The organism is Flavobacterium sp. UBA4197 (assembly GCF_002379575.1).
Classification (GTDB): domain Bacteria; phylum Bacteroidota; class Bacteroidia; order Flavobacteriales; family Flavobacteriaceae; genus Flavobacterium; species Flavobacterium inviolabile.
In genome coordinates, this window is record NZ_DFUB01000015.1 from 137,841 (window position 1) to 195,511 (window position 57,671).

At 39.9% G+C, this 57,671-nt stretch carries 48 protein-coding genes (1 of these 48 only partly in view); 23 read left to right on the forward strand and 25 right to left on the reverse strand.

Annotated features, from left to right (window positions below):
• Nucleotides 1-59 precede the first annotated feature (59 nt).
• Nucleotides 60-314 carry a 30S ribosomal protein S20 gene (gene rpsT / locus B3394_RS08095; protein WP_177735875.1) on the forward strand — a complete coding sequence of 85 codons (255 nt, stop codon included), beginning with the start codon at nucleotides 60-62 and terminating at the stop codon, nucleotides 312-314.
• A gap of 145 nt (nucleotides 315-459) precedes the next feature.
• Complete coding sequence (gene typA / locus B3394_RS08100) at nucleotides 460-2,259, forward strand: translational GTPase TypA (protein WP_177735873.1); 1,800 nt, start codon at nucleotides 460-462, stop codon at nucleotides 2,257-2,259.
• A gap of 195 nt (nucleotides 2,260-2,454) precedes the next feature.
• On the opposite strand, the gene B3394_RS08105 is transcribed toward typA, so the two are convergent.
• From B3394_RS08105 to B3394_RS08185, 17 genes are all read right to left on the reverse strand, one after another.
• Entirely contained in the window at nucleotides 2,455-4,344 is a 1,890-nt protein-coding gene (locus B3394_RS08105) for a DUF349 domain-containing protein (protein WP_286915016.1), read from the reverse strand.
• Nucleotides 4,345-4,585: 241 nt separating this feature from the next.
• A complete protein-coding gene (locus B3394_RS08110; RefSeq protein WP_177735870.1) occupies nucleotides 4,586-5,338 on the reverse strand; it encodes a shikimate dehydrogenase family protein in 753 nt (250 codons plus the stop codon).
• Between the two features lie 72 nt (nucleotides 5,339-5,410).
• Complete coding sequence (locus B3394_RS08115; protein WP_273243870.1) at nucleotides 5,411-6,814, reverse strand: tetratricopeptide repeat protein; 1,404 nt, start codon at nucleotides 6,812-6,814, stop codon at nucleotides 5,411-5,413.
• Nucleotides 6,815-6,932: 118 nt separating this feature from the next.
• On the reverse strand, nucleotides 6,933-8,120 hold the full coding sequence (locus B3394_RS08120) for an aspartate aminotransferase family protein (RefSeq protein ID WP_286915018.1): 1,188 nt from the start codon (nucleotides 8,118-8,120) through the stop codon (nucleotides 6,933-6,935).
• A 49-nt stretch (nucleotides 8,121-8,169) separates the two neighbouring features.
• Entirely contained in the window at nucleotides 8,170-9,825 is a 1,656-nt protein-coding gene (locus tag B3394_RS08125) for an OstA-like protein (RefSeq protein WP_177735864.1), read from the reverse strand.
• 128 nt (nucleotides 9,826-9,953) lie between these two features.
• Entirely contained in the window at nucleotides 9,954-11,225 is a 1,272-nt protein-coding gene (locus B3394_RS08130; RefSeq protein WP_286915022.1) for an adenylosuccinate synthase, read from the reverse strand.
• Nucleotides 11,226-11,284: 59 nt separating this feature from the next.
• Entirely contained in the window at nucleotides 11,285-11,734 is a 450-nt protein-coding gene (locus B3394_RS08135) for a Fur family transcriptional regulator (RefSeq protein ID WP_177735860.1), read from the reverse strand.
• A gap of 188 nt (nucleotides 11,735-11,922) precedes the next feature.
• Nucleotides 11,923-14,142, reverse strand: coding sequence for a RelA/SpoT family protein (locus tag B3394_RS08140; RefSeq protein WP_177735858.1), 2,220 nt, complete (start codon nucleotides 14,140-14,142; stop codon nucleotides 11,923-11,925).
• Between the two features lie 128 nt (nucleotides 14,143-14,270).
• Nucleotides 14,271-15,815 (reverse strand): serine hydrolase, encoded by a 1,545-nt coding sequence (locus B3394_RS08145; RefSeq protein ID WP_286915024.1) that lies wholly within the window; start codon nucleotides 15,813-15,815, stop codon nucleotides 14,271-14,273.
• Nucleotides 15,816-15,833: 18 nt separating this feature from the next.
• The gene (locus tag B3394_RS08150; RefSeq protein ID WP_273243859.1) at nucleotides 15,834-16,631 is read right to left on the reverse strand and encodes a TrmH family RNA methyltransferase; all 798 of its coding nucleotides are present in this window, start codon (nucleotides 16,629-16,631) and stop codon (nucleotides 15,834-15,836) included.
• Between the two features lie 164 nt (nucleotides 16,632-16,795).
• Nucleotides 16,796-18,013, reverse strand: a complete 1,218-nt coding sequence (locus B3394_RS18220; RefSeq protein WP_177735852.1) for a porin family protein — start codon at nucleotides 18,011-18,013, stop codon at nucleotides 16,796-16,798.
• Nucleotides 18,014-18,038: 25 nt separating this feature from the next.
• The gene (locus tag B3394_RS08160; RefSeq protein ID WP_286915026.1) at nucleotides 18,039-19,370 is read right to left on the reverse strand and encodes a DUF58 domain-containing protein; all 1,332 of its coding nucleotides are present in this window, start codon (nucleotides 19,368-19,370) and stop codon (nucleotides 18,039-18,041) included.
• A gap of 37 nt (nucleotides 19,371-19,407) precedes the next feature.
• Nucleotides 19,408-20,427: an AAA family ATPase gene (locus B3394_RS08165; RefSeq protein ID WP_177735848.1), complete on the reverse strand. Its 1,020-nt coding sequence runs from the start codon at nucleotides 20,425-20,427 to the stop codon at nucleotides 19,408-19,410.
• Between the two features lies 1 nt (nucleotide 20,428).
• A complete protein-coding gene (locus B3394_RS08170) occupies nucleotides 20,429-21,622 on the reverse strand; it encodes a DUF4350 domain-containing protein (RefSeq protein WP_273243854.1) in 1,194 nt (397 codons plus the stop codon).
• Nucleotides 21,622-22,383, reverse strand: a complete 762-nt coding sequence (locus tag B3394_RS08175; RefSeq protein WP_177735844.1) for a DUF4129 domain-containing protein — start codon at nucleotides 22,381-22,383, stop codon at nucleotides 21,622-21,624. The genes B3394_RS08170 and B3394_RS08175 overlap by 1 nt, the downstream gene beginning before the upstream one ends.
• Nucleotides 22,364-23,308 (reverse strand): hypothetical protein, encoded by a 945-nt coding sequence (locus B3394_RS08180; RefSeq protein ID WP_273243852.1) that lies wholly within the window; start codon nucleotides 23,306-23,308, stop codon nucleotides 22,364-22,366. Before B3394_RS08180 ends, B3394_RS08175 begins: the two co-directional genes overlap by 20 nt.
• The gene (locus B3394_RS08185) at nucleotides 23,292-24,272 is read right to left on the reverse strand and encodes a stage II sporulation protein M (protein WP_273243850.1); all 981 of its coding nucleotides are present in this window, start codon (nucleotides 24,270-24,272) and stop codon (nucleotides 23,292-23,294) included. The genes B3394_RS08180 and B3394_RS08185 overlap by 17 nt, the downstream gene beginning before the upstream one ends.
• Nucleotides 24,273-24,299: 27 nt before the next feature.
• Between B3394_RS08185 and B3394_RS08190 the strand changes: the two genes are divergently transcribed.
• Together B3394_RS08190 and B3394_RS08195 are read left to right on the forward strand one after the other, a co-directional pair.
• Entirely contained in the window at nucleotides 24,300-25,043 is a 744-nt protein-coding gene (locus B3394_RS08190) for an RDD family protein (RefSeq protein ID WP_177735838.1), read from the forward strand.
• A 40-nt stretch (nucleotides 25,044-25,083) separates the two neighbouring features.
• Nucleotides 25,084-25,695 carry a trimeric intracellular cation channel family protein gene (locus tag B3394_RS08195; protein WP_177735836.1) on the forward strand — a complete coding sequence of 204 codons (612 nt, stop codon included), beginning with the start codon at nucleotides 25,084-25,086 and terminating at the stop codon, nucleotides 25,693-25,695.
• Here the strand turns inward: B3394_RS08195 and B3394_RS08200 are convergent.
• Nucleotides 25,692-27,476 carry a gliding motility-associated C-terminal domain-containing protein gene (locus B3394_RS08200; RefSeq protein WP_286915028.1) on the reverse strand — a complete coding sequence of 595 codons (1,785 nt, stop codon included), beginning with the start codon at nucleotides 27,474-27,476 and terminating at the stop codon, nucleotides 25,692-25,694. The two genes, B3394_RS08195 and B3394_RS08200, sit on opposite strands and share 4 nt — an antisense overlap.
• A 141-nt stretch (nucleotides 27,477-27,617) precedes the next feature.
• Here B3394_RS08200 and B3394_RS08205 point away from each other — a divergent pair, with 141 nt between their 5' ends.
• From B3394_RS08205 to B3394_RS08215, 3 genes are read left to right on the forward strand one after another with little or no spacing between them, the layout of a single operon-like run.
• Nucleotides 27,618-28,595 carry a GNAT family N-acetyltransferase gene (locus tag B3394_RS08205; protein WP_286915030.1) on the forward strand — a complete coding sequence of 326 codons (978 nt, stop codon included), beginning with the start codon at nucleotides 27,618-27,620 and terminating at the stop codon, nucleotides 28,593-28,595.
• Entirely contained in the window at nucleotides 28,592-29,689 is a 1,098-nt protein-coding gene (locus B3394_RS08210; RefSeq protein ID WP_286915032.1) for a DegT/DnrJ/EryC1/StrS family aminotransferase, read from the forward strand. Before B3394_RS08205 ends, B3394_RS08210 begins: the two co-directional genes overlap by 4 nt.
• 1 nt (nucleotide 29,690) lies before the next feature.
• Nucleotides 29,691-30,971 carry an O-antigen translocase gene (locus tag B3394_RS08215; protein WP_286915034.1) on the forward strand — a complete coding sequence of 427 codons (1,281 nt, stop codon included), beginning with the start codon at nucleotides 29,691-29,693 and terminating at the stop codon, nucleotides 30,969-30,971.
• Here the strand turns inward: B3394_RS08215 and B3394_RS08220 are convergent.
• Nucleotides 30,957-32,120 (reverse strand): glycosyltransferase family protein, encoded by a 1,164-nt coding sequence (locus B3394_RS08220; RefSeq protein WP_286915035.1) that lies wholly within the window; start codon nucleotides 32,118-32,120, stop codon nucleotides 30,957-30,959. The two genes, B3394_RS08215 and B3394_RS08220, sit on opposite strands and share 15 nt — an antisense overlap.
• Nucleotides 32,121-32,164: 44 nt before the next feature.
• On the opposite strand from B3394_RS08220, the gene B3394_RS08225 reads away from it, so the two are divergent.
• Nucleotides 32,165-33,010, forward strand: a complete 846-nt coding sequence (locus tag B3394_RS08225; RefSeq protein WP_286915037.1) for a glycosyltransferase family 2 protein — start codon at nucleotides 32,165-32,167, stop codon at nucleotides 33,008-33,010.
• The gene (locus B3394_RS08230) at nucleotides 33,003-33,413 is read left to right on the forward strand and encodes a sugar 3,4-ketoisomerase (protein ID WP_286915039.1); all 411 of its coding nucleotides are present in this window, start codon (nucleotides 33,003-33,005) and stop codon (nucleotides 33,411-33,413) included. Before B3394_RS08225 ends, B3394_RS08230 begins: the two co-directional genes overlap by 8 nt.
• Here B3394_RS08230 and B3394_RS08235 read toward each other — a convergent pair.
• The 5 genes from B3394_RS08235 to B3394_RS08255 form a co-directional block, all read right to left on the reverse strand.
• Nucleotides 33,399-34,322: a glycosyltransferase family 2 protein gene (locus B3394_RS08235; protein WP_286915046.1), complete on the reverse strand. Its 924-nt coding sequence runs from the start codon at nucleotides 34,320-34,322 to the stop codon at nucleotides 33,399-33,401. The genes B3394_RS08230 and B3394_RS08235 overlap by 15 nt on opposite strands.
• An 8-nt stretch (nucleotides 34,323-34,330) precedes the next feature.
• Complete coding sequence (locus tag B3394_RS08240) at nucleotides 34,331-35,215, reverse strand: glycosyltransferase family 2 protein (protein WP_286915050.1); 885 nt, start codon at nucleotides 35,213-35,215, stop codon at nucleotides 34,331-34,333.
• Nucleotides 35,216-35,323: 108 nt separating this feature from the next.
• Complete coding sequence (locus tag B3394_RS08245) at nucleotides 35,324-36,631, reverse strand: hypothetical protein (RefSeq protein ID WP_286915056.1); 1,308 nt, start codon at nucleotides 36,629-36,631, stop codon at nucleotides 35,324-35,326.
• The gene (locus B3394_RS08250) at nucleotides 36,624-37,355 is read right to left on the reverse strand and encodes a glycosyltransferase (RefSeq protein WP_286915058.1); all 732 of its coding nucleotides are present in this window, start codon (nucleotides 37,353-37,355) and stop codon (nucleotides 36,624-36,626) included. Before B3394_RS08250 ends, B3394_RS08245 begins: the two co-directional genes overlap by 8 nt.
• Before the next feature lie 6 nt (nucleotides 37,356-37,361).
• Nucleotides 37,362-38,045 carry a cell division ATP-binding protein FtsE gene (locus B3394_RS08255; protein ID WP_177735810.1) on the reverse strand — a complete coding sequence of 228 codons (684 nt, stop codon included), beginning with the start codon at nucleotides 38,043-38,045 and terminating at the stop codon, nucleotides 37,362-37,364.
• 195 nt (nucleotides 38,046-38,240) lie between these two features.
• On the opposite strand from B3394_RS08255, the gene B3394_RS08260 reads away from it, so the two are divergent.
• The 14 genes from B3394_RS08260 (at nucleotide 38,241) to B3394_RS08325 (ending at nucleotide 57,527) form a co-directional block, all read left to right on the forward strand.
• Nucleotides 38,241-41,255: a tetratricopeptide repeat protein gene (locus B3394_RS08260; protein WP_177735808.1), complete on the forward strand. Its 3,015-nt coding sequence runs from the start codon at nucleotides 38,241-38,243 to the stop codon at nucleotides 41,253-41,255.
• Nucleotides 41,256-41,297: 42 nt separating this feature from the next.
• Complete coding sequence (locus B3394_RS08265; RefSeq protein WP_286915063.1) at nucleotides 41,298-43,052, forward strand: TonB-dependent receptor; 1,755 nt, start codon at nucleotides 41,298-41,300, stop codon at nucleotides 43,050-43,052.
• A gap of 125 nt (nucleotides 43,053-43,177) precedes the next feature.
• Complete coding sequence (locus B3394_RS08270) at nucleotides 43,178-43,627, forward strand: hypothetical protein (RefSeq protein WP_177735805.1); 450 nt, start codon at nucleotides 43,178-43,180, stop codon at nucleotides 43,625-43,627.
• An 11-nt stretch (nucleotides 43,628-43,638) separates the two neighbouring features.
• Nucleotides 43,639-45,267, forward strand: coding sequence for an amidohydrolase (locus tag B3394_RS08275; RefSeq protein WP_286915070.1), 1,629 nt, complete (start codon nucleotides 43,639-43,641; stop codon nucleotides 45,265-45,267).
• Between the two features lie 29 nt (nucleotides 45,268-45,296).
• Nucleotides 45,297-45,551, forward strand: a complete 255-nt coding sequence (locus tag B3394_RS08280; protein ID WP_177735801.1) for a DUF6576 domain-containing protein — start codon at nucleotides 45,297-45,299, stop codon at nucleotides 45,549-45,551.
• A 273-nt stretch (nucleotides 45,552-45,824) separates the two neighbouring features.
• Nucleotides 45,825-47,444, forward strand: a complete 1,620-nt coding sequence (gene asnB / locus B3394_RS08285; protein ID WP_273243816.1) for an asparagine synthase B — start codon at nucleotides 45,825-45,827, stop codon at nucleotides 47,442-47,444.
• 220 nt (nucleotides 47,445-47,664) lie between these two features.
• Complete coding sequence (gene gyrB, locus B3394_RS08290; RefSeq protein WP_286915072.1) at nucleotides 47,665-49,605, forward strand: DNA topoisomerase (ATP-hydrolyzing) subunit B; 1,941 nt, start codon at nucleotides 47,665-47,667, stop codon at nucleotides 49,603-49,605.
• Between the two features lie 152 nt (nucleotides 49,606-49,757).
• Nucleotides 49,758-50,693 (forward strand): malate dehydrogenase, encoded by a 936-nt coding sequence (mdh, locus tag B3394_RS08295; protein ID WP_177735797.1) that lies wholly within the window; start codon nucleotides 49,758-49,760, stop codon nucleotides 50,691-50,693.
• Nucleotides 50,694-50,832: 139 nt separating this feature from the next.
• Nucleotides 50,833-53,790, forward strand: coding sequence for a protein translocase subunit SecDF (gene secDF, locus B3394_RS08300; protein ID WP_286915075.1), 2,958 nt, complete (start codon nucleotides 50,833-50,835; stop codon nucleotides 53,788-53,790).
• A 178-nt stretch (nucleotides 53,791-53,968) separates the two neighbouring features.
• A complete protein-coding gene (locus B3394_RS08305; RefSeq protein ID WP_177735795.1) occupies nucleotides 53,969-54,673 on the forward strand; it encodes a MotA/TolQ/ExbB proton channel family protein in 705 nt (234 codons plus the stop codon).
• The gene (locus B3394_RS08310; protein WP_177735794.1) at nucleotides 54,673-55,068 is read left to right on the forward strand and encodes an ExbD/TolR family protein; all 396 of its coding nucleotides are present in this window, start codon (nucleotides 54,673-54,675) and stop codon (nucleotides 55,066-55,068) included. The genes B3394_RS08305 and B3394_RS08310 overlap by 1 nt, the downstream gene beginning before the upstream one ends.
• Nucleotides 55,069-55,277: 209 nt before the next feature.
• Nucleotides 55,278-56,174, forward strand: a complete 897-nt coding sequence (locus B3394_RS08315; protein ID WP_286915077.1) for an ATP-grasp domain-containing protein — start codon at nucleotides 55,278-55,280, stop codon at nucleotides 56,172-56,174.
• A gap of 44 nt (nucleotides 56,175-56,218) precedes the next feature.
• Complete coding sequence (locus B3394_RS08320; RefSeq protein ID WP_286915084.1) at nucleotides 56,219-56,839, forward strand: hypothetical protein; 621 nt, start codon at nucleotides 56,219-56,221, stop codon at nucleotides 56,837-56,839.
• The gene (locus B3394_RS08325; protein ID WP_286915085.1) at nucleotides 56,817-57,527 is read left to right on the forward strand and encodes a hypothetical protein; all 711 of its coding nucleotides are present in this window, start codon (nucleotides 56,817-56,819) and stop codon (nucleotides 57,525-57,527) included. The genes B3394_RS08320 and B3394_RS08325 overlap by 23 nt, the downstream gene beginning before the upstream one ends.
• Before the next feature lie 105 nt (nucleotides 57,528-57,632).
• Here B3394_RS08325 and B3394_RS08330 read toward each other — a convergent pair whose 3' ends face one another.
• Nucleotides 57,633-57,671 carry the final stretch of a hypothetical protein gene (locus B3394_RS08330; RefSeq protein ID WP_286915089.1) on the reverse strand. It continues 1,404 nt past the right edge of the window, so the window shows 39 of its 1,443 coding nt (coding positions 1,405-1,443); the start codon falls outside the window, past its right edge; the stop codon is at nucleotides 57,633-57,635.

Below are 57,671 nucleotides of genomic sequence, written 5' to 3' on the forward strand. Positions count from 1 at the left end.
GATTCCCCTACGGACTACGAAAAAAAGAAATGTAAAAAGACTTAAATCAATTTAAGAAAATGGCAAATCATAAGTCAGCTTTAAAAAGAATCAGAAGCAACGAAAAGAAAAGAGTATTAAATAGATACCAACATAAAACAACTCGTAACGCAATCAAAGCTTTGCGTCTTGCAACTGATAAATCAGAGGCTTCTGCTAAGTTGTCTGCTGTAGTATCAATGATTGATAAATTAGCTAAGAAGAATATTATCCATGATAATAAAGCTTCTAACTTAAAATCAAAATTAACTAAGCACGTTGCTAAATTAGCATAAGGTTGTTTAGACAGAAATATAACTAAGCTCTCTTTCATGAGGGCTTTTTTTGTTGTTATCATTTTGTTATTTTTTGCTAACTGCTTAAAAATTAGTGTGTTTATATAAAAAATAAATTGTAATTTCGCACCCACAAAAATTATTTATGACTTCTATTAGAAACATTGCAATTATCGCTCACGTTGACCACGGTAAAACAACATTGGTTGACAAAATTATGTATCACTGTCAGTTGTTCCGTGAAAACGAGAACACAGGAGATTTAATTCTTGACAACAACGATTTAGAACGTGAAAGAGGAATTACCATCACTTCTAAAAACGTATCCGTTACCTATAAAGGAACCAAAATTAATATTATCGATACTCCAGGCCACGCGGATTTTGGTGGTGAGGTAGAACGTGTATTAAATATGGCGGATGGTGTGTTGTTATTGGTGGATGCTTTTGAAGGACCAATGCCGCAAACTCGTTTCGTATTGCAGAAAGCAATCGATTTAGGTTTAAAACCATGTGTGGTAGTTAACAAAGTTGATAAAGAGAATTGTACTCCGGAAGAAGTTCATGAAAAAGTATTTGACTTGATGTTTGAATTAGGAGCTGAGGAATGGCAGTTAGACTTCCCTACAGTTTACGGTTCTGCAAAGAATAACTGGATGTCAACCGACTTCAGAAATCAGACTGAAAACATTGAGCCTTTATTGGATATGGTTTTGGAACACGTTCCAAGCCCGAAAGTATCTGAAGGTACTCCGCAGATGTTAATCACTTCTTTGGATTTCTCTAACTTTACAGGACGTATCGCTATCGGTCGTTTACAAAGAGGAGAATTAAAAGAAGGAATGAATATATCTTTAGTGAAAAGAGATGGTAAGATCATCAAATCTAAAATTAAAGAATTACACGTTTTTGAAGGAATCGGAAGAAAGAAAGTAGAGCAGGTAGTGGCAGGAGATATTTGTGCTATCGTAGGTCTTGAAGGATTTGAAATTGGTGATACTGTTGCTGATTTTGAAAATCCGGAAGCTTTAGCGTCTATTACAATTGATGAGCCAACAATGAGTATGTTGTTCACAATTAATGACTCTCCGTTCTTTGGTAAAGAAGGTAAGTTTGTAACTTCCCGTCACATTAAAGACAGGTTAAACAGAGAATTAGAGAAAAACTTAGCACTTCGTGTTAATGAAACAGACAGTGCCGATAAATTTTTAGTTTTCGGTCGTGGTGTATTGCACTTGTCTGTATTGATTGAAACAATGCGTCGTGAAGGATATGAATTACAAATTGGTCAGCCACAGGTAATCATCAAAGAAATTGATGGTGCTAAATGTGAGCCGATCGAGGAATTAACAATCGACTTACCAGAAAACGTTTCCGGTAGAGCGGTAGAGTTTGTAACGGTTCGTAAAGGTGAAATGTTAAGCATGGAGCCAAAAGGTGAGCGTATGATCATTAAATTCAATATTCCATCCCGTGGTATTATCGGATTGAGAAATCAATTGCTTACAGCTACTGCCGGTGAAGCAATTATGTCACACCGTTTCCTGGAATACCAACCATTCAAAGGAGAGATTCCTGGACGTACAAACGGATCTTTGATCTCTATGGAAAACGGAAAAGCAATTCCTTATTCTATCGATAAATTACAGGACAGAGGTAAGTTTTTCGTAGATCCTAACGAGGATATCTATGAAGGGCAGGTAATTGGTGAAAACTCCCGTGGTGATGATATGGTTGTTAACGTTACCAAAACGAAAAAATTAACAAACGTACGTTCTTCAGGAGCAGATGATAAAGCAAGAATCATTCCTGCTATCAAATTCTCATTAGAAGAAGCTTTGGAGTATATCCAGAAAGATGAGTATGTTGAAGTTACACCAAAATCGATCCGTTTACGTAAGATTTACTTAAACGAAAACGATAGAAAACGTTTCAAAATAGACTAAACTAATAATAGTTGTCATATTATAAAAAAGCCGCTTTTTTAAAGCGGCTTTTTTATTTGTGGTTGTTTACGGTTCCGGTACGATTGTTTTTATACATCTCGCTGACGGTAATGCTAACGTAGCAGAAAACGGACGGAATGAACGGGAAATAAGGTTGTGCAATAAAAAAGCCGGATTAATATCCGGCTTTTTGTTTTATTCCTGTTTCAGGCTTCTGATTTGTTTTAGCTTGTCTTTCCAGGTTTTTAATTCTTCCTTGTGACGGTCGATGTTTTTGTAAACTTCTTTTACAAATGGATTGTCGGCTTTGGCATTCGAGATAAACTGGATGTTATTTTCCAATTGGAAAATTTCGCCTTGTACTTCATCAATCTTGCGCATAATGAAGATCTGCTCATTCTCTAATTTTCTGGAATCGTCACTTTCTGCCAGCTGCTCCAAACGGTTGTTGAATTTAACCATTTCCGCTTCTTTTTTAGATAAGCTTAATTTATCAAACAGGGCATCCAGTATTTTGTTGAACTTGCCTTCGATATGTCTGCGGGCATGCGGTACTTTTCCAAAAGTTTTCCAGTTCTCTATGTGTAATTTGATAGCGTCCAGATCGGTTTTGTGTTCACCGCTTAGCTGGAAGTCTTTCAGGCTTTCCAGATAGTCTTTTTTCTTATCAAAAGCTTCAATCTCTTCGGAGTTTGCTTCGTTGCGTTTGGCGTGCAGGCGGTCAAAATAATGATTGCAGGCATCTTTAAAATCTTTCCATACGCTGTCGGAATATTTTCTCGGCACATGACCTATTTTTTTCCAGTCTTCCTGGATCTGTTTCATGATTGGCGTCGTAACGTTGAAATCTTCATTTTCTTTCAAGGCATTCGCTTTTTCCACTAAAGCCAGTTTTTTATTCAGGTTGTCCTGCTGGTCTTTTTTGATGTCTTTGTAGAAAGAATTCTTCTGAGCGTTAAAATTGCGTACAGCGTTTTTAAAAGCCGCCCAGGTGTCTTCGTTTACTTCCAGCGGAACTTTTCCGGTTTGGAAGAAAGCGGCTCTCAGGCTTTCTATTTTGTCAATCTGACCCTGCCAGGCACTGTGTGCTGTTATCTTTTCGTTAGCGATATTGTCAATCTGAGTGATAATTTCTCTTTTCCTGATCAGGTTTTCTTCTTCTTTTTCTTTAGCCTTCGCTAATAAGGCTTCCCGTTTGTCGTGTAGTTGTTTGGTTAAGTCGCTAAACTTGTTCCATAATTCTTCACGGTGCTCACGCGATACCGGTCCGATTTCCTCTTTCCAGATTTTGTGTAACGATTGTAATTCACGGAATGCTTTGGAAACATCACTTTCATTAACCAGTTCTTCAACACGGGCAATGATTTTCTGTTTTTGCTCCAGATTGTGTTTGAAATCCAGATCGCGGGCTTCTCTGTCCAGATGCAGGTGATCGTAAAAACGCTCAATATGAAAATGGAAGTTGTTCCAAACGTGGTTGTATTTGTCCCGTGGTATTGGTCCGGCATTTTTCCAGCGCTCACGCAGTTCATTAACTGTTTTTAAAGTTTCCTGAATGCTTTCGGCAGGATTGTCGATCAGGCTTTTTAGTTCTTCAATAATTGCAAGACGGTTATCAAGATTGCCTTTTAAATTGTTTTGCAGCTGTTTGAAGTGCTGATTTTTAAAATCCCGGTATTTATTGTAGATATTGTCGAATTTGTTCTTTAAAGGAAAGTGATAATCGAAATCCGAAACATCTCCATTGTTGTCATGGCTGTGTTCGTCACGCTTCTCGTCAATAAAATGCGTGTATTTCGCCATAAAATCTTTGCGGATCTCTTCGACGTGATTTCTGATGGACATTACTTTCTCATTCGAAACTAATTTTTCAAGTTCCGCTGTCAATTCTTCCATTGACATTGCTTCATAGTTGAGCATTGGGATATCGTGTCCTTCAGAAATAGAAGCGTCTTCGCTTTCTTCTGCATTCGTACTTTCAATCGCTTCAATTGCGGATTGATTTACGGTAGGAACGTTTTCCTCGTTTGTAATTTGTTCCTGTCCATCTGCCTCCGGCAGGTTATCATTCTTTTCTTCTAACATTGTTGAAATGCTTAAGTTTAACATAAATTGAGTGGAAAGATACTAAAAGCAAGTGGATAATTCAAAAGAAAGTTACCTAAAAGTGCTTATTTTTCTGTTTAAATAGCAGAATAACGCCTTATTTTTCGTGCTTTTGGAAGATAATGACTATCAGGGGACTATAAAAGGAATGCCGGGCAGAGGCGTTAACCGGACCGTGACAGCCGTATAAAACAAAAGGCTGTCCGGACAGCCTTTTGTTTTATTTGTTATTCCAGATTTCCCAGGCCTTTTCTGCCTGAAAGACCAGCATGTCGTAACCGTTTTTGGTTTTGGCACCCTGTTCTTTTGCAAGACGCAGGAATTCGGTTTCTTCCGGATTGTAGACCAGATCGAAAGCGATGTGCTTATCGGTAAAAAGCGTATAATCCAGTTCCGGACAATCCTTAATATTCGGGAAAGTGCCCAGTGGTGTGGTGTTGATGATAATCTGGTATTCGTTAAAAACATCCTGATTCAGCTCGGAATAGGAAAACTCGCATTCCGATGCATTGCGGGAAACAAAATCATATTCTATTTTTAATTTCTGCAGCGCAAAAGCAATGGCTTTACTGGCGCCGCCGGTTCCTAAGATCAATGCTTTTTTATGGTGTTTTTTCAGTAAGGGCTTTAGCGATTTTTTAAAACCGTAAAAATCGGTATTGTATCCTTTTGCTTCTCCTTTTTTGTTGAACCGTATGGTGTTGACAGCGCCGATAAGGGTGGCATTTTTGGATGTTTTTTTCAGAAAAGGAATGACGGCTTCTTTATAAGGAATGGTAACGTTCATTCCTTTCAGGTTTTTTGTACCGGAAACGATGGCCGGGAAGTCATTGATGGTTTCAGCATCAAAATTGGTATAACTGCAATTCTCTAATCCGGAAACTGAAAATTTTTCGGTAAAGTATTTTTTTGAAAAAGAATAGCTGATATTCTTTCCGAGCAATCCAAATCTCCTTTTCTTTAATTTTTTCATAATAAAAAAACGGTCAATTAATACAATAATTAACCGTAAAGATAATAGGAAAAAGTGGTATTTGGAACCGGACTATCCGTTTAATTTCTGATACTTCTCTATTTGAGATTGTATTGTTTTTGTGTTCCACACCACCGGGAACAGTTCTTCCAATACAGTGCGGTTATTGAAGTTTAAGCGCAAACCGTTGCTAAGGTGAACTTTTCCTTTTGCCTCGTCGTGCAGCATATAGTATAATCCGGCAAGACGGTATTCTACTTCATATTCTTCCGGGAAATATTCGGAAGCCTGTAATAAGGTTTGTACAGCACTTTCAAATTCTCCTAAAAACTGAAGGATGTCTACCCAGAACAACCAGGTGTCTAACTGGTAATCGCCAAACTCAACCGCTTTTCGGTAGCCGTATTCGGCCTCTTCAAAGAAGCTTAATTGTTTGTTGATCGCACCGTAGCGTTTCCAGTACAATTTATTCTCGTTGTCAATTCCAATAGCTTTGTTAACATAGTACAGCGCTTTCTGGAAATTTTTCTGACGGATATAAAAATCGGTGATCGCAATCCAGGCTTTATCCAGTAACGGATCTTCATGTACCGTTTTCAGGTAAAACTGTAAAGCAATATCGGTATTGCCAAGACGTTCGTGACATTTTCCAATGCGCAACAGGGCAAAGGAAGTAGGATCGTCAAGCTCCATGGTAATGTTATAGCAATCGATGGCCTCCTGGTATTTTTTTAATTTTTCCAGGGCTTTTGCCTTTTCTAAATAAGCACCCAGAAAACTATCGTCAATCAGGGTGGCATAATCAAAGGCACGAACGGCCTGTTCGTAATTTTTTACGGTGTAATACTGACGTCCGAGCTGGTGCCATGCCACTTCGCTGTACGGATTGCGGTCAATAAACCCGTTTAAGAAATTTATAGCGTCTTCGTTCTGATCCAGGAAATCAAAACAGTACACGACATTGTATAAGGCAGAATGGTCTTCTGTATCGTTTTCAAGACATTTAATGAAGTTCTCTTTTGCCATTTCCAGATCGTCCATGAACAGGTACTCCATACCAATCAGCGAATAGACATCCGCATAATCATCGGTATATTTAAGGGCGACTTTTAAAAGTTCAACGGCTTTATCATGCTGATCTTTTTTGGAATAAATGTTGGCTTTCTGAATGTAGATTTCTTCGTTGGTCGGTTCAATAGCATACAAATCGTTTAATAATTTTTCGGCTATTTCAAGTTTGTCGTCAAAAACTAAAAGTTCTACCTGAACCAGTTTTAAACCGGTGGATTTTGGGTGCTGCTCCAAGCCTAGTTTAAGGGCTTTTTTGGCTAAATTAATTTTACCCGTATCGAGATAATGAAGAATGATATCTTCAAACTCTTCGGAGTCAAAGAAGAATACCTTGTTGGTTTTCAACATTGATTCGAACTTTGATAAGGATAAACTATTTTCTTCTTCCTCGTGACTCAAATTCATACTCCTTTTGTTTAAATTATCCTTATTAAAATTAGGAAAGGTTTATTTGCTTTTTAGAAATGAAAGCTATTTGTTGTGAACAATTTAATTAACAATTATTTGTTTTTTACCGTGTTCTCTAGCCTTCGTTCATTACTTCATTCATAGCTTCAATAATGATGCCACACCCTTCTTCTATTTCAGCATTTGTAAGGGTTAACGGAGGAGTAATGCGAATAGCGCAGCCTTCAAACAATAACCAGAATAAGATCAGTCCTTTTTCCTGACATTTAAAGATAATTTTATTGGTAATTTCAGGACTTTCTGTCATGGGAGCCAGCATTAAGCCCTCTCCGCGAATTTCTTTGATAAGCGGATGTACCAGTAGTTTTCTGAAAAGTTTTTCTTTTTCGAGTGCCTGTTCCATAAGGTCGGTTTCCACCAGTTCCTGTAAGGTTGCCAGACAGGCAGCGGCAATTACCGGATGCCCGCCAAAAGTGGTGATATGTCCCAGTTTAGGATCATGGCTCAGCAGGTCCATGTGTTTTTCATTGGCTGTAAAAGCGCCCACAGGCATTCCGCCGCCCATACCTTTGCCCATTACTACAATATCCGGAACGATATCGTAGTTTTGAAAGCCGAACAGTTTTCCGGTTCTTCCGAAACCGGGCTGGATCTCGTCCAGTATCATCATCGCACCAACTTCATCACAACGTTCGCGGACTTTTTTCAGGAATCCGTCATAAGGCTGTATGAATCCGGCACCACCCTGAATGGTTTCCAGGATGATTCCGGCAGTTTTGGTGGTTATTTTTTGCAGGTCTTCTTCGTTGTTAAAGGTGATGAAATCCACGTCCGGAATTAAAGGTCTGAAAACCTGTTTGCGTTCCTCAAATCCCATAACGCTCATCGAGCCCATCGTATTCCCGTGGTATGCGTTAAAACAGGAAATAAGCTGGCTTCTTCCGGTTATCCGCCGGGCCAGCTTTAAAGCACCTTCGGTGGCTTCCGTTCCGGAGTTAACCAGGTATGTTTTGTTGAGCTGTTCCGGCATGTTTGCTGCCAGCAATTTGCATAAAGCAACGGCAGGATCCTGTGCATATTCTCCATAAACCATTACGTGGGCATATTTGTCCAGCTGGTCTTTAATGGCGTTGGTTACGCGCGGATGCTGGTGTCCTAATGTGCAGGCCGAAACACCGGCTACGAAATCTAAATATTTTTTTCCGCTGGTGTCGTAAATGTAAGCACCTTTGGCGTGGGACACTTCCATTCCCAATGGATAGGGAGAGGTTTGTGCCTGGTATTTATGGAAATCTTTAATCATGATACTCTTGCATTGTCAGCTGCGATTTTTTGAAACCGCAATTGCTGGTTTATTTCTTCGTCTTCTTCGTTGTTTTGGCGTTCTCTTTTTTTACCGGTTTGCCATATTCAAGCGTTTCTTTACGGGCTTCCATCGGTGTTTCGTTTTCCAGATCTTTGGCAGCACTTTGTTTCTGAATCTTTTCATCGATGAGATTCTCTTCCGGTGGAAAGATCTCTTCTTTCGATTTTATCCGCTCGTCTCCGCGCCACACGAATCCTCTTAATTTCCGGGCATTTTCCGGAAAAAGGTCGGGTGGGTAGCTTTCGCTCTCCGGATTAACAATGGAAGTCATGGAAACGATCTTGTTGTCTTCGAGTTCCAGGTGTATTTTACTGCTTACGCCTTTGTCGATCATTTCCAGCTCGTTTTTGTCGTTATACATGTAGTATATCTTTTCCGTGTTTTTGATTAAATCAACAGTGGAAAGTTTGTTGTCTTTGAATTTGCCAAACAGATCCTGTCCTTTAACCTGGTTGTATCCGGTGCCAAGGGTGTCTTTCTGGACAATAAAAGCATTATTCAATACTTTCAGGGAATCCAGTTTTTCGGTTTGGTTGTTTCCGATAAGGTGAATTACATCACCGGTCATCTGGTTTTCATTGTTCCAGAGAATCGGTCTTCCGATCATCTGGGTTAATCCTTTTTTCTGGTTGGAATGAATAGAGTCGCATTTTCCGCTCATATCCGTTTTGTAAATACGGGCATTGCTGAAACCGCGAATGATTCGTTCTCCCTGTTTTCCGGTAATCATCAGCTTTTTGGCGTGAATGTAAACCGAATCGTTTTCAACAAAACTGGATGCAATGGCCCGTTTTGTGATAAACATGGAATCCTGGTTTTTGTAGACTTCCGCATAATGACCTTTGATAATCATTTTGTTAATGGTATCGGTAATCTTGACATTATCGGTGGCAGAAGAAAATTCCCGTTTCCGGTCATAAAATATCTTATCGCCTTTGATGAGTCGGTTGTTGTATTTTATCGTGGAATTTTTGGTTAAAGTAGCAATATCTTTTTTGGTGTCATAAAATCCCCTTTCGGTATAGATGACATTTTCTTTGCTGGTAATCGTAGAAGGCCCGAAAACATAGGCATGCCCGGAATTGTCGAAAAAGTCCAGGTGATTGGATTTGATGACGCATTGCGGATTGGTTACGGTAACAGCGGTAAGGAACTGGTATTTCTTTTCGTTTAAATAATAACGTCCGGATTTACTTTTCAGGGTATTTTCCTTGTTGATAATCGTTCCGTAAGAGTTGTAAAATGCCTGTTGGGTATTCCGGTCAAAATTTAAGGTGTCGGTTGTTAAGGTAGATTCCGGAGACCGCAGTGAAACATCGCCCGAAGCATAGGCGAACTTTTCATTGCCGTTGTATTCGGCATAACGGCTGTTCATATAAATGGTATCCCCCTGGTTCATAACCACATTACCAAAGGCTTTGGCATAATTCTGATCTTTGAAGAAGTAGAGTTTGTTGCAGTTAATCAAAACACCATCGTGTTCCACCTGAACATTTCCTGTAAGAATTGAAGCACCCGGTATTTCATTCTGATTACTGTCGGTAAAATCAGTATGGATGATCTGGATGGTTTTTTTTTGCTGTGCAGTAACCGTTGTGCACAAAAAGCTGAAACTTATAAGGAATAAAAATAATTGCTTCAAAGTGTAAAATTTTGTGCCAAATTTAAGTAAAATCTACGAATAGGATTTTTAATTAAGAATAATTTATTAAATAAATAAAGAAGGGTTAAAAAGTAAAAACGCTCCCGGATGAGAGCGTTTTTTATGGATTATTTATGAATTGTCTGGGTTCTGTCCGGTCCTACCGAAATCACTTTAATAGGAACTTCAACCTCTTTCTCTATAAACTCAATATATTCTTTTAATTCTGATGGTAATTCTTCGTATGAAGTCATTCCGGTCAGATCTGCTTTCCATCCTTTCTTCTCAATATATGCCGGTGTTACGTTTTCCGGTTCGATGTTGTAAGGTAAATGGTCGATTACTTCGCCTTTGTAGTTGTATCCGGTACATACTTTTAGGGTATCAAATCCGGAAAGTACATCGCCTTTCATCATGTATAACTGGGTAACCCCGTTTACCTGAACGGCATATTTTAAGGCTACCAGATCTAACCATCCGCAACGACGTGCTCTTCCGGTTACCGAACCGAATTCATTACCAACTCTGGCCATTGTCTGACCGATTTCGTCATGAAGTTCTGTTGGGAAAGGTCCGCTACCAACACGGGTTGTATAGGCTTTGAAAATACCGAAAACATCTTTTACCTTGTTAGGTGCAATTCCTAATCCGGTACAGGCTCCGGCAGCAGTAGTATTGGAAGACGTTACAAACGGGTACGTTCCGAAATCAATATCCAGAAGTGATCCCTGAGCGCCTTCAGCCAAAATGGATTTTCCTTCTTTCATGGCTTTGTTCAGGTATTCTTCACTGTCCACAAAAGTTAGTGTCTGTAATACTTTAACCGCTTCGAAGAACTCGTCTTCCAGTTCCTGAAGGTTGTACTGCATGTCTACATCATAGAACGAAATCATCGCTTCGTGCTTGTCTGCTAAAGTCCGGTAACGTTCTTTGAAATCTGCCAATTCAATATCGCCCACTCTTAATCCGTTTCTTCCGGTTTTGTCCATATAAGTCGGTCCGATCCCTTTTAGGGTGGAACCGATTTTGGCCTTACCTTTTGAGGCTTCCGAAGCAGCATCCAGTAAACGGTGTGTGGGTAAAATTAAATGTGCTTTTCTGGAGATGATCAATCTGGATTTGATATCCATGTTGAATTTTTCCAGACCTTCCAGTTCTTTTTGGAAAACGACAGGATCAATAACAACACCGTTTCCGATAATGTTAATGGAGTTCTGGTGAAAAATCCCGGAAGGGATGGTTCTCAAAACGTGTTTAATTCCGTCAAATTCTAATGTGTGTCCGGCGTTTGGTCCGCCTTGAAAACGAGCAATAATGTCGTATTTTGAAGTGAGTACGTCAACGATCTTTCCTTTTCCTTCGTCTCCCCACTGTAATCCTAGTAGCAAATCTACAGTCATTCCGTTGTTGTTTGTTGTTTTGTGTTTATATAGTTATTTGTCGTATGCGTGTGAAAAAATTATTCTTCCGTATGTTTCTTTTTCTGACCATACAGGTATAAAGAATGGTTGTGGATTTCAATATTAAAAATTTCTTCGATGGTTTTTTTAATCGTCTGTATTCTCGGATCACAGAATTCGATCACTTCACCGGTATCGGTCATGATGATATGATCGTGCTGTTTGTCAAAATACGATTTTTCGTAATGTGCCTGATTTTGTCCAAACTGATGTCTTCTCACTAAACCGCATTCCAATAATAATTCGATCGTGTTGTAAAGCGTTGCTCTGCTCACACGATAATTTTTATTTTTCATTTTGATGTATAACGATTCAATGTCAAAATGTTCGGCACTGTCGTAAATTTCCTGTAAGATAGCATAGCGCTCAGGCGTCTTACGATGCCCTTTTTCTTCAAGATATTTCGTGAATACGTTTTTTACAATTTCTTGATTTTTATTATTTTCCATTATGGTTTAATATGAAATACCCGCAAAGATAAGTTTTATTTTTTGGAGATTAAAGTTTTCGTAAAGTAATGTTGACTGAGGTGAAAATTTTAGTTTTTTATTAACGAAACCGGAAGGTGTAATCATAAAAATAAACACCTGGCGTTGAATCCAGGTGTTTATTTTAAGAATACGAATCGTTTTGTAGTTTAATTTTTGTGGACGCGTGTTACCTTTTCAATACCGTCTATTTTTTTAATATTGTCAATTAATTTTTTCAGGATGGTATTGTTTTGTACCACAACGGTAACCTGTCCGTTGAATATTCCGGCTTCTCCGCTCAGCGCAATGCTCTGGATGTTCACGTGCATCTGGTTGGAGATAACTTTTGTCAGCTCATTGGTTAGTCCTAAAGTGTCCATACCGGTGATCTTGATCACGGCTTTAAATTCTTCCTGTGACGAATCAATCCATTTGGCCGGAATGATCCTGTAGGCAAAATTGGATTGCAGGCTGATGGCATTCGGGCAGTCTTTCCGGTGAACCTTGATACCTTCGTTGATGGTGATAAAGCCAAATACATCATCACCCGGAATAGGGTTGCAGCAGGTGGACAGTTTGTAATCTAATTTATCCTGTTCTTTTCCAAAAACTAAAAGGTCATAGTTTTTGATGATCTCGTTGCGGTGTATTTGTTCAGACGGAACATTAGGCGAACGCTTGATCTTGTTTTTGAAAAAGTTGATTAACGTATTGTTCTTTTGTGCCGCAAAATCTTTGAGCTGCTGGTTGTCTATTAATCCGGCACCCACGCGGTAAAAGAGATCCAGACTGGTTTGCAGTTTAAAGTAGTTTACCAGTTCGTTGATTGAGGACTCGTTTAAAGCAATCTTTAAATGTCTCAATTTTCGGGTTAGTAATTCTTTTCCGTCTTCGGCAATTTTTTTGGTACTCTCGTTGAGTACGTTTTTAATTTTATTACGGGCGCGCGATGTGGTCACATAGTCCAGCCAGTTCGGGCTGGGTTTCTGGTTCGGCGAGGTGATGATCTCTACCTGGTCACCGCTGTTTAATACGTGATTGAGTGGTACTAATTTACCGTTAACCCGGGTACCACGGGTGTGAATGCCCACTTCGGAGTGAATGCTGAAAGCAAAGTCAAGGGAGGTGGCGCCTTTGGGCAGGGATTTGATTTCTCCTTTTGGCGTAAAAATGTATATTTCCTTGGAATACAGGTTGAGTTTGAAGTCTTCTACAAAATCAACAGCATTGGTTTCGGAATTTTCGAGTGCTTCTTTCAGCTGGTTCAGCCAAACGTCCAGGCCGTTTTCTTCCGTAGCACCCTGTTTGTATTTGTAATGGGCTGCATATCCTTTTTCGGCGATTTCATCCATACGTTCACTTCGCACCTGAATTTCCACCCAGCGGCCTTTTGGCCCCATCACGGTAATGTGCAGGGCTTCGTATCCCGTTGATTTGGGAGAAGAAATCCAGTCGCGCAAACGGCTCGGGCTCGGGCGGTAGTGGTCGGTCACTATGGAATAGATTTTCCAGGCCAGGAATTTCTCTTCCTGTGGTTTGGATCTGTAGATGATTCTCAGCGCGAATTTGTCATATACTTCATCGAAGGTAACGCCCTGAACCAGCATTTTTCTCCGGATGGAGTAAATGGATTTGGGACGGCCTTTCATCGTGTATTCTATTCCTTCTTCGTCCAAGGATTTTTTCAGGATCTCGGAAATGGACTTGATATAGGCTTCCTGTTCTTCTTTGGTTTCCTTCATTTTGCTTACAATATCCATGTAAACATCCGGTTCGGTATATTTTAGTCCTAAATCCTCAAGCTGGGTTTTGATGTTGTAAAGCCCTAAACGGTGCGCTAAAGGGGCATATATGTACAGGGTTTCGGAAGCGATCTTGGCCTGTTTGTAATCGACCATGCTTTCCATCGTTTGCATGTTGTGCAAACGGTCGGCAATTTTGATTAAAATTACCCGGACATCATCGTTTAAGGTCAGCAGCATCTTACGGAAATTCTCCGCCTGCATCGAAATTTCCTGATCGGTTTTTACTTTTGCTATTTTGGTTAATCCGTCAACAATTTTGGCAATTTTCGGATTGAACATCTTTTCGATATCGGCAACGGTAATGTCTGTGTCTTCAACTACATCATGCATTAAAGCAGCGGCAATGGAAGTGGCACCCAGACCGATTTCGGAGGCCACGATTTTAGCAACGGCAATAGGGTGGAAGATATAGGCTTCTCCCGATTTGCGACGCTGGTCTTTATGGGCATCAACAGCAACGTCAAAAGCCTTGCGTATCAGTTTTTTGTCTTCTTCGGTAAGGGTTTGGTAACTAATGCGAAGAAGTTCCTTGTATTCGCGGGCGATGGCTTTATTTTCTTGTTCTAAATCAATCTCTGTCATAACAATTCATTCAATTCCTAAATTTAATGTAAAGAATTGACTTTTGCAAGAGGGAAACTCCGATTGTTTGATAAAATACGTTAAAGCCTGAAGGAATAAAAAAGCACCCTGAAAAGAGTGCTTTGGTGTTATTTGATACGGTTAAAGTCTAAATCCTGGAAATCGTAACTGAAATCGGTTAACGGCGATATGGCATCCATCTTAATGTTGTTTAATTGCCCGTTTTTATCGAAAGTCAGGTACATGAAAGCATCGGCATGGAAATAGCGGTTAAACCATTTCACGGCAAAAGTATTGTCTTTATAAAAGAATATTTCACCGGATAACTGAGGAGAGCGTTTGGAGATAAAACATAGTTTTCCGTCTTTCTTCTCAATCGAAATTTCACCCAGCCAGTTGTCTTTATAGGTACCGATGAGTTTTTTATCATCGATTTTGATCTTTTTGTCTTTTTTGTTTTTTACGACAGTACTCCATACTTCATCGGTTACTTTATCTGCTTCGGCTTCGCTGGACATTTTCTGATGGCTGTATTTGGTCAGGTAGTCAATATAGGGAATGCCGAGATAGCTGTCTTTAATAGTATTGGTAATCGCATTGAAAGCTGCACCGGATTGCTGGTTCGTGAATACGATAATGCCAAGCTGTAATTCCGGAATTAAGGTAACCTGGGTTACAATGCCTTCCAGTCCGCCTGTATGGGAAGCCTGTAATTTTCCTTTTACGTCGTTTAACTGCCAGCCCAAACCGTAGGCTTTGAATAAAGTATTGTAAGGAGGCGTGGTATTATTGGGTAAAATGGTTTGCGGTGTCCACATTTCGGTGTGTTCTTTTTCGCTGAACAATTGCTTTTCTTTATTCGGGCCGTATTTCCCTTTTTGCAATTGTACCATAGCCCATTTGCTCATGTCGTTCACGCTGGAATAAATTCCGCCTGCAGCGTCCAGTATCGGGCTTTTATAGCGTTTGATCACCTGTAACTTTCCGTCAATAGGCACATGGGGAACTATCGTGTTGGTGGTGTCCTTTAACCGGGACCAGGTACCCACACTGTTGTTCATGGCAAGGGGTTTCATGATGCGTTGTTCTATGAATTCCGCCCAGGTTTGCCCGCTTATTTTTTCAATGACTTCTCCGGCAATAACATATAACAGGTTGTCGTAATCGTATTTTGTACGGAAACCGGAAACCGGCTTCAGGTACTGGATGTTGTTCACGATATCCTGAGGCGTAAAATTATGACCGTCCGGCCAGATCATCAAATCGCCTGCGCCAAGGCCTAAACCGCTGCGGTGTGTCAACAAATCCAGAATAGTGAATTCATTGGTCACATAATCGTTATACATTTTAAATTCCGGGATGTATTTTTTGACCTTGTCATCCCAGTCCAGTTTTTTCTCATCTACCAGGATTGCCAAAGCGGCACTGGTAAAAGCTTTACTGTTTGAGGCAATACCAAAAAGGGTATTTTCATCTACCTTTTCTTTGGTAATGATGGATTTGACACCATATCCTTTAGAATGGATTATTTTTCCGTCTTTTACTACAGCTACGGCAATTCCGGGTACATCGAAAGTTGTAAGTGTTTTGTCTACCAATTCGTCGATTTCAGGTGTCGTAATCTGGGCACCAATCGAAAAGCTTGTTAACAGTAAAAAGAAAAATCTATTCATAGTAAATGGTTAATTTTTTTATTCAATATTAAATCCTCGTTGTCTTTTGGCCTCAAAAATGAGAATGGCAGCAGCAACGGATACATTCATAGAGTCAATTTCTCCCTGCATCGGGATGATAATGTTTTGCTTGCTTGCATTCCGCCAGTCATCGGTAAGACCGGTTGCTTCTGTTCCCACAACTAACGCGGTTGCCGTGGTGAAATCCTGGGTATGATAGGAAGTGGAATCCTGCAGGGTAGCACAATATATGGCAATATTTTTTTCCTGCAAAAAAGCAATTACTTCTGCTGTCGTTCCGGTAGCAATCTGTCTTGTAAACAAACAGCCCACACTGGAGCGAACGATGTTCGGGTTGTATAGATCGCTTTTGGGATTGGCGATAATAACGGCGTCAAGATTGGCTGCATCTGCTGTGCGCAAAAGAGCACCGATATTTCCCGGTTTTTCAGGCGCTTCCGCTACAAGAATCAACGGATTCTTTTTTAATTTTAAAGCGGATAAGGCCAGGTTTTTAGATTCGGCAATAGCAATAATGCCTTCGGTAGTGTCGCGGTAGGCCAGTTTTTGGTACACCTCTCTGGAGATTTCAATAATCTCGATATCCGTATGGGTTAGCCGGTAGATTTCTTCCGGAGTGATAATGTCGGGCAGAAACAGTACCGTCTGTATTGCATAACCGCCTTTCTGAGCCAGCATGATCTCTCTTTGCCCTTCAATAAGGAAGGTTCCGGATTGTTTTCGTGCTTTTGCTTTTTCCTGTAATTGTACTAAAGACTTGATAAAAGGATTCTGAATACTGCTTATTTGTTTCAATGCCTGGTCACTTAAATGGATGGTAAATTTAACTATATTTTGATTTTTAAGACTAAAAAAATCACAAAATGATATTTTTTTACATACAGTTATTGTAAAGTAAGGATTTTCATAAAAAAAGATACCCGGAGGAATGACAGGTATCTTTTATAGGATAGTATTTTTTAGAATAATTTATATCCTAAAATAAAAGAGGTTGAGTTGAATTTGTTCTCCCAAACACGGTCTTCATTGGTTAAGTCACGATTTAAGGCATATCGCAGCTCAAAGCTGTATCGGTCTTTAAATTTGTATCCTACACCGATGGCAAAATTATAGTCCGGTTTAACGTCTGCTTCCAATGGTCTTCTGAAAATCGTATAGTTTAATTTCGATCCTAAATCGATATTATAACTGAATACCCCATTGAAGAACATTTTAGAGTCATCGTTTAAGAATAAATAATAACGCACACCAACCGGAATGTCAAAAGATTTGTAATCTACAGTATGGTTTCCGTCTGCTGTTGTAGCATCCGATTTATACGACTGGTAACTAGGTTCTGCTATAATGGACCATTTGTTACGGTATAATGGCAATACATATTCAAATTCAGCCCCGATCCGGATCGAAATTTTGCTTCCAAAGTCAATATTCGGATAACCATATTGCGTGGCAATACTTTCCGTTTTAAGGATGGAATTGCTTAAACCAAGTCTGATTGACATATGGAAAGGATTTGGTCGTACAATTTCTTCTTTAAAGCTTGTAGCTTCTGCAGCAGCAGGGTTTTTACATTTGTTGTATTTTTCAAAGAAAGAAATTAAGCTGTTTTTTTCATATTTCAGTACGTTCACATCTTTCATGCTGATACCCTCGCATTTTAAATCCATCCACAATTGCTGCTTGTACTGGTCATTAGTGTCTATTTCTAAATTTGTATTTAAAAAAGATTTGAAAATCAGCGGTTCTACTTCCGAATTGTTATGGGTATAGAAGAATTTATAAGCATTTTCATCTTCAAAAAGGTATAAATTGGCATCGCCTTCAAGAAGTACTCTAAGGAATAAATTTTCGGTACTGAACTGTGGTGCTCTGTCTCTGCCCAAAGAATTCAATTTTTCCGAAGAACGATCCAGTTTTACCGTAGCACTGATAAATTTTACTTTATGACCGGTTAATCCGAATTCTTTGACGGTAGTGGTATTCTCTTTTTTAATTTCCGGATTGTCGCCTAATTTGTATTCGATCTCTTTAGGATTGTTTCTCCAGTCTAAATTTTTAATCAGGCAAGAAACTTTTTCATTGTTCTTTCTAATGATGTAGCCACTTTCAAAATGTATCTGAGAATGGATTGAAGCGCTTGTAAGTAGCAGTAATGTAATTGCTAAAATTTTTTTCATGGTTTAGATTTAATTTAATTGTTATTTATAGTATTCCTCTTGATTTAATTTCCAGGTATTTATTGATGGTATCTAAGGTTAGGTGTTCCGGCTGGGTTAGAACAGAATAGATACCGTATTTTTTAAGTTCGTTTACAATCAGACGCTTTTCAAAAGCAAATTTTTCAGCGATAGTCTGGTCGTAAACATCCTGAACATTGGTGATGTTCTTATTGATTAATTCGTTTAATTCGGTATTGTTGAAGAATACCACAACCAGTAAATGGCTTTTGGCAATTCCTTTAAGGTATGGAAGCTGGCGGTGCAAGCCATCCAGTGTTTCAAAATTGGTATACAGGACAATCAGGCTTCGCTGGTTGATATTTTTCTTAATATCCACATATAACCGGCTGAAATCACTTTCAAAGAAATCGGTTTTGATATTGTAAAGCGATTCCATGATCAGGTGCATTTGCGACTGCCGGCGCTCTGCAATAACGCGGTTTTCAATCTTTTTGGAAAAAGTAAGCATTCCTGCTTTGTCGTGTTTTTTTAAGATGACATTTGATAAAGCCAGTGTGGCATTAATGGCATAATCCAGCAGACTTAAGCCGTTAAAAGGCATCTTCATCACACGGCCTTTATCGATCACCATGTAGACGTTCTGTGACTTTTCATCCTGGAACTGGTTGACCATTAGCTGATTTCTTTTGGCTGTGGCTTTCCAGTTTAACGTCCGGATATCATCACCCTGAACATATTCCTTGATCTGTTCAAATTCCATCGTATGCCCGATACGGCGTATTTTTTTGACACCATACTGGAATAAGTTGTTGGAAAAAGCCATCAGATCATATTTGCGCAGCTGGATAAACGAAGGATAAGCAGGAACCTGCTGATGCTGATCGAAGGCAAACCTGCGGGAGATTAATCGCAAAGGTGAGGCAACATAGATATTCAGGTTGCCGAAAAAATATTCTCCGCGTTCCGTTGGATGTAAAAAATACTGAAACTGATCTTTTTGACTGCTAAGCAGTTTTCGGTTAACTTCAAAGTTGCGAACCTGGAACTGAAAAGGGATTTCATCAATTATTTTCAGGGAAACGGGAAAAGAATAGTAGTTTCTCAGTTTTATGGTAATGGTGTTATCGTCTCCGTTAGAAAGTTTTTCCGGAACTTGCCGTGAGGCCTTTATGTTTTGTCTGGCAGTGAATAACAGCAGGATGTCAATACCGGTAAAAGCGGCCAGTATGAGCAGGAACAGCCAGCAGGCACGATACAGGGCCGGGAAAAAATAGGCCAGCACAAAGCTTACTATGATTCCTAACAGAATATAGAAAAAGAGATTGTTGAGGTATAACTTTTTAAAGAAATTCAAGGCTGCTGCTGTATAAATTAAAAAACGAAACTAAGGTTTATCGCGGAATTTCAACGGTGTCGACAATCTGTCGGATAATTTCGGTACTGGTAATACCTTCCATTTCGCGTTCCGGTGTAACGACCACACGATGCTGTAATACCGGTATGGCGGCTTCTTTGATGTCTTCCGGCGTTACGAAATCCCGTCCGCGAAGCGCAGCAAAAGCTTTCGAAGCGTTTAAAATGGCAATGGAAGCACGGGGAGAAGCACCCAGGTATAAAAAGGCATTTTCACGGGAATTCATCACGATTTTGGCAATGTATTCGATCAGGTTTTGTTCGATGATAATCTGTTTTACCAGGCTCTGATAATTCAGGATATCGCTTTTAATGACCACCTGTTTAACCGATTCCAGTTTGTTTCGGTCCTGTAATACATTCTCCCGTTGAATAATGGCAATTTCTTCGTCCAGATTAGGGTAATCAATATTGATTTTGAAAAGGAAACGATCCAGCTGTGCTTCCGGTAAACGGTAGGTACCTTCCTGTTCAATCGGGTTTTGGGTTGCAATTACCAAAAACGGCGTATCCAGGACATAGGTTTTGCCATCAATGGTTATCTGGCGTTCTTCCATAACTTCAAAAAGTGCCGCCTGTGTTTTTGCCGGGGCACGGTTGATCTCGTCAATCAGGATGAAATTTGAAAAAACAGGCCCTTTTTTAAACTCAAAAGCCGATTTTGACAAATCGAAAACAGAAGTTCCTAAAATATCAGAAGGCATTAAATCCGGTGTAAACTGGATGCGGCTGAAACCCAGATCCAGCGTTTTGGAAAGCAATTTTGCCGTAATTGTTTTGGCAACGCCCGGAACACCTTCCAATAAAACGTGACCGTTGGAAAGGATTGCGGCTAAAAGCTGGTCAATGATTTTTTCCTGACCGACAATTACCGTTCCTAATTCTTTTTTAATATTGTTTACACTCTCTAAAAGAGCGGTAAGATCCAGTCGTGTCCCGAAATTTACATTTTCAGTTTGTTCGGTTTGCTCGGTGTGATTATTGTCAAAAGTATCCATATTACTTTAATTTTTCTATTGCTTTACTGATTTCGATAACGTCCTTTTGGGAGCTTTCTAAATGATTTCTGTGTTTTTTGATCAATCGGACAACATTTTCGATCAGGGCTTTGTCCTTTCCTGTTTTCTGATGCAGGCGCTGTATAAAATTCTCGTCTAAATCAAAAGTATCCAACATATAGTCATTGCGCACTTTTTCAAGGAAATAAATGATCTTTTTTTCAATGATCAGGTGGTGATTGCCTTCCTGTAAATACAAATTACCAATTGTTTTTGTAAAATCCACAGTGGTATTTTGCAGCGGTATTTTGATCGGGATGACTCTTTGGCGGCGTTTGGCGTTAAAAATCATAAAGATCAGCATGCCGATAAGGAAAAGATACCAGGCCCATTTTAAAGCGGGCTGACTCAGGATGTAGCGCATCGGTGAGCTGGATATATTGTTGTCGTTATAGCTGTAAGACTGCCAGTACAGGCTTCCTGTTTTGGGGATTTTTCCCAGTATTGCAGCACAATAAGCCGCATTGTTGCCTTTCAGCAAACTGTAATTTGAAAAAGCAGTGGGCTGTGTGTGCAGGTAAAAATAACCCATTCCATAAGGTACCTTGATAAAATTAACCGTTTTTACAGCATTGGTTTCCTGATAACCCAATATCTGGGTACTTAAGGTGTCAATGGAATTAAAATATACGGAGCCGGCTCCTCTGTCGAACTCAAATGACTGCTGTCTGACATTTTTAGCGGTCAGGCTGAATTTTATTTTATCTGCGAAAGCAAAATCGCTCTCCAGGCTGAATTTTAAAGTGTCGGCAATTTTTTCCGGAAAGCTTTTCATACTCAGGAAAGCCGTATTTCCGTGATCGACAAAATATAATAATTCATCTGTCGAAGTCGGGTCAAGATCACTTCCTTCGGCAATGATCAGGACCGTTCCTTTGGCGTTATAGGTGGAATCGGCAAAATTGTATTTCGGGTCAAAATATTCATAAACGGAAGTCCCGAAACGTTCGATCTTCTGTTTGGGAAATAAATCTTTGATCTCGTGGTCCAGGACATATAAACCCAGCGGAATTTTGTCCTGAGTGGCATAGGTTGGCGCCCAGTTGATCGGTTTTGACCGGTTGGTATCCAAAGCGATTATTCCAGCGATAATCAGTACCAAAAATGCGATATATATTTTCAGTGTCCTGTTCATCAGATGGAATTTATTGTGTTTACGAATGCTTTTTCCGATTTTTCAAATACGGCTTCATTCAGCTCAAATTCACCATACCAGCTGTAGTCATAGATATACGACAGGTATTTGAAATCCTGGCGGAGCTTTTCGTCTTTAAGTTCATACAGGTAGTCGGAATTGGTTTTTTCGATGTCCCATTCTATCAGCGTTCTGTCAGATAGTCGTTTTAGCAGCCACAGGTAATAGTACCGGATGCTGAGACGATAATCCTGTTTGTTCTTGGAATCGCGGATCATTTTTTGAAAATCGATATTGTGAATGTCTTCTTCTGTGATATTGGCCGTGGTAATTTTCTTTTTGGATGATTTTCCAAAAATCCATTTCCCTTCTTTGTTAAGGATTGTTTTAACGATCAGGTAAACGATAAAAATAATGATTGCAAAAACCAGGATTTTAACGATGATCTCAAAAGCTGTTAAGTTTCTGCCATTTATGCCTGAGGAGAAGATGCGTTCAAGCCAATGCAGCAGCCAGGCTTTAAAATTATCCCAAACGGTAGGCTCTTTTACAATTGTTTCATACTGAAAATCGTCGCCCTGGTAATGTTCTTTAAAATCTTTTTTAAACGGTATTATTGTGGTCACCGAAGAATCGATCCGAACCGGAGCTGTTTCTTTTACCACAGCAGCATTCGTTCCGGTTTTCGGTTGTGCCGAAAGCGGTAAGCAAAGGAAGAAAAGTAATATGTATGCGATGAATTTATTCACGGTCTGTTCCAATCAAATCAATTTCACTTTTTGGGGTATTGTTTTCCGATTCTTCCCGGAGGCTATAATAAACGATGCCATGATTAACGAGAAGCAGATTCTGAAAAATAAAGTTCAGTAAAATGGAAAGTACCATTACCAGAACCATCATCATCATAAAAAAGGAAAATTTTTCGGGATTCGGTACGGCATTGGGATTATCCAGATCCGTAAATATCGAGGCAACACCCATAACGTAAGGAATCATGGTGATAATTCCCATAGCGACCTGTATAATGATATACATGATGATGGTGGAGCCAACCACATGCCATATTTTCGGCTGCATCATTTTCCATCCTCTTCCCAGGGATTCAAAATAACCGTTGTCTGTTGAAAGGTAATCATAAAAACTTAACGAATACCAACTGATAAAAGCCGGGATAAAAATCATGATTATCGGTATCCCGATGATAATGAAGATCAGGGCAAAACACAGGGCAAGCCCGATTGCCAGAAGCGGGAAGACGATGACCAGTGAGGCCAGGAAAAAGGTTATTACCTTACCGGTTTTGGCTTTAATGGCATTAACAATATCCCCTGTTGAAAAAGCAGTGTTTTTCTCAGACAGGTTTAAATAGACTACAGGATAAGTATAGCTCAGTAAGCTGATGAGCAGGATCAGTATCATTGCGAAGGCTCCGGAGCCAATAAACAATCCGATATTGTTATTGATAATGGCATCCAGCTGGTTGTCTGAAAATCCGGTGCTTATATTGGAAAAAAATCCTTCAAAGAAAATTTGCGAGACAAAATAAACCAATACTAATAAAATGAGCAGTAAGCCGCCGTTTATGATAAGGTAGTTTTTGAAATAATGTTTCCCGTAAAGATTAAAAAAGGTAAACGTGTCACCTACAAATTCACTGAAATTTCTTCGTTTAAAAAGTTGGAACATGTTTTCTATGGTGTTTTTTATGGAGAATAAAAGGATAGATCAGGTAATAATATGAAATAAGCGCCAGCGTGCCTACAATGATCAGGACATTCAATGCTCTGGGCATATCAATGGAATAACGGGTAATAAAACCTTCCAGAAATCCTGCTGCGATGGTAAAAGGAATCGTACTCAGGAATATTTTCAGACTGTTTTTAAAACCGGTTTTAAAAGAATTCAGTCGGGAGAACGTTTTCGGGAATAAAATACTGGCACCTAAAATAAAACCGGCCGCCGATTCGATCACGATACCAAAAATTTCCATTGCGCCGTGAATCCAGATACCGCGTACACTTTCCCAAAATACTTTTTCCTGATAAAAAAAGTATTGGAAAGAACCCAGCATAATGGCGTTTTGGATCAGCACAAAAAAGGTACCGATACCGGCAAAGATCCCGTAAATATAGCAGCGCATGCCCACCATCAGGTTGTTTATGGTGATCCCGATAAAGGTCGACCAGTTGCTGCCGCTTTTGTATATCGCAACGGGATTTCCGTCTTTTATGTTTTCAAGGGTCTGATTGACATAGCCATCACTCAGTATCAGTCGTACAAAAGTAGCGTCATTTTGAGCCGAAAGCACTCCGATACCTACACTCATAAAGAACAGGATAAAGGCATAAAGCAGGTAACGGCGGTATTCGTAAACGAGTAACGGAACTTCGGTTTTAAAGAAATAAACCAGCCGGTTCGTTTCTTCTCTTTTGGTCTTGTAAATTTTCTGGTATATCTGAGAAGCCAGGTAATTCAGGTAAACAACGGTCTTGCTTTTAGGATAGTACGTTTGCGCATAGGAGAGGTCATTCATTAAATGAATATACAAACTGGCCAACTCATCCGGATTTTTTTTAGATTTACCGAAGATTGCTTGCTCAAATTCAAGCCATTTTTCTTTATTTTGTTTTATAAACGCAACTTCTCTCATAATTCACAAACAGCTAAAATATAAAATATGTCAGAATTATCAATAGTTACTACGCAAAATGTTAATATAAGTTTCAGGACTGCTTCCGTGGGTGACCGGATTGTTGCGCAAATTCTGGATACGGTTATTAAAATAGCGTATGGTATTGCCGTTTTTTATATCTTTTTTTACTGGCTGGGCATTAGTGAATTTCTGAGAAATGCGGATATGTGGACGAAAGGAGCTGTGATCATGCTTTTTGCACTGCCGGTAATGCTGTATTCCTTACTACAGGAAAGCCTGATGGAAGGGCAGACGTTCGGTAAAAAGATCCTGAAAATTAAAGTCATTAAGATTGACGGCTATCAGGCTGGTTTTGGCGATTACTTAATGCGCTGGCTTTTTCGTATTGTAGAATTCAGTATCGGATACGGCCTTATCGGGCTGATTGCAATTGTAGCCACTAAAAAGAACCAGCGGTTGGGCGATATGGCCGCCGGAACAGCGGTGATCAGCTTAAAGCAAAATGTCAATATCAATCATACGATCCTGCAGGAAATCGATAACGATTATGTGCCGACATATCCGTTGGTAATCAAACTTTCGGATAATGACGTCCGGATTATTAAAGAAACCTTTGAAGCGGCTTTACGCGGGCAAGACTTTAATATTATATACAAATTAAGGGAAAAAGTGGAATCGGTTGCCGGAATAAAAAGCCAGTCCGGGAACGACAGTGATTTTATACGAACAATTTTAAAAGACTACAACTACTACACCCGCAATATGTAGGCAGTATTGGTGTTTATCAAAGAATAATAAAAAGAAAAGAATGTTTCAGCTACTTGATATTTTAGGGACTATGGCTTTTGCTTTATCCGGAGCCTTAACGGCAATGAATAAAAAAATGGACCCGTTTGGTGTTTTTATAATAGCGTTTGTTACCGCTGTTGGCGGCGGTACGCTGCGGGATGTCCTTATTGGACGCACGCCTGTAGGGTGGATGCAAAATCTGGACTATGTTTACATGATTACCTTAGGGTATTTTTTAGCCTTAGTGTTCCGGAAAAGTCTGGACAAATTAAGAACTTCTTTATTCCTGTTTGATACGGTCGGTTTGGGTGTTTTTACATTAATCGGACTCGAAAAAGGGATTGCGATCCATCTTCACCCCATTATTTGTATCGCTTTGGGTACGATGACAGCCTGTTTCGGCGGTGTTATCCGGGATATTCTGTGCAATGACATTCCGGTAATTTTCAGAAAAGAGATTTATGCTACCATTTGTATTATTGGCGGTGTTGTTTTCTTTCTTTTAAAAAAATGGAATGTAGCTGAGGATGTGTTGTATCTGACCACTTCCGTTGTGATTATCGTTATCCGGTTAATGGCTGTAAAATTCCAATGGTCGCTGCCCACTCTGGAGCACAAGGAAAACCGCTAACGCGTAAGGTATAAATACCCCGTTAACGCATCGGGATAATCCGGGTCGTTTAGTTTTAAGATATAAAAATAGGTCCCTTCCGGAGCCAGTTGATGTCCTACGCCGTCTTTAATAAAACCGCTCCAGTCATCGGAAGCATGATTGCCGCTCCATACTAATTTACCCCATCGGTTGTAAATAAAAAGCTCAAAATTCAAAAAGATATTACGCAGCCCGTCAATAAAAAAGGTATCGTTAAGATTGTCTCCGTTTGGCGATACGGCATTATAGACGTTAGGAGGACAGTTATAGGTGTTTAGTGTGAAAGAAGTAATGGTATGGCAGTTTTCATCCGTAATGCGCACAAAGATTTCTTTAGGGGCATGGGCTACAAAATAATGAAACGTATTTGTTATCGGATTGATGTTATTTTCCGCATCGGCACTGCTCTCATAAAAGCTGACAGTCTGATTGGGATTGGTTTTGACGATATTTTCATAATCTGAAAAATCAAAATAACCGGAACCCATACCTTTATTGCAGACTTTTAGAGGCTCCAGAGTATTGATTTTTGGCGATATGATTGTTGTAACACTGGTGTGGAAAGTATTGTTGTCTTCGTTAATTTCTATAACCTGTTCATCCGGATCTACCACGATTTTCAAATCGAAAGGCGAAAAAACGGTTTCGGGAATCTGAACGGTTACCGACTGGCTTTCCTGTCCGTCTACCGGGATAGCGTGCAGGGTGGCAAAAGTACCAACCAGATTGTCATTGGCATAGATCTTAACTTTGGTTCCCTGCGGCAGCGCATTGGTGCTTTCCAGGTTGTAAACGGTAAAATCTATGGTAACGGCTCTGGAATTACAGGTCAGGCCAATATCGTCAATGCTTACCGTAGCGTCGGGAAGCTGGCTGTTTAATTTGGTAACGATGGCATTGACCATTACAAAATCCTGGCCGGAAGTCAGTTCTATAGCTGCTGTGGTATCGCCCACATGAATATTGTCCTGAATATCATAAATGTCCAGATCCATATTGTAAAGCACGGAACTGCCGGTGATACTGTTTGTGCCGTTAAAAGCATTGTTTGCCGGATTTAAAGGCGGATTGCTCAGTACATTACCATTAATGCGCAGGGTTTCGTTCACAGCAATATCCCTATCGCCTTCCCAGGCTAAAAACCCGATCCGGGCATTTTGATTGTCAATTACATTCAGGCTGGAAAGGGTAATGTTAATGATGTCCGGAACAGCCTGCATACCGTCATAAATATTTAACTGGTTTAACGGGAGACTGCTGTTTTCATAAACAATGATGATGGCCCAGCCGGCAAAGTTTGTTTTTCGCTGAAAATGGGCAGCGATATAGTCCGATACATCCAGGTCGGACACGGTATATTCGCCGTTTCCGGACTGCTGTACCAACGTAGTCACGTCTTTAAAAGCACTGAAATAGCCCAATGTAATCCCCGATGTGGTTCTTTCATGGCTGAATGTCCGGTCGGCAGTGATGGGCTGATTGTTTAATTTGATGTTGAAATCTCCCGGACCGCAGCCTGCCCAATACAGATACGCCTTTTTAATACTATTTCCGGGGGCTAAATTTAAACTGGCCGATGAGGTAGTGTAAACCGCCGGAACAGTCTGAAAAGAATTCTCCTGCGGATTCAGGGTATTGCCTATAAATGTAAAGTCATAACGTCCGTTGAATTGATGGTACAGACTGATGTCCTGACTCTTTGCGGAATCAGGTAAAAACAAGGAAAGAAATAAGATAATAAGGTGTAATTGTCTTATCACCGGCATTTTAATTAGCAATTAAATGGTTCTAAAAATACTAATTATTTGAATACCAAAATACTAATATGTTGTAAAATGGATGAATTCTAAAACAAAAAATTCATAAAAAAGTAGTACATTTCCAAAGTTTATAGGACTTGCGTGGAAAATTACATTATAAGAAAATACAGTAAAAAAGATTTTATTGCATGGAATGATTTTATAAATCAGGCCAAGAATGCCACATTTCTTTTTCACCGTGATTTTATGGAATACCATCAGGACCGGTTTGAAGACCATTCCTTATTGGTTTTCGAAAAAGAAAAACTTGTGGCTGTTTTGCCGGCTAATATTGCCGGTAATGTACTGCATTCCCATCAGGGGTTAACCTATGGCGGACTGGTTTATTCCGATAAACTGAAACTGGAAAAAATCCTGAAAATTTTTAAAGCGGTTTTACAATTCCTGCATGAAAACGGGATTGCCACGCTTTATTTAAAAATACTGCCCCACATTTATACGGCATCTCCTTCGGAAGAACTGGAATACATATTGTTTCTGACTGAAGCCGAACTGATTCGGAGAGACAGTATGGCGGTAATACAGATGAACAACCCGGTCAGATTGGATAAAGGAAGGAAAGAAGGAGTGGCAAAAGGGGTAAAAAACCAATTGAACGTAAAAGAAACAACCGGTTTTGAATCGTTCTGGAACGAAATACTGGTACCCAATCTGCAAAAAAAACACGGCGCAAAACCTGTGCATTCTTTGGAAGAAATAACCGGTTTACAGGCGAAATTCCCTCAGAATATCCGGCAGTTTAATGTGTATTCCGGAGAGCAGCTTGTAGCCGGAACTACCGTATTTGAAACACCGGAAGTTGCGCATCTGCAATATATATCGGGTAATGAAACTAAAAATGAGTCGGGTAGTCTGGATTTCCTGCACCACTATTTGCTGACAAGCGTGTTCCATAATAAAAACTATTTTGATTTTGGTATTTCCAATGAAAACCAGGGGAAAAACATCAATCAGGGCTTATCCTTCTGGAAAGAAAGTTTTGGAGCCAGAACAATTGTTCAGAATTTCTATAAAGTGAATACCGCCAATTTTTCTAATCTTGACAACGTACTAATATGATACCGTTTTTAGATCTCAAAAAAATAAACCAGCCTTATGAACCGCTTCTGAAAGAGAAATTCGAATCTTTTTTAGCAGGCGGATGGTATATTTTAGGAAATGAAGTGAAAACATTTGAAGCCGGTTTTGCAGCCTACTGCGGTGTGAAATACTGCATAGGCGTTGGAAACGGACTGGATGCTTTAACGCTTATTTTAAAAGCGTATATCGAATTGGGAAAACTCCGGAAAGGGGATGAGGTTATCGTACCGGCGAATACATATATCGCCAGTATTTTAGCTGTTTTGCAGGCGGATCTGGTTCCGGTATTGGCAGAACCCGATCCGGATACATACAACATCAGCCCGATAGCGATGGAAAAAGCGGTCAGCCCGAAAACGAAAGCCGTTTTAGCGGTTCACCTGTACGGGCAATTGGCGGATATGAACCGGATTATGGAGCTTGCGGAAAAGCATGACTTATTGGTCATTGAAGATGCAGCCCAGGCGCATGGTGCCGTTTTAAACGGGAAAAAAGCGGGTAATATCGGTCATGCTGCCGGATTTAGCTTTTATCCCGGGAAAAATCTGGGCGCTTTGGGCGATGCCGGTGCGGTTACTACAAATGATGAAGCTCTGGCTAAGATGATTTCCGCTTTACGGAATTACGGCTCGGAAGTGAAATATATCAACGACTTTATAGGTGTTAACAGCCGTTTGGATGAATTGCAGGCCGGCGTTTTAAATATAAAATTACCTGCTGTTGATGCCGAAAATCAGCAACGAAGAAAAATCGTAAAGCGCTATCTGGCGGAGATCAACAACCCGAAAATTGCGTTGCCTTATTATGACGGTTCTGAAAATCATGCCTTTCATCTGTTTGTTGTGCAAACAGCAAACCGGGATATGCTGGCAGCATATTTAAAGGAAAACGGTATCGGTACGCTGATACACTATCCGGTTCCGCCGCATCAGCAAAAAGCATTGCCGCAGTTTCATGGTTTGTCTTTCCCGATCACCGAAAAAATACACCGGGAAGTTTTGAGTATCCCGCTCCATTCGGCTTTGACCGATACGGAGATTACGCATATTATTCAGATGTTAAACCAATATTAGCTTGCAGTATAACAAAGAAATATTGAAGTCCACCTTGTTTAAAGTAACCTCTTTAAACAGTATCAGCGTATTATTGAAAATAGGCATAGGACTGATTACTTCAAAAATTATTGCTGTTTTCGTAGGCCCGAACGGCATGGCGCTCGTGGGGAATCTCCGGAACTTCCTGTCGTCAATAGAGACGGTTGCTACCCTTGGATTTCAAAACGGAACGGTAAAATATGTAGCCGAAAATAAAGCGGATAATGAGGCGCTGAAAAAGATCATTTCAACGGTTTTTATAACCTTGGTGTTTACCGCATTGGCAATCAGTTTAATCTTGTTTTTCGGAGCAGATTACTGGAATACCCGTTTGTTTGGAAGCAGCTTTCAATATAAAGCCATTTTTAAGGTACTGGCATTGGCCTTGCCCTGGTATATAGTGAATGTATTGCTGGTTTCGATCATTAATGGTCTCGGGCAGTTTAAACGGGTGATTTATATCGCAATATTCGGCAACCTGATCGGATTGCTGTTATCTGTAGTACTGATCAGCCAGTTCCGGACTTTCGGGGCTTTATTGTCGGTTGTGCTCACGCCGTCTTTACTGTTTTTCGTTTCGTTTTATTACATCAATAAAGAATATGCGTTTCTGAAAAATATAACTTACCGGTCATTTGATTCCGGAGTTATCCGGTTAATGTCGTCTTATACTTTAATGACATTGGTTTCGGGCTTTGCCGGACCTTTGGTGTATCTGGCAATACGGAATAATGTTATTGAAACGATTGGGATCAAAGAAGCCGGATATTGGGAAGCAATAAGCCGGATATCGTCCTATTATTTAATGTTTATCGGGACTTTATTGTCGGTGTATTTCTTGCCGAAACTGGTCGAAGCACAGGATAATACCGAAACGAAAAAAGTGTTTTGGAGCTATTATAAAACCATTATGCCGTTGTTTGGTTTAGGACTGTTACTGGTTTACGGGCTAAAGGATTTTCTGATTACCCTGCTGTTTACAGCTGATTTTAAACCGGTTTCCGAATTGTTTTTCTGGCAATTGGCCGGTGACTTTTTTAAAGGTGCTTCGCTAATCCTGGGGATGCAGTTTTTTGCAAAAAAGCTCACCAGGGATTTTATCATTACCGAGATAACCTCGCTGCTGATTCTTTACGTCGCCAGCATTTACTGTATCAACGCTTTTGGTGTCAAAGGAGTGGTTATAGGGCATACGATAACGTATTTTGTTTATTTATGTGTTTTGGGTGTTTATTTCCGAAAAGCCTTATTCGCCCGGTAACGATTGGTTTTTATGCCATTCTTCCAGATATTTTCCAGCAATCATTTTATAATGGTGCTCCTTTTCAATAAAAGAACGGGCTCTTTTTCCAATTGCGGTAATCTCTTCCGGATTTTGGATCAGGCAGGTTAATTCATTTACAAGCTCGTCAACATCAGGCGTTGCATTGATTGCTACTTTTTCATGGAGGTGGAAATAGGCAGTAAACTCTGTTTCGGCTCCGGTAAAGACCACTTTCCCTTTGGTCATCGCTTCCAGGGCATTATATCCCTGGTCGAATCCGTACACCTGGTCCAGTACGATATGGGCGCGGTTATAGGAATTGATATAGGTACTGTAAGGAACATTTTCGGTAATGAGCAGTTCCACCTGTTCCGGGAATCGTTGCTGGATAATGGCCAATGCCTCTTCAAAATAGGAAATGCCCTTTTTGATATAACTGAGCCTGTTGATTCCTAAAAAGATGACCACCTTGCCGCTGATTTCGTTTTCCCGGAATAAAAGGGTATCGGTATTGATCGGATTCGGAATAAAAGCAACGGAATATTGCATTGCTTCCATCGGAATCTTATAATCCATATCGGAAACAATTATGCTATTGCAATGAGTTGTCAGCCAGTTGAAGACTTTCCGGTAATCGGGACGGGTATATTTTAAAGAAAATGCGAACTGTTTTTGTAACGAACGGTCTTGCAGATAGGGGGTTAATACCGAATAGCGGAGTTCGCCTTTAAGCAAATAGTCGTTCACAGCTGTTTCATCACCACAAACCAAAAGGGAAATGCTGTTCCTGTTTTGGGAGAACAACTTTTTGTACAGCCATAAACTTGCTTTGGGATGTGTTTCTAGCGCATCGGAATTAATCAGCTGAATATGGTCGAAACCTTTCAGTTTGGGCAGGAGAAAATAAAAGCGGATGGCCCGTTCGGTCTTTTCCAGGTCGAAACCGGTAAACCGGTAAACCGCATTCTTGAATTTCCGGACTACCCAATAACGGGTTGTAAACTGAGCGCGGAGCGAAAAATCTACATCATAATTTTTGAAATTATCTCCGGAACCGATTAAAGTAACGTCATGTCCTAAAGCAGACAGTCCTTCCTTTAAAGAATTGTGAAGCCGGCTGTATTCGCCAATTAAAAGTATTTTCATTACCGATGTAGAAATTTTTATATTTGTGTAAATATAAAAACAAATTGGAGAACGCATTTAAAAATGAAGATTTAGAAATTTTGATTGCCACGATGAATCGCAATTCACTGGATTTCTTAAATCAGCTGTTTCCGTTTGCTTCTTATACCGGTTTTCGGCTGCTGATTGTTAATCAGACGGATGAAAACTGTTTGCTGCACTCCGATTATCCAAATGTTAGGGTGATCAATTCGTTTGAAAGAGGACTTTCAAAAAGCCGTAATCTGGCACTTCAAAACGCGCTTGGAAAAATTGTACTGATTGCCGATGACGATGTGATTTACCCGGAAAATTTTCAGCAGAAGATCATTCAGGCTTATAATAACAATACGGAAGCTTCCATTATCTGTTTCCGGACCCAGACCAAAGAGGGTAAACTGTACAGTAAATACCCGGCAGAAGGGAAGGAACTGAACAGCCGGAAGCTCAATAAAATACTGTCCATTGAAGTTACGGCAAACCGGGAGGCGCTACAGGCAAAGAATTGTGTGTATAACGAGTGGTTCGGTCTGGGAGCAAAATTTGAAGATGCCGAAACGCTGTACTTTCTTCGCCGGGCATTTTATAGCGGTTTGAAGCTGTTTTTCTGCCCGGAAACCATTGTTGTGCATGAAAGCTATTCCTCCAGTGATGCGGTGGCTTCCGACAGGCTGATCTATGCGAAAATGGCCGGATTTTACAAACGGTTTGGTTTTGGCGCCTATTACTATCTTCTAAAGTATATGTTCTTCCTGGTCCGGAAAAATTATACCCCATTAGCACAGATTAAATCAAAATTTTTAGTAGGTTTAAGAGGAATTAAAGACTATAAATTTCTCCTTAATACGAAAGCAGATAAAGTATATGAATAAGAATACACCCATAGCAGTATTTATCGATATTCCTAAAATAACAGACCCGAGGGGGAATCTTGCTGTTATTGAAAAAAACACGGTACCGTTTGAAGTAAAGCGTATCTATTATCTGTTTGACGTTCCGAGCGGGGCATATCGCGGCGGACATTCGCATATTGAGCAAAAAGAGTTTTTAATAGCGCTTAGCGGCAGTTTTGATGTGGTTCTGGATAATGGCAGCCACAAAGAAAAAGTAACGCTAAACAGACCGGATAAAGGCCTGCTGATCCGGGAAGGTATCTGGCGTGAACTGGAAAATTTTTCTTCAGGAGCAATATGCCTGGTGGTTTCTTCCGATGTTTTTGCCGAAGAAGATTATATACGCGAATACAAGGACTTTTTGGAATCAAAATGCCGTTAAACGGATATTCTTCCGTTCCAGAAACCCTTTGAACTGCTGTAGTAAAACTAATATTTGCGGCGGAAGGCGCAGCAACAAATGCTGTTTCGCCGACAGGCTTTCCCTGTTAATGCTGTTTGTCAGCATGCGGTAGTTTTCGGTGTCCCGATTGATCTTGCATTGAAGGGCTAATGAAAAACGATTGATATCGATCATTTTTTTGGCCGGCGGATTATTTTTTTCCATTTCGGCAAACTGCTCAAAATGACAATGCTTTTTCATATCAAAGGTATGATGGGACAAGCTTCCGGATACATAAACGTGCCGGGCGGTAATGGCATTGTAAACCCCTATTTTATAGTTAAATCCTATACGGATCCAGTACTCGGTATCTTCACCGTTAGACAACTGTTCGTTGAAAGGGCCTATTTTTTGACGGACATTTTTATGGATAACAGTTGTAGAACCCGATAGAATAGTACGGGCAAGACTGGTTTCAAATAAATCGACTTCCTGGATTTCGGCTTCGGAAAGATGAGTGTAATTGCCGGGAAAAACACCATTTCGGGTTTCCACTTCCAGTAAGGTCGTAAAAACTTTTAAATGATTGTATTTTGATAGGGTATAGGCAATTTTTTCCAGATGCTGCGGATACCAGAAATCATCGGCATCCATAAAGGCAAAATATTCTCCTGTAGCGTTGCTCATGGCAAAATTTCTGGCTGCAGAAACACCGCGGTTTTCAGTAGAAAACAACCGTATCCTTTTATCGGATAATGATTGGACAAGATTATAGCTGTTGTCGGTAGAGCCGTCATTAACAATAATGATTTCAAAATCAGTAAAGGTCTGATTGAAAATACTTTTTAAGGTGTTTTCAATATAGTCCTGTTTGTTATAGAGCGGTATGATTATCGAAAAAAAAGCCATGCCCGGAATCACTTTAAAGAACAAATATAACCCAAACGGTATAAGTCAAAACAGAACAGGTTTGATTTCTTCCCTAAAATCATTTTTTTTAGCAGCGGTTCCGTAAGCAAAAAGCCTAATTTAACAATGCCGTCGAGGTAAAAACGTTTCAGTATGCGGTAGTTTTTCAATAACGAATTGATATCTTCATTCCCAACCAACTCAGGGAGATAGTGTTTTCGTATTCTAACGGATTCCAGTGATTTCGAGAAAAACACCTCATTTTTTTCTAATCCTAAATGCCATATCGGATTGTCAATATGAAAAACAGTTCGCTGCTGTTTGTAGAGCTGGTAGGAGAAATAATTATCCATACCGTAAAAATTTTCATTGGGCAATGCTATCGAACGAAAAACAGCCTTGCGGATCATCAGGTTTCCGGAAAAGATATAATGATAGGGTCTTTCATTTCTGACAATAGCAGTATGCGACTCCCGGTAAGTACCGAATTTCCATCTCAGGTGCGTTGCGGCATCATCATGCGTACGGGCATATTGGTAGCCTCCGAAAACCACATCGTTAGACTTACTGATCGCATTGATATAGTTTAGCAGAAAAGTGTCCGAAACCGGCAATACATCAGCATCAAGCAGCAATAGCCAGTTGTATTCTGCTTTTTCAGCAAGTAAATTACGGGTGTGCGTACGGCCTAAGTTTTTCTCATTTTTATAATAACGGAAACAAGAATATTTGTCTGCTAAAGAACTGTTTTTAGCTGTACTGTTTTCATCATTGGAACAATCATCCCAGCCGATTATTTCGAAGGGAATATTCATGACTTTTCCCTGTCCGGCAATAGCGTCAACTAATTTGCTGATATCATAATTGTATATTGGGATAAGTATTGAGAGCATGATGAATGGTAATGGACGATAATTTTACAAATAAAGTACTTTTTTTAATAATCCGGGCCACTAAAAGAGAAAGAACAGGCTGCCGATAAGACTTTACGCTATTGCGGATTATCCGGCTTTGATTTTAAACTTCTTTTTCTCGAAATACAAAAACACGACCAGTACCATTAAAAACTCAAAAGGATAACTGAACCTTGCATTCGTTCCGTAGGTTACAATTGCCTGCAGGATTGACGTACATAAAATGATCAGGGTAATCACCAGTTCATGCGTTATTTTCCGGTTGCGCAGGAAATTATAAAGCTGAACGGGAATGAGCAGTATAAAAGCAATTTTCAGGAACTGCAATACCGTACTTTGGATATACCAGATACCGATAAAAAACTTGTTGGAATAAGGAGCTTTAAAATCGCGGTAATTCCAGTACATGTCTACTTTCCAGAAATCGGCCCAGGAAACCAGTACCTGGTAGCAATATTCCTTCGGATTGTCGCGAATGGCTTCTTTGCTGAATTCGTTTAACTGATAGGATAAATCAACAAAAGATAAACCGGTCGTAGCAATCAGCTCGTCGTAAGCATACCAGATGCTCATCGAAACATCTTTGTTCTCTTTTTTGGCGATCTCACGGTGCTTCACGTAGATATCGCGGATTGTTTTGTATTTATCAGGCGTTTTTTCGGCAAAATGCACACAGTTCTGCGCAATGTTTATGCCGTAAAAGGTTGTAGGAACAAAATAACCGGTATTGATTTTATTGACATAGGACCAGCCGAAGAAACACATCAGCGGAAAGATCAGGATAACGATTCTTTTGTTGATGATCCGGCGGAGTGTAAAACCTTTCAGTACAGAAAAAGCATAAAAAAGAAAAGGCAGGAAAAAATAAAAAGGCTTGATCAGTACCAGGAAACCAAACAAAAAGCTCAGCAAAAACATCATTTTTAACGAACAATTCTCAAAAAAATACTTCAGGTAAATATAGAAAATCAGCGTGATCACGAAAAAAGTGAGGGATTCGGTCAGGATTGCCGTTTCATAAAAAAGTACATGTAAAATACTGTTCAGGAACAGCGCTATAAAAAACGACTTCTCAGGGCTGAACTTTAAAAGCAGTACATTCCTGTAAACCAGTATGCAGCTGAAAATACCAAGTATAAATTGCAGTAAAACGGTAAGACTTAAACTATTTCCGGCCAATACCAAAAGCAACGGATATCCCGGGCTTCTTTGTCCGTTATAACCGGAAAGCTGGTTGTTTACCAATAGATCGGCTAATTCGATATAGCCTTCAGAATCGGGAAATATGGTAATGTGCTGGTAAAGGCTGATAATAAAAATACGGATTAAAATACCCGACAGGATCAAAGCACTAACGGGATTTTTTAAAGCAAGATTTAAAAGCCTTTTAATCATATTTTCTGTAAATTTTGAGCAGCTGAAAAGGAAAGCCGAATAAATCTTTCAGGGTAATTTTACTGGCTCCTTTTTCAATCCAGGTATTTAAACTGTATTCATATACCTGATTGGTAAAATTTTTATTCCCTTTTTTATACCGTAAAAGCAGTTCCACATCAAAAAGCCATCGGGTCAGGAAAGGCTGTTCGAATAATTGTACGGCTAACTGCCGATCAATTACTTTTGCACCGCACTGTGTATCGTAAATGGGCGTTTTTAAAATAAAATTGCTGACGATTGTTGCAAAAACACGTCCGAAATAATGACGGTACTGGTAGCGTACAATCTGGCTTCCCATTTTTTTAATACGGCTTCCCATAATAAAATGATACTCCGGATTTTCACCGGCAAAGGCAAGCATTTTTATCAGTTCCGTTATGGGTGTGGCTAAATCGGCATCAAGATAACCGATATAGGCATATTGATCCGTTGGCGCATTCAGAACAGCGGTGCGGATTGCTGCTGCTTTTCCGGCATTTTCCGGCAAAAGCAGTGTGCTCACATTAGCGTATGCCTGCTGAAAAGCCATTAAAACGGAAGCAGTAGTATCGGTACTGCCGTCATTAACTAATAAAAAATCGGTTGAAGCATATTCCTGAAAGGCCGTGGTATAGTCATGTATTGCAATGCGCTCGCTTTCATTGTAAAACGGGATTATCAATAATGCTTTGGGTATCTTCATGATATTTTAAACCGTTCTCTGAACTACTTCAAACAACGTTTGGTCTTCACATTTCAGTGTTTTAGACGGGTATTTCATCAATAAAGCATAGTCGTGGGTAGCCATCAGGATCGTTTTTCCGTTCTGGTTGATTTTCTTTAAAACTTCCATTACTTCCACACTCGTTTGAGGATCTAAATTTCCGGTAGGCTCATCGGCAAGGATTAATTCCGGATCATTCAGCAATGCTCTTGCAATTGCAATACGCTGCTGCTCTCCTCCGGATAACTGATGCGGCATTTTTTTACTGAAATTTTTCATGCCCACTCTGTCCAGCACTTCATCAATCTGTACCCGCATTTCCTCTTTTTCAATCCAGCCGGTTGCTTTTAAAACAAACTCAAGATTGTCAAAAACATTTCGGTCCGGAAGCAATTTGAAATCCTGGAAAACAATGCCTAACTTACGTCTTAAGTAAGGAATATCTTTCTCTTTTAAAGTCTTCAGATCATAGTCTACAATCGTTCCTTCACCTTCCGTTAAAGGCAGATCGGCATATAACGTTTTCATAAAACTACTTTTCCCGGAACCTGTTTTTCCAATGATATAAATGAAATCACCATTTTTTACATCGAGATTCACATTGGCTAAAACCACATTATTTTCTTGATAAATAGTTACATCTTTTAGGGAAAGAATCGTTTGCGACATAATCAGAATGTTTTATTTTGGTAAAAGTAATAAGTAAACATACTCAATCAAAATTTAAAATAAAAATTAAGCCGATTTTATTTTTGAAAGAATTTATTTGGTTTGGTTTTTGTGGGAAACTCTTGCAATAAACAAAAGTAGACCCACGTTAATACAAGTATATTTTGATATATTTGATTTTTAAAAAAAGAAACAATGCGAAAATTAGATAGGCTGTTATTTATTTCTCTCACATTAGGTGCAATGAATCTTGCTGCACAACAATCCAACATCTATACCCATGATTTAGTCGATTATCAAAGAGCGCTAACGCTTTATAAAGACAAACAATATCAGGCGGCTCAGATTCTTTTTGACCGGGTGAAAAGCAACAATGCAAACACCGATGTAAAAGCGGATTGTGCTTACTACAGCGCTAATTGTGCGATTCGACTGGAACAGACAGGAGCAGACCAGTTAATGGAAGATTTTGTAGAAGACTATCCAACGAGTACCAAACAAAATCAGGCCTATATTGAAGTGGCCCATTATTATTTTGACCAGGGAAATTATGTTCAGGCATTGAAATGGTTTGATAAAGTGGATGAAAATGCCATGACAGTAAGCGATAAGGAACGCTACAATTTCCAGAAAGGATACAGCTATTTCACCGCAAAAAATAAAAAAGAAGCCGAAAAATACTTCAATAAAGTGGTTAATTCCAAAGAATACGGCTCGCAGGCGAAGTACTATTTAGGCTATATGGCTTATGAAACGGATAACTATAAAGATGCCAATCAGTATTTCGACCAGGTAGCCGATAAAGATAAATACAAAGAGAAAATGTCCTACTTTCAGTCGGATATGAACTTTAAACTAGGCAATTTTCAGAAAGCGATCGATCTGGGTATCCCGCAATTGTCAAAATCGGATGCCAACGAAAAATCCGAACTGTCCAAAATTATCGGCGAAAGCTATTTCAACCTGAAACAGTACGATAAAGCCCTTCCGTACCTTTTGGAATACAAAGGAAAAAAAGGGAAGTGGAACAACACCGATTTTTACCAGCTGGGGTATGCCTATTACAAAGCCGGAGATTATGAAAATGCCATTGCGCAGTTCAATAAAATCATCAACGGCCAGGATGTCGTAGCGCAAAATGCATACTACCATCTGGGAGAAAGTTATCTGAAAACCGATAAAAAGCAACAGGCCTTAAATGCATTCAAAAATGCCTCCGAAATGGAGTTTGATACCAAGATCCAGGAAGATGCCTATCTGAATTATGCCAAACTGAGTTACGATATCGGGAACCCGTACCAAAGTGTGCCGGAAGTACTGATGGCGTATCTGAACAAATACCCGAATACTTCCTATAAACAGGAAATAGAATCCCTGCTGATCAACTCGTATATTACGTCTAAAAACTATAAAGAAGCTTTGGTACTGCTGGAAAAGAGCAAAACTCCGGAAAACAAACTGGCGTATCAGAAAGTAACGTTTTACAGGGGATTGGAGCTGTATACAGACGGAAACTATAATGAAGCGCTGGCGCTGTTCAAAAAATCAATCGCAGAACAAAGAGATGCTAAATTTACCACACGGGCAACTTTCTGGAAAGCGGAAACGGAATATGTGCTGAATCAGTTTAGTGAGGCATTGATCAGTTTTAAACAGTTTTTAGGGAGTGCGGAAGCAAAAGGCACACCCGAATATAAAAATGCCAATTACGATTTAGCCTATACCTATTTTAAAACGAAAGAATACGAACAGGCGGCAAAATACTTCCAGGAATACATCAATATGGCCAAAGACGATAAGGTTCGTTTAAATGATGCCTATCTGCGAATGGGTGACAGCTATTTCGTGACAACAAAATACTGGCCGGCTATGGAGGCCTACAATAAGGTAATCGACCTGAAAAGTGTGGATGCGGATTATGCCTACTTCCAGAAAGCCATTTCATACGGATTTGTTTCCAGAAATGATAAAAAAGTAGAAGAACTGAATGCCTTTTTAAAAGCCTATCCAAACTCTAAATATGCCGATGATGCCCTGTATGAGTCAGGAAATACCTATGTAACGCTTAACAATACCGATAAAGCGCTGCAGGCATACGAGCGCCTGATTACGGATTATAAAACCAGTTCGTATGCTGCAAAAGCGATCTTAAGACAGGGACTGATTTACTATAACGCCGAAAAAGACCAGCAGGCATTAACAAAACTGAAAAAAGTAGTTGCCGAATATCCGAGAACACCGGAAGCATTGGAAGCCGTTTCCACCGCCCGTTTGATCTATGTAGATACCGGAAAAGTAGACGAATATGCAACCTGGGTGAAAACACTGGATTTTGTGGACGTAACCGATGCCGATCTGGATAAAACATCCTATGAAGCAGCCGAAAAACAATACCTGCAAAACAACCTGAAACCGGCAATCTCCGGATTTACAAGCTATCTGGCGAATTTCCCGAACGGAATTTCGGCCCTGAAAGCCAATTTCTACCTGGCACAGGCTTATTTTGCCGAAGGTTTGGGCAATAATGCCATTCCAAACTACGAATATGTAATTGGAAAATCCCGTAACGAATTTACCGAACAATCCCTGGCAAGACTATCGGAAATCGTATTGAAGAAAAACGATTACGCAAAAGCGATTCCGGTTTTAAAACGACTGGAAACGGAAGCAGACTTCCCGCAAAACGTCACTTTTGCCCAATCCAACCTGATGAAGTCGTATTACGAGCAAAAAGACTATCCGAACGCGGTAATTTATGCCGATAAAGTTTTGGCAAACTCCAAAATAGAAGACAGAATTAAAAGTGATGCCCAGATTATCGTGGCGCGTTCGGCTATCAAATCCAATGATGAGGCAAAAGCAAAAGTAGCCTATGCAAAATTGCTGACCATTGCCAAAGGAGAACTGGCAGCGGAAGCCTTGTACTATGATGCCTACTTTAAAAACAAAGACGGAAAATTTGAAGCCTCCAATACTGCTGTTCAGAAACTGGCGAAAGACTATTCCGGATACAAATATTTTGGAGCAAAAGGACTGATTATTATGGCTAAGAACTTTTACGGATTAAAAGACAGTTTCCAGGCAACCTACATACTGGAAAGCGTGGTGAAAAACTTCGCCAATTACCAGGATGTAGTGGATGAAGCTAATAAAGAACTAACATTCATTAAGTCGGAAGAAGCAAAACGTAACTCATCAATTACCAATTAAGCCTGTAAAAAAAACAGCGTCTTAATAGTAAATATTCAAAATATGACAAAGACATTTCAATATAAAATCGCAGTAATACTACTTTTAACAGGAGGGCAAGCCCTGTTTGCTCAGAAAAAAGATGAAAATCTGGGAACAGAAGTGGTAAACGTAGTAAAACCCTATACGCCTACAATATCGGATGCTTTTAAAGTAAAGGAAACCCCGACAATTGAGGATGAAGACAATACTCAGAAAAAAGAAATCCAGTACAACATTTTCTCTTTTCCGGTAGCGTCCACTTTTACGCCATCCAAAGGAAAAGCGGCAGGTGTGGACAAAGCGCAAAAAGAAAAACTGTACAACAACTACGCTACCTTGGGCTTTGGAAACTACGCCACGGTGAACGGAGAATTGTTTGTAACGAAGAACCTAAGCAATACCGAATATGTGGCCGGAATGTTCCGCCACCTGTCTTCACAGGGCGGTATTAAAGATGTGATTCTGGATGACAAATATTCCAAAACATCATTGGACCTTACTTACGGAAGCAAGCAGCGGGATTTTAACTGGAATGCCGATCTGGGGTACCAGCATCAACTGTACAATTGGTATGGCTTGCCAACCGATTTCCTGCCGTTTGATGAAGCGGCAATGGCCGGTGTGAATGCACAGCAAACCTACCAGACACTAACTCTGGGCGCAAGACTGGGCATGAAAGACAGCTACTTCAACGAAGCATCGTTACAATTCAAACGATTCTGGGATGCAAAAGGAAGTGCGGAAAACCGCTTTTTTGTAAAACCGTCAATTGATTTTGATTTCAAAGACCAGAAATTCAAAGCTGATTTTGTAGTGGATTATGTGGGCGGAAATTTTGAAAAAGACTACTACAACCTTCCGGAAAGCGAAATGAAATACAGCTACCTGAATTTTGGAGTACAGCCAAGTATCTTATTGCAGCAGGGCGACCTTTCGGTACAGGCCGGTGCCGGACTTTTTTACAATGTTGGTAAACTGAATAACGAAAGCGAAGGTAAATTCTATATTTATCCGCAGGTAAAAGCATCCTATAAAGTTGTTGGCGATGTAATGATTGCCTATGCCGGAGCGGAAGGCGGATTAAAACAAAACACCTATGCCGATTTTGTAGGCGAAAACCAGTTTGTAGCCCCTAACTTAGTTATTGCACCCACAAGTGAGCAATATGATATCTATGTGGGATTAAAAGGAAAACTGGCAAATAATGTAGCCTATAACGTGAGAGGTTCCTATAAAAGCGACGATGATAAAGCCTTTTTTACCAGCAATATTTACGACACTGCGAACACTAATACCGAAGGATATGTGTACGGAAACTCATTTGGAGTGGTTTACGATAAGCTAAAAATCATCAGCTTCTTCGGGGAATTGAAAATGGACTTCTCTAAAAACGTAACATTCGGTATTAACGGTACCTTCAACAGTTTTACAACCGATTTGCAGGAAGCATGGAATATGCCTACAGTTAAAGTAGGAGCCGATTTCGATTTTAATATCACTGAAAAATGGTATGCCGGAACCAACATATTCTTTGTTGGAGAACGCAAAGACCAGTTTCTGTACAATGACATCGCTCTAACGGAGCCTACAGTTAAAACGGTAACACTGGATAGTTATTTCGACTTAAATGCCCACGTAGGTTACAAACACAACCAACGCCTTACGGGTTATCTGAAAGCGAATAATCTGGCAAGCCAGAATTACCAGCGTTGGCTGAACTATCCGGTACAGGGATTCCAGTTCCTGATCGGGGCAAGCTACAAATTCGATTTCTAAACCGGAAAATATACTACGGAAAGTCCTGTAAAGCACGATGCTTTACAGGACTTTTGTTTTTAAAGCGATTCCCTGAAAATAAATCAGATATTTTGTTTCTTTGTATTTCACCGTAATACCTGAAAATGACATTCAAACAAAAAATACTCCAACACCATATCGTTTTATTACAGGACAAAATCGATGTTTTTCGGGACATGATTTCCGGATTGGCAGAAGATGCACAAAATGATGCCAAAGGATCCGCAGGAGACAAACACGAAACCGCCCTGTCTATGATGCATCTGGAACAGGAAAAATTAAGTGCAAAACTCAAGGAAGCCATCAGCCAGAAAGCCATCCTTGAAAAAATAGACGGTACACTGGTAACGGCTAAAATAACTGTAGGGAGCCTGATTAAAGCAAACGGAATGTACCTGTTTATGAGTGCGGCACTGCCCAAGATAACCATAGACGGCACGACCGTTATTGCCCTTTCGCCCCAATCGCCTTTAGGGAATAAACTGATGGGCGGAACCGTTGGCGAAACCTTTGAAATCAATACTTCTCGGTACACTATCGAAAGTGTGGCATAAATAAAACAAGAATGAAGATACAATACATTATAGCTGCCTTTTGTGCAGTCACAACCCTGGTAAATGCGCAAAAAAAGCAGGAAGCCGATTTAATTGTTTCGGATGCGAAGATCTATACGGTAAATAAAGACTTCCAATTGGCGGAAGCATTAGCGGTAAAAGACGGAAAAATAATTGCAATCGGAAACAAAGCGGATATCACTAAAAAATTCAGTGCCAAGAAAGTTATCGTTGCCAAAGATAAATTCATCTATCCCGGATTCTATGATGCGCATGCCCATTTTTACGGACTGGGGATGAACATGCAGGCGGTTAACCTGAGAGGAACGCAAAGCTATCAGGAAATTATAGACCGCATCCTGGCTTTTCAAAAAGAGAAAAAACAAACCTTTATTCTGGGAAGAGGATGGGACCAGAACGATTGGAAAGTAAAGGAGTTTCCAACAAAAGAACTGTTGGATAAACACTTTCCCGATACACCGGTTGTGCTCACCAGAATTGACGGACACGCCATGCTTGTTAACAGCAAAGCACTTGAACTGGCAGGTATTACAACCAAAACCAAAACCCAGGGCGGACAGATCGAAATAAAAGACGGTAAACTCACCGGGATTCTGGTAGACAACCCGATGGAACTGATCTCGGCAATTATTCCGAAACCTTCCCGTAAAACGCAGATCAGCGCTTTGGTAGATGCTCAGAAAGAAATGTTCAAATACGGGCTGACCACCATTAACGAAGCCGGATTGGAAAGAGAGGTAATCGATTTGATCGACAGTTTGCAGCAGGAAAAAATTCTGGATATCAACATTTATGCAATGGTAATGGCTACCCGCGAAAATGTGGACCATTATACCCAATTGGGAATCTATAGAACAGACAAACTGAATGTCCGTTCGTTTAAATTTATGGGCGATGGCGCATTGGGTTCCAGAGGAGCCTGTTTGCACCTGCCGTATTCCGACAAGCCGAAACAATTTGGAGCATTGCTGTCGCCAATTCCGGCCATTAGGGAAATAGCCCGGCAAATTGCCGGTTCCGATTATCAGATGAATTCCCATGCTATTGGCGACTCTACCAATACGGTATTGCTGAAAATCTATAAAGAAGTACTGGAAGGAAAACCGGATCGCCGCTGGAAAATAGAACATGCCCAGATCATGAGAGAACAGGATTTCGACTATTTTAAACTGGGAATCATTCCTTCCGTGCAGCCTACGCATGCCACTTCCGATATGTACTGGGCAGAAGACCGCCTGGGGAAAAAACGGCTGAAATATTCGTATGCCTATAAAACCATGCTCGAAAAAGCCGGATTGATAGCTTTGGGAACAGATTTCCCGATTGAAGAAGTAAACCCGATGTACACGTTCTATGCCGCAGTGGCGCGTAAAGACCTGAAAAACTTTCCGGATAACGGATTTCAGATGGAAAATGCGCTAACGAGGGAGCAAACCTTAAAAGGAATGACCATCTGGGCAGCTTATTCGGATTTTGAAGAAAACGAAAAAGGAAGCCTGGAAGTAGGAAAATGGGCGGACTTTGTTATTTTTGATGTGGACATTATGACCATGGATATTGACGGAATTCCGTATGTACAGCCTGTAAACACTTTTGTACAAGGAAAACAGGTGAAATAAATTGTGCGGTTATTTTATTTACAAAAGACATGATAACATTAACGATCATTTTGATTTTTTCGGGCGTGACCTATTTCTTTATGAAGAAAAATAAAGAAAATCCTTCTGTGAAACAGCATACGGAGGAACGGAACTATACCATTGACGAACGGTATAATGCCGAAAAAGTACGCAAACAAAAAGAAGTCGACCGTATACTTGAAAAAATAAGCCGGAAAGGAATGGAGTCGCTCCATGCGGACGAAAAGAAGCTGCTGGAAGACTATTCCAAAACATTAAAATAAATCATTTTGACGGAAAATAACCCCGTAATAGCCAAAGCCCGGACGATTGTCCGGGCTTTTTGATTTTAAAAACACTAAAGTGAACCCGGAACCGGGCAGGAGTAAATTATAATCTATAATCAAAACATGCTGTAAAGAAAGCTTTATGTTTTGATTTAACTCTAAATACCTTATTTTGGTTTTAAATTATAACTATATAATTGTTTTTACTTTTTAATTAAAACTAATAAAGGCAATTTTGTTTCGTAATAATAACCAATTAAAGATAAAGTTATGTGCGGGATATTAGCAGTTATAGGAAAAGGGACAGAAGCGGCATTGGTAAAGCAATTGTCGAAAAGAATGTCCCATCGCGGACCGGATGAAAGTGATTTACACCTTACCGAAAAAGGGCATTTTTTAAGTCATGAGCGTTTGTCGATTGTCGATTTACATACCGGAAAACAACCCATTCAGGGAACCGGTTCGGCGTGGATGGTTCACAACGGGGAAATCTATAATCACCAGAAACTGCGTGATACTGTTTTAAAACACCATACTTTCCGCACAACTTCCGACTCGGAAGTGATTGTACATCTTTATGAAGAATACGGCTATGAATTTTGCGATATGCTTGACGGAATTTTTGCCTTTGTGGTTATTGATGGCGATGATTTTATAGCCGGGCGTGATCCGCTGGGCGTAAAGCCGTTATATTACGGGATTGATGCACACGGAGCGATCTATTTTGCTTCCGAAATGAAAGCATTGGCAGACCAGTGCAAGTCGTTTGCCGCCTTTCCGCCGGGACATTATTATTCCCCTAAAACCGGGTTTGTAAAATACTACCAGCCGCAATGGGAAGACCATACCAAAGCGGTTGAAAAACTGGATTTAAAAGCAATCCGCGAAACACTGACGGAAGCCGTTCGAAAAAGACTGATGAGTGATGTGCCGATAGGTGTATTGCTTTCCGGAGGCTTGGATTCCTCGCTGACATCATCCATCGCTTCCCGGCTGATACAGGAAGCCGGCGGACAAAAACTGCATTCGTTTTCAATCGGGCTGGATGCCGATGCGCCCGATGTAATTGCAGCAAGAGCGGTAGCGGAATACCTCGGAACCGAACACCATGAAATCTATTTTACCATAGAAGAAGGAATTGAAATACTGGATACTCTGATCTGGCATCTGGAAACGTATGATGTGACCTCCATCAGAGCCAGTACGCCTATGTATTTTCTTTCCAGAGCCATAACCGAAAAAGGGATTAAAGTAGTGCTGTCAGGAGAAGGAGCCGATGAGATTTTTGGCGGCTACCTGTATTTCAGGAACGCGCCTTCGGCTGTGGATTTTCAGAAAGAAACGATTGAAAGAGTTCAGAAACTGGCTACTGCCGATTTGCTGAGAGCGGATAAGTCGACCATGGCACACGGACTGGAAGCGAGAGTGCCGTTTTTAGACAAAGCCTTTTTAAACCTTGCCATCAAAATAAAACCGGAAGAAAAACAACCGGCGACCTATGGCGGTGTTGAAAAATACATTTTGCGAAAAGCCTTTGATACTCCTGAAAAACCATATCTGCCGGAAAGTGTTTTATGGCGTCAGAAAGAACAGTTTTCAGACGGGGTGGGCTACAACTGGATCGATAAGCTGATTGCTTACGGTTCTGCCCGGGTAACCGATCAGGAAATGGAAAAAGCCGCGGAATTGTTTCCGCACAACACACCGGCCACCAAAGAAGCGTATTTCTACAGAACCATTTTTCACAAGCATTTCCCTCAGGCAAGTGCTGCCAAAACAGTTCGTAAATGGATACCGAAATGGCAGGAAAATCAGGATCCGAGCGGACGGGCGAATACCGCTCACGTTAAAGCCGATCCTACGATTGCAACGGTAAAAGCCGAAGTATGATCTTTTCATATGTGATTAGTTTGTTTGTTTGAAAAACGCCGGTAATTTGCCGGCGTTTTTTTTATTTCGGGAATTGCGGAATACAGGACTTTTTTAAGGATTATAAACCCTTTTTGTTGATAACTTACACCCTAATGTGGGTTATTTTTAGTGTATTATCCTCTGCGTTTTCATATATTTGCTCGTTAGACGAAAAATTACATTTTTTAGAAAATAAATTATGAGCGAAGAAGTAAAGAAAAACAATTATTCAGCAGACAGTATTCAGGCCCTTGAGGGGATGGAGCACGTTAGAATGCGTCCCTCAATGTATATTGGCGATGTAGGAACGAGAGGTCTTCACCACTTGGTTTATGAGGTTGTGGATAACTCGATCGATGAGGCATTAGCTGGACATTGTGATACTATACACGTAACCATTAACGAAGATAATTCCGTTACCGTTGAAGATAACGGTCGTGGTATTCCGGTTGATATTCATAAGAAAGAAGGTGTTTCTGCATTGGAAGTTGTCATGACGAAAATCGGTGCAGGAGGTAAATTTGATAAAGATTCCTATAAAGTTTCCGGAGGTTTACACGGGGTTGGGGTATCGTGTGTTAACGCATTATCCGACCATTTGCGTGCGACTGTTCACAGAGAAGGAAAAATATACGAGCAAGAATACGAAAGAGGTAAAGCCGTTTACCCGGTTAAACAAATAGGGGAAACCGAAAAAAGAGGTACTATCGTTACCTTCAAACCGGACAGAACCATTTTTACACAAACAATAGAGTACTCTTATGATACTTTGGCGGCACGTATGCGTGAATTGTCTTTCCTGAACAAAGGAATCACAATCACACTTACTGACAGAAGAGAAACGGATAAAGACGGAAATTTTGCCGGAGAAACGTTTCATTCCAAAGAAGGTTTAAAAGAGTTTGTTAAGTTTTTAGATGGTAACAGAGAGCCTATTATCGGGCATGTGATCAGTATGGAAACCGATAAGGGAGAAGTTCCGGTTGAGGTGGCGCTGATTTACAACAACAGCTATTCTGAAAACATTTTCTCTTACGTGAATAATATCAATACACACGAAGGAGGAACGCACTTACAGGGATTTAGAAGCGGTTTGACAAGAACCCTTAAAAAATATGCAGATGCATCCGGATTATTAGAAAAATTAAAATTCGAAATTTCCGGGGATGATTTCCGTGAAGGATTAACGGCAATTGTATCGGTTAAAGTTTCGGAACCTCAGTTTGAGGGACAGACCAAAACAAAATTAGGAAACAGGGAAGTGGTTTCGCCGGTAAGTCAGGCGGTGGCAGAAATGCTGGAAAACTATCTTGAAGAAAATCCTAATGATGCGAAAATAATTGTTCAGAAGGTAATTTTGGCTGCACAGGCACGTCATGCTGCTAAAAAAGCACGTGAAATGGTGCAGCGTAAAACCGTTATGGGCGGTGGCGGATTACCGGGTAAATTATCCGACTGTTCTGAGCAGGATCCGGCAAAATGTGAAGTATTCCTTGTCGAGGGAGACTCGGCGGGTGGAACGGCAAAACAAGGTCGTGACCGTGCTTTCCAGGCGATTTTACCATTGCGTGGTAAGATTCTGAACGTTGAAAAAGCAATGCATCACAAAGTATTTGAAAACGAAGAGATCCGAAATATCTTTACCGCTTTAGGGGTGACCATTGGTACTGCTGAAGACAGTAAAGCGTTGAACCTTGAAAAATTACGTTACCATAAAGTAGTGATCATGTGTGATGCCGACGTTGATGGTAGCCACATTTCTACACTTATTTTAACGTTCTTCTTCCGTTATATGAAGGAGCTTATCGAAAACGGTTATGTATATATTGCTACCCCACCTTTATATATGGTGAAAAAAGGAACCAAAAAAGAATATGCGTGGACGGATGCACAGCGTGATGAAATTTCAGAAAGAATGAACGGTGGAACCAATATCCAGCGTTATAAAGGTCTTGGAGAGATGAACGCGGAGCAGTTATGGGAAACAACCATGAATCCGGAATTCCGTACGCTGCGTCAGGTATCTATTGACAGTCTGGCGGAAGCCGATAGGGTTTTCTCGATGCTGATGGGTGATGAAGTACCGCCTCGTAGAGAATTTATTGAGAAAAATGCAGTTTACGCTAAGATTGATGCTTAGTGAAAGAATAGAAAAAAGGGTGTCAGAAAATGACATCCTTTTTTGTTTAAAAAAACCGGTATTTTTTTGGGGTTATGTGTTTTGCGTACATAAAATTTGTATATTGGTTTTCTCAATAAAAACATATTAATTTAATACTTATTTAGAATATTATGAAAGTAACAATAGTGGGCGCAGGTAATGTAGGAGCGACTTGTGCGGACGTTATCTCTTATAGAGGAATTGCAAGCGAAGTGGTTCTTTTGGATATCAAAGAAGGTTTTGCCGAAGGTAAAGCGATGGATATCATGCAATGCGCCACAACAACAGGATTTAATACAAAAGTTTCAGGAAGTACAAACGATTATTCGAAGACAGCAGGAAGTGATGTTGTGGTGATTACTTCGGGAATTCCCAGAAAACCAGGAATGACCCGTGAGGAATTAATCGGGATTAATGCAGGGATTGTAAAATCGGTTGCGGAAAATGTACTGAAATATTCTCCGGATACCATTATTGTAGTGGTTTCCAATCCTATGGATACGATGACCTATTTAACGCTGAAAGCTACCGGATTGCCAAAAAACAGAATCATTGGTATGGGTGGTGCGCTGGATAGTTCCCGTTTTAAATATTATTTGTCCAAAGCTTTGGACAAGCCGTCAAATGACGTTCAGGGTATGGTAATAGGTGGTCACGGTGATACGACGATGATTCCGTTAACCCGTCTGGCTTCTTACAACGGTAGCCCGGTTTCCGACTTTTTAGCTCAGGATGTGCTGGATAAAGTTGCGGCCGATACTATGGTAGGCGGAGCGACTTTAACAGGGTTGCTGGGAACATCTGCCTGGTATGCACCGGGAGCTTCTGTAGCCTTCTTAGTAGACAGTATTCTGAATGATCAGAAGCGAATGATTCCTTGTTCGGTATACCTGGAAGGAGAATACGGTCAGCAGGATATTTGCATCGGTGTTCCGTGTATCATCGGTAAAAACGGTGTAGAAGAAATTGTGAATATCGCATTAAATGATGCCGAAAAAGCACTTTTTGCCAAGAGTGCCGATGCGGTTCGTGCGATGAACGCCGATTTAAAATCAGTTTTAGTATAAACATTCATTCATAAATACCGAAAGGCTGCCGAAAGCAGTCTTTTTTTTTGATAATATTAGCAAATTAATTGGTTAATCTTTTGGTAAATTATATATTTGCTCGTTTTTGAAAAAAATGAATAATTAATTTTTAGTAATAATGCAGAATAAAGGACTCATTAAATTTTTTGCAATACTTTTTGCATTGGTAAGTATTTACCAACTTTCCTTCACATTTGTTACCAATAATATCGAGAGCAAGGCTAAGGCGTTTGCTAATGGCGATTCTAAGAAAGAATTGTCTTACCTTGATTCTATTAGTAAAGAAAAAGTTTTTTTAGGTCATACTTTTGATGAAGTAAGAGCTAAACAAATTAACAAAGGTCTTGACCTTGAAGGAGGAATTAACGTAATTCTTCAAATTTCAGTTAAAGACGTATTGAAAGGATTGGCGAATAATTCAAAAAATCCAGTTTTCAATAAAGCGATTGCTGAAGCAACTAAAAACAGAGAAGGAAACCAAAGTTATCTGGATGCTTTCTTCGTTGCTTTTGACAAAGAGGCAAACGGAACAACAAAATTGGCTTCACCGGAAATTTTTGGAAACAGAAATTTAAGTGATGTAATCAAATTTGATATGTCCGACGCTCAGGTGAAAACAGTATTTAGAAAAAAAGTTGACGAGTCTGTAGAAAGTGCTTTTAGAGTATTAAGAGAGCGTATCGACAAATTTGGAGTAACACAGCCTAATATCCAGAAATTAGGAGAATCTGGAAGAATCTTAGTAGAGCTTCCGGGAGCAAAAGATGTAGATCGTATTAAGAAATTATTACAAAGTACTGCACAATTAGAATTTTGGGAAACATACAAGTCTGACGAAATCGGAAACTTCCTTTTAGCAGCTAATGAAGTACTGAAAAAAACAGAAAAAGCAACAGTTGAAACGAAAGAAGCACCAAAAACTTCAGATATCGATTCATTGTTAACCAATAAAGCAAAAGATTCTGCAGCAGCTAAAAAAGGAAACAATCCTTTATTGGATTTGGCTGTAGGTGGAGGACAACAGGGAAGCCCGGTATTGGCTTACTTTAATCCTAAAGATACTGCAAAAATCAACTCTTATTTAAAAAGAGATGATATCCGTTCTTTATTACCGGCAGAGCAACGTTATGTTCGTTTTGCATGGGGTAAATTAAATCCTAAATCACCAAACGTAATTGAATTGTATGCTTTAAAAGCAAACAGAGAAGGTATTCCTCCAATGAGTGGTGGTGTTATTACGGATGCAAGAGAATCATTTGACCAGATGGGTCGTCCGTCTGTAACAATGCAGATGAATGCAACCGGTGCAAGAAAATGGGAAGAACTAACAGGAAAAGCATATACACAACAAAGTAATATTGCTATTGTTTTAGATAACATCGTTTATTCTGCTCCGGGAGTATCTTCAGGACCAATTGCAGGAGGACGTTCTGAAATTTCAGGTGTATTCGACGTAGCTGAGACAAAAGACTTAGCAAACATTTTAAGAGCAGGTAAATTACCGGCTTCTGCAGAAATTGTACAATCAGAAGTGGTAGGTCCGTCATTAGGACAGGAAGCTATCGATAACGGTATTACATCATCATTAGTAGGTTTATTATTAGTATCCCTATGGATGGTATTCTATTATGGAAAAGCAGGTTGGTTTGCAAACATCGCGTTGATCGTTAACTTATTGTTCTTATTCGGAATTTTAGCAAGCTTAGGTGCGGTATTAACCTTACCGGGTATTGCAGGTATCGTATTAACGATGGGTACGGCAGTGGATGCGAACATCATTATCTATGAAAGAGCAAAAGAAGAATTAAGGCTTGGAAAATCGTTAGATGAAGCCGTTCGGTTCTCATTCACATGGAGAGGAGCAATGTCGTCTATTACCGATGCAAACGTTACACACATCCTTACCGGTTTAGTACTATTGATTTTTGGAACAGGACCTATTAAAGGATTTGCTACAACATTATTAATTGGTATTATTACCTCATTATTTACGTCGATCTTCATTACAAGAATGTTATTAGACTGGAGCGTTAGCCGAGGTGATAAATTGCATTTCTCAACATCAATTACTAAAAACTGGTTTACAAACTTCCATTTCGATTTCTTAGGAATTAAAAAATGGACGTATTTATTCTCTGGTTTAGTAGTAGTATTAAGCTGTGTGTCGTTCGCGATTAACGGATTGGATGAAGGTGTTGACTTCGTAGGAGGTAGAACATTCCAGGTTAAATTTGAAAAAGTAATTGAGCCTTCTGAAATTGCGGATGCTTTATCGAAAGAAGAAGTTTTTGGTAGTGCGGAAGCAAAAGTATTCGGTGATGCAAATCAGCTGAAAATTACAACGAAATATAAAGTACAGGAAACCGGTTCTGAAGTTGATAAAGAAGTAAATGAAAAATTATACAACGCCTTGAAGAAATACTATTCTCAGGACTTAACGTATGACAAATTCATCAATACTTTCGACGGTAAGAAAATCGGGGTATTACAGGCTTCAAAAGTGAGTGCGGCAGTTTCAGACGATATTAAAACAAACTCTTACTGGGCAGTTTTAGGATCAATGGCAATTGTATTCCTTTACTTAATGGTTTCCTTTAGAAAATGGCAGTACTCATTAGGAGCTATTGCAGCGGTAGCACACGACGTTATCTTCGTATTGGGTATCTACTCTTTCTGTTATAAATTCATGCCATTCCACATGGAAATGGACCAGCACTTTATCGCTGCGATTCTAACAGTAATCGGATACTCGATGAACGATACCGTAATTGTATTCGACAGGGTACGTGAGTATATTGCAGGTAATACGAAAGGACATTTCAACGATATCGTAAATACCTCTATTAATACTACATTGTCCAGAACAATCAATACATCTTTAACAATGATCTTGGTATTGTTAATCATGTTCATCTTCGGAGGTGAGTCAATCCGTGGATTTATCTTTGCAATGTTAGTAGGTATTACAGTGGGTACTTATTCTTCATTATTCATCGCTACACCGGTTCTTTGTGATACGGTTACGAAGAGAGAAAGAGAAGAAATTGAAGTTCGTCACAACAAAACGGAAGAATAATAACGTATTCCGTTTATCAATAATAGAAGAGCCCGTTTTATACGGGCTCTTTTTGTATGTGAAATTTTTTAAACGGAAAAATACGCTTTGGCATTAAATTTCGTTATTTATGGTATAGTAGTTGCTATTTTAAAAAGCAAATACTTATATTTAACCCAAATAAAACGACTTATAAAACATGATTTTTAATTTTTTATTGCAAGCTAATCCTGTTTCCGCCGAACCAGTTGTAAATGAACCAGTAGTAGCCAATACAGCGGTTGAATCGGTTAATTTTTTCCAGCTGATCATGAAAGGCGGGGTCATGGTACTTCCCATTTTCATTCTTTTCTTCCTGACACTTTATATCATCATCGAACGATATTTATACATTAAGAAGCAAACCAAAATGGACAATTCGTTGCTTAATGAATTAAAATACCAGCTGAACTCCGGTAATATACAGTCGGCAGCGATGATCTGTGAAAAATCAAATACAGCCTACGGAACCGTTCTTAAGAATGGGGTGAACACTATCGGGCGTCCGATTAATGAAATAGATCTGGCCATTGAAAAAAGCGCCAATATTGAAATGGGGTTGATGGAAAAGAAATTAGGATACCTGGGTATTGTAGCCGGTATTGCACCAATCTTAGGATTTATCGGAACGATTTCCGGGGTAATTAAAATTTTCTATACGATCTCCATTACTGAAAATATCAGTATTGGTAATATTTCAGGTGGTTTATATGAAAAAATGATCAGTAGTGGTTTAGGATTAATTGTTGGGGTTATTGCGTATGCAGCCTATCACTTTTTCAATATGATGATCGACCATTTTTCATTAAATGTACAACGTCAGGGATTAGAGTTTATTAATATAATTCAACAGCCGAATAAATAATGAGAATTAAAAGAAACAGACGTTTTCACGCCGAAGTAGCTTCCTCTGCTTTGAGTGATATTATGTTCTTTTTACTGTTGTTCTTTTTGATTATCTCCACTTTGGCAAATCCGAATGTTATCAATCTGATGCTGCCCAAAGCAGAAGCAAAAGAAACAACGAACAAGCAGTTTATCAGCCTTTCCGTAACCGAAGACAAGCACTATTTTGTAGACAAACAGGAAGTGCCGTTTGAGGAACTGGAAACAAAGCTGCTGGAAAAGCTTGGTACACAGAAAGAACAGACCATAGTAGTAAGAATACCGTATAATTTACAGGTTCAGGACCTGGTGGACTTGTTACAGATAGGTGTGCGGAACAAACTCAAATTTGTAATTGCCACAGCAAAAAGCTAAAGAAAATCCCGTTTAAACGGGATTTTTTTATTTTAGAATGGTATCCTTTTTTTTCTGTTACAGAACCGGAAACCGCTTCCGTTAAATGCATATCCGGAAACCGCTTTTTTATAGAAAAAAACGTATAAAATAGCAAAAAATGTCAGAACTTTATAGGTGGAGACAGGTAGCCGTATGGCAGTGTTTAAAACCATACAATACTCCGTTTAATGCTTACTATTAAGGAAGACAATATGAAAATAGCTTACGTTTGTTATGAAATTCAGCAACGCTATATAACGGCAGATGTTGCAGATGAAGACACACTTTTATTACACTATCTGCAGGAAAAAGGGCTGGACATTACCCGCGAAATATGGACCGATTCTAAGGTGAATTGGGCAGATTATAAAACGGTTATTCTGAAAGCGCCCTGGGACTATCACGACAAGATCCGGGAATTTACAGCCTGGCTGGACCGGTTGCACAACCTTGGCATACAAATACTCAATCCGTATACCGTTGTAAAATGGAATAGCGACAAACATTATCTGAATGATATTGCAGCGGCCGGGCTCGGCGTTATTCCGTCTCTTTTTATAGAAAAAGGAGAAAAACCGGATTTTGAAATGTTTTTCAGACACTTCAACAGTGATAAAATTATCTTCAAACCCTGCATCAGTGCCGGAGCGAAAAATACGATGGTGATTACTCCGGAAAATTGTGCGTCGATCCAGAAAGACGGTCATGCCCTGTTAGCGGCGGAAGCTTTTATTGCGCAGCCTTTTATGAAAGAAATCCAGACGGAAGGCGAGTGGTCCTTTTTGTTCTTTAACGGAAAATACAGCCATTGTATTGTAAAAAAACCAAAGTCGGGCGACTTCAGGATACAGCATTATTATGGGGGCACGATCCATGACGAAGCAATCGATAAACAGTATATTGAAACGGCACAGCTATATGTCGATAAATTTGCAAAAGGATGCCTGTATGCCCGGGTGGATGGTATTATTGCAAACGGAACCTTTTTGTTAATGGAATTGGAACTGATCGAACCGTTCCTGTTTCTGGAAAAACATCCGGAAGGCTTAGCACTGTATTATGAAGCGCTAATGGCATTGTTATAGTAGTTGCTCACAGTCTAAATTATAGTAAAAGGAAAGGAATAATAATGAGGAAGGAAATAATCGGGAACAGCTTTTTTACCGTTCCGGCAGTGTTTTCAAGCACTGCAATACAACTATTGCTGGTAGTGATGCTTTTGGTTACGGCGAATAAAACACTAGGACAGGAAAATACAAAAACAATACTTGACAGGCATATTGCAAAAGGTTATGTTGGACTTTCCTATCTGAGATATGCACCGCGTGGTTTTCAGGATTACTACCTGTCCATACAGGTCAGGGAAGGAGGCGGGGCCAAAGCACTGTTGTTACAGCGCGTAAACGGAGCACTGAAAGAAATTGCAAACAACGACAAGATGTTTAACAGGGAATACCGTCCGATGCCGTCTTTTGGCGGAACGAATGAAGGCGGCGTAATGAGTATGGATCAGGATATCGTTATCTATTACAACGTATTCAATAAAGGCCAGTTTTTTGCTGTTTTCAGCCCGGATCAAAATGACGGAATGTTATACCTGGAGCGGTTCTACTCACCGGAAGTCGGTAATATCTTTAAAACACAATGCGGCACCCTGAGCTTTAAAGATTTTGATATTACCGCATTTGCGGAAAAATACCTGCTCAGGCCGGTAAAAACAATACCCAATGAAAATGAAAAGCAGCAATAAAATTACCGTCCTGTTGTTTTGGATACTCGCGATTACCGGTTTACAGAATACCGGAGCACAAACCAGAAGTGTGTTTCAGGAAAACTTCACAAAGCAGCAGCTTAGCAAAAAATGGAATACAGTAAATGGCGATTGGCAGGTTAAAGAAGGGACGGTTATCGGAAACCGAAACAAAGAGTGGGCAATACTGGTCAGCAATAAAACACTACCTGAGAATTATATCCTGACCTTTTCGACCTTAGTCGATCCAAATGCCTATTTATTTGAAGTGATTGCCAACCTTCACGAAGAAAAATATGTGGGGATATTGTTAAACCAGCTTGAAGACCGGGTAGCGATAGAAGATCGTTCGCTGTATAAGCATCCTGCAACACGATATATCGAAAGTACCGGAAATATCGGGAAACTTCCCAAGATGAAATTCCTGATGGAATACCGCTGGCTGGACTGGAAAATTCAAAAAGCCGGAAACCAGCTGTTTGTATGGCTTAATAACGAAGCGGTAATAGTGTATACCGATACGGCTGCGATTCTTAAAACAGGAGGGAAATTTGGTTTTGCGGTTAACGGTGCCGTTACACTAAAAAATATAGCCTTGTATAAAACAAAAAAGGAAGCCGCATTGCCACCGGCAGATTTTCAGATGAAAAACCCTTTTGAAAAACCGTTCTTCCTTTTCTCAGAATAAATAGGGAACGAGGGTTTTTGTTTTCTGAAATTCCGATAAATGAAATTGTATTTTTAATAAAAAACGCCCGTATTTACGGGCGTTTTTCAGGAGGGTGTTAATTTTTTATTTGCAATCATTGTATTCGTTAACAATATTAATAAG

Bases quoted from the DNA above. Each gene is read 5' to 3' on its own strand.
- rpsT (WP_177735875.1), top strand. From the start codon at position 60: ATGGCAAATCATAAGTCAGCTTTAAAAAGAATCAGAAGCAACGAAAAG.
- typA (WP_177735873.1), top strand. From the start codon at position 460: ATGACTTCTATTAGAAACATTGCAATTATCGCTCACGTTGACCACGGT.
- B3394_RS08105 (WP_286915016.1), bottom strand. From the start codon at position 4,344: ATGTTAGAAGAAAAGAATGATAACCTGCCGGAGGCAGATGGACAGGAA.
- B3394_RS08110 (WP_177735870.1), bottom strand. From the start codon at position 5,338: ATGAAAAAATTAAAGAAAAGGAGATTTGGATTGCTCGGAAAGAATATC.
- B3394_RS08115 (WP_273243870.1), bottom strand. From the start codon at position 6,814: ATGAATTTGAGTCACGAGGAAGAAGAAAATAGTTTATCCTTATCAAAG.
- B3394_RS08120 (WP_286915018.1), bottom strand. From the start codon at position 8,120: ATGATTAAAGATTTCCATAAATACCAGGCACAAACCTCTCCCTATCCA.
- B3394_RS08130 (WP_286915022.1), bottom strand. From the start codon at position 11,225: ATGACTGTAGATTTGCTACTAGGATTACAGTGGGGAGACGAAGGAAAA.
- B3394_RS08135 (WP_177735860.1), bottom strand. From the start codon at position 11,734: ATGGAAAATAATAAAAATCAAGAAATTGTAAAAAACGTATTCACGAAA.
- B3394_RS08140 (WP_177735858.1), bottom strand. From the start codon at position 14,142: ATGACAGAGATTGATTTAGAACAAGAAAATAAAGCCATCGCCCGCGAA.
- B3394_RS08145 (WP_286915024.1), bottom strand. From the start codon at position 15,815: ATGAATAGATTTTTCTTTTTACTGTTAACAAGCTTTTCGATTGGTGCC.
- B3394_RS18220 (WP_177735852.1), bottom strand. From the start codon at position 18,013: ATGAAAAAAATTTTAGCAATTACATTACTGCTACTTACAAGCGCTTCA.
- B3394_RS08165 (WP_177735848.1), bottom strand. From the start codon at position 20,427: ATGGATACTTTTGACAATAATCACACCGAGCAAACCGAACAAACTGAA.
- B3394_RS08170 (WP_273243854.1), bottom strand. From the start codon at position 21,622: ATGAACAGGACACTGAAAATATATATCGCATTTTTGGTACTGATTATC.
- B3394_RS08180 (WP_273243852.1), bottom strand. From the start codon at position 23,308: ATGTTCCAACTTTTTAAACGAAGAAATTTCAGTGAATTTGTAGGTGAC.
- B3394_RS08185 (WP_273243850.1), bottom strand. From the start codon at position 24,272: ATGAGAGAAGTTGCGTTTATAAAACAAAATAAAGAAAAATGGCTTGAA.
- B3394_RS08190 (WP_177735838.1), top strand. From the start codon at position 24,300: ATGTCAGAATTATCAATAGTTACTACGCAAAATGTTAATATAAGTTTC.
- B3394_RS08195 (WP_177735836.1), top strand. From the start codon at position 25,084: ATGTTTCAGCTACTTGATATTTTAGGGACTATGGCTTTTGCTTTATCC.
- B3394_RS08210 (WP_286915032.1), top strand. From the start codon at position 28,592: ATGATACCGTTTTTAGATCTCAAAAAAATAAACCAGCCTTATGAACCG.
- B3394_RS08220 (WP_286915035.1), bottom strand. From the start codon at position 32,120: ATGAAAATACTTTTAATTGGCGAATACAGCCGGCTTCACAATTCTTTA.
- B3394_RS08230 (WP_286915039.1), top strand. From the start codon at position 33,003: ATGAATAAGAATACACCCATAGCAGTATTTATCGATATTCCTAAAATA.
- B3394_RS08235 (WP_286915046.1), bottom strand. From the start codon at position 34,322: ATGGCTTTTTTTTCGATAATCATACCGCTCTATAACAAACAGGACTAT.
- B3394_RS08240 (WP_286915050.1), bottom strand. From the start codon at position 35,215: ATGCTCTCAATACTTATCCCAATATACAATTATGATATCAGCAAATTA.
- B3394_RS08245 (WP_286915056.1), bottom strand. From the start codon at position 36,631: ATGATTAAAAGGCTTTTAAATCTTGCTTTAAAAAATCCCGTTAGTGCT.
- B3394_RS08250 (WP_286915058.1), bottom strand. From the start codon at position 37,355: ATGAAGATACCCAAAGCATTATTGATAATCCCGTTTTACAATGAAAGC.
- B3394_RS08255 (WP_177735810.1), bottom strand. From the start codon at position 38,045: ATGTCGCAAACGATTCTTTCCCTAAAAGATGTAACTATTTATCAAGAA.
- B3394_RS08260 (WP_177735808.1), top strand. From the start codon at position 38,241: ATGCGAAAATTAGATAGGCTGTTATTTATTTCTCTCACATTAGGTGCA.
- B3394_RS08265 (WP_286915063.1), top strand. From the start codon at position 41,298: ATGACAAAGACATTTCAATATAAAATCGCAGTAATACTACTTTTAACA.
- B3394_RS08270 (WP_177735805.1), top strand. From the start codon at position 43,178: ATGACATTCAAACAAAAAATACTCCAACACCATATCGTTTTATTACAG.
- B3394_RS08275 (WP_286915070.1), top strand. From the start codon at position 43,639: ATGAAGATACAATACATTATAGCTGCCTTTTGTGCAGTCACAACCCTG.
- B3394_RS08280 (WP_177735801.1), top strand. From the start codon at position 45,297: ATGATAACATTAACGATCATTTTGATTTTTTCGGGCGTGACCTATTTC.
- asnB (WP_273243816.1), top strand. From the start codon at position 45,825: ATGTGCGGGATATTAGCAGTTATAGGAAAAGGGACAGAAGCGGCATTG.
- gyrB (WP_286915072.1), top strand. From the start codon at position 47,665: ATGAGCGAAGAAGTAAAGAAAAACAATTATTCAGCAGACAGTATTCAG.
- mdh (WP_177735797.1), top strand. From the start codon at position 49,758: ATGAAAGTAACAATAGTGGGCGCAGGTAATGTAGGAGCGACTTGTGCG.
- secDF (WP_286915075.1), top strand. From the start codon at position 50,833: ATGCAGAATAAAGGACTCATTAAATTTTTTGCAATACTTTTTGCATTG.
- B3394_RS08305 (WP_177735795.1), top strand. From the start codon at position 53,969: ATGATTTTTAATTTTTTATTGCAAGCTAATCCTGTTTCCGCCGAACCA.
- B3394_RS08310 (WP_177735794.1), top strand. From the start codon at position 54,673: ATGAGAATTAAAAGAAACAGACGTTTTCACGCCGAAGTAGCTTCCTCT.
- B3394_RS08315 (WP_286915077.1), top strand. From the start codon at position 55,278: ATGCTTACTATTAAGGAAGACAATATGAAAATAGCTTACGTTTGTTAT.
- B3394_RS08320 (WP_286915084.1), top strand. From the start codon at position 56,219: ATGAGGAAGGAAATAATCGGGAACAGCTTTTTTACCGTTCCGGCAGTG.
- B3394_RS08325 (WP_286915085.1), top strand. From the start codon at position 56,817: ATGAAAATGAAAAGCAGCAATAAAATTACCGTCCTGTTGTTTTGGATA.